The sequence below is a fragment of the uncultured Senegalimassilia sp. genome, from assembly GCF_934636665.1.
Taxonomy (GTDB): domain Bacteria; phylum Actinomycetota; class Coriobacteriia; order Coriobacteriales; family Eggerthellaceae; genus Senegalimassilia.
In genome coordinates, this window is the sequence record NZ_CAKUAT010000004.1 from 1 (window position 1) to 57,671 (window position 57,671).

The 57,671-nt window shown below is 58.0% G+C and carries 56 protein-coding genes (1 of these 56 running past the window's edge); 19 read left to right on the forward strand and 37 right to left on the reverse strand.

The genetic code is table 11. The features are described from left to right. The 17 genes from Q0G75_RS02040 to gluQRS form a co-directional block, all read left to right on the forward strand. A partial coding sequence (locus tag Q0G75_RS02040; RefSeq protein WP_294417705.1) for a proton-conducting transporter membrane subunit occupies positions 1–1,487 on the forward strand: 1,487 nt, incomplete at its 5' end. 15 nt (positions 1,488–1,502) lie between these two features. After that, positions 1,503–2,372, forward strand: coding sequence for an NADH-quinone oxidoreductase subunit H (locus Q0G75_RS02045; RefSeq protein ID WP_294414646.1), 870 nt, complete (start codon positions 1,503–1,505; stop codon positions 2,370–2,372). 10 nt (positions 2,373–2,382) lie between these two features. Continuing rightward, positions 2,383–2,823, forward strand: a complete 441-nt coding sequence (gene nuoB / locus Q0G75_RS02050) for an NADH-quinone oxidoreductase subunit NuoB (protein ID WP_042434261.1) — start codon at positions 2,383–2,385, stop codon at positions 2,821–2,823. Positions 2,824–2,828: 5 nt separating this feature from the next. After that, positions 2,829–3,875 carry an NADH-quinone oxidoreductase subunit C gene (locus Q0G75_RS02055; protein ID WP_294414647.1) on the forward strand — a complete coding sequence of 349 codons (1,047 nt, stop codon included), beginning with the start codon at positions 2,829–2,831 and terminating at the stop codon, positions 3,873–3,875. A gap of 1 nt (position 3,876) precedes the next feature. Continuing rightward, the gene (locus Q0G75_RS02060) at positions 3,877–4,965 is read left to right on the forward strand and encodes a nickel-dependent hydrogenase large subunit (protein WP_114620818.1); all 1,089 of its coding nucleotides are present in this window, start codon (positions 3,877–3,879) and stop codon (positions 4,963–4,965) included. Positions 4,966–4,969: 4 nt separating this feature from the next. Beyond that, entirely contained in the window at positions 4,970–5,350 is a 381-nt protein-coding gene (locus Q0G75_RS02065) for a 4Fe-4S binding protein (protein ID WP_294414653.1), read from the forward strand. Positions 5,351–5,465: 115 nt separating this feature from the next. Continuing rightward, positions 5,466–6,110 (forward strand): CDP-alcohol phosphatidyltransferase family protein, encoded by a 645-nt coding sequence (locus Q0G75_RS02070; protein ID WP_294414654.1) that lies wholly within the window; start codon positions 5,466–5,468, stop codon positions 6,108–6,110. A gap of 464 nt (positions 6,111–6,574) precedes the next feature. Continuing rightward, entirely contained in the window at positions 6,575–8,434 is a 1,860-nt protein-coding gene (locus Q0G75_RS02075; protein WP_294414655.1) for a VanW family protein, read from the forward strand. 77 nt (positions 8,435–8,511) lie between these two features. Next, the gene (locus tag Q0G75_RS02080) at positions 8,512–9,813 is read left to right on the forward strand and encodes a phenylacetate--CoA ligase family protein (protein ID WP_294414656.1); all 1,302 of its coding nucleotides are present in this window, start codon (positions 8,512–8,514) and stop codon (positions 9,811–9,813) included. 5 nt (positions 9,814–9,818) lie between these two features. Continuing rightward, on the forward strand, positions 9,819–10,247 hold the full coding sequence (locus Q0G75_RS02085; protein ID WP_294414658.1) for a hypothetical protein: 429 nt from the start codon (positions 9,819–9,821) through the stop codon (positions 10,245–10,247). Beyond that, positions 10,237–11,655 (forward strand): D-alanyl-D-alanine carboxypeptidase family protein, encoded by a 1,419-nt coding sequence (locus Q0G75_RS02090; RefSeq protein WP_294414660.1) that lies wholly within the window; start codon positions 10,237–10,239, stop codon positions 11,653–11,655. Before Q0G75_RS02085 ends, Q0G75_RS02090 begins: the two co-directional genes overlap by 11 nt. A gap of 22 nt (positions 11,656–11,677) precedes the next feature. Then, complete coding sequence (locus Q0G75_RS02095) at positions 11,678–12,118, forward strand: FHA domain-containing protein (protein WP_294414661.1); 441 nt, start codon at positions 11,678–11,680, stop codon at positions 12,116–12,118. Positions 12,119–12,179: 61 nt separating this feature from the next. Further along, on the forward strand, positions 12,180–13,919 hold the full coding sequence (locus tag Q0G75_RS02100) for a thiamine pyrophosphate-dependent enzyme (RefSeq protein WP_294414662.1): 1,740 nt from the start codon (positions 12,180–12,182) through the stop codon (positions 13,917–13,919). A gap of 3 nt (positions 13,920–13,922) precedes the next feature. Further along, positions 13,923–14,513, forward strand: coding sequence for an indolepyruvate oxidoreductase subunit beta (locus Q0G75_RS02105; RefSeq protein WP_294414663.1), 591 nt, complete (start codon positions 13,923–13,925; stop codon positions 14,511–14,513). Further along, complete coding sequence (locus Q0G75_RS02110; protein ID WP_294414664.1) at positions 14,513–14,944, forward strand: ACT domain-containing protein; 432 nt, start codon at positions 14,513–14,515, stop codon at positions 14,942–14,944. The genes Q0G75_RS02105 and Q0G75_RS02110 overlap by 1 nt, the downstream gene beginning before the upstream one ends. A gap of 28 nt (positions 14,945–14,972) precedes the next feature. Next, positions 14,973–16,337 (forward strand): phenylacetate--CoA ligase family protein, encoded by a 1,365-nt coding sequence (locus Q0G75_RS02115; protein ID WP_294414666.1) that lies wholly within the window; start codon positions 14,973–14,975, stop codon positions 16,335–16,337. Beyond that, complete coding sequence (gene gluQRS, locus Q0G75_RS02120) at positions 16,338–17,297, forward strand: tRNA glutamyl-Q(34) synthetase GluQRS (protein ID WP_294414667.1); 960 nt, start codon at positions 16,338–16,340, stop codon at positions 17,295–17,297. It begins immediately after the preceding gene. A gap of 333 nt (positions 17,298–17,630) precedes the next feature. On the opposite strand, the gene Q0G75_RS02125 is transcribed toward gluQRS, so the two are convergent. From Q0G75_RS02125 to Q0G75_RS02135, 3 genes are read right to left on the reverse strand one after another with little or no spacing between them, the layout of a single operon-like run. After that, positions 17,631–18,071 carry a hypothetical protein gene (locus tag Q0G75_RS02125; RefSeq protein ID WP_294414668.1) on the reverse strand — a complete coding sequence of 147 codons (441 nt, stop codon included), beginning with the start codon at positions 18,069–18,071 and terminating at the stop codon, positions 17,631–17,633. Positions 18,072–18,109: 38 nt separating this feature from the next. Further along, positions 18,110–19,057, reverse strand: a complete 948-nt coding sequence (locus Q0G75_RS02130; RefSeq protein ID WP_294414669.1) for a prenyltransferase — start codon at positions 19,055–19,057, stop codon at positions 18,110–18,112. Next, positions 19,057–20,244 carry an Mbeg1-like protein gene (locus Q0G75_RS02135; protein ID WP_294414670.1) on the reverse strand — a complete coding sequence of 396 codons (1,188 nt, stop codon included), beginning with the start codon at positions 20,242–20,244 and terminating at the stop codon, positions 19,057–19,059. Before Q0G75_RS02135 ends, Q0G75_RS02130 begins: the two co-directional genes overlap by 1 nt. 41 nt (positions 20,245–20,285) lie before the next feature. On the opposite strand from Q0G75_RS02135, the gene Q0G75_RS02140 reads away from it, so the two are divergent. Continuing rightward, positions 20,286–20,717 (forward strand): thioesterase family protein, encoded by a 432-nt coding sequence (locus Q0G75_RS02140; RefSeq protein ID WP_294414671.1) that lies wholly within the window; start codon positions 20,286–20,288, stop codon positions 20,715–20,717. A gap of 16 nt (positions 20,718–20,733) precedes the next feature. Here the strand turns inward: Q0G75_RS02140 and Q0G75_RS02145 are convergent, their stop codons facing one another. From Q0G75_RS02145 to Q0G75_RS02165, 5 genes are all read right to left on the reverse strand, one after another. Continuing rightward, positions 20,734–21,321, reverse strand: a complete 588-nt coding sequence (locus Q0G75_RS02145; protein ID WP_294414672.1) for a hypothetical protein — start codon at positions 21,319–21,321, stop codon at positions 20,734–20,736. 250 nt (positions 21,322–21,571) lie between these two features. Continuing rightward, complete coding sequence (locus Q0G75_RS02150) at positions 21,572–22,054, reverse strand: hypothetical protein (RefSeq protein WP_294414673.1); 483 nt, start codon at positions 22,052–22,054, stop codon at positions 21,572–21,574. Between the two features lie 8 nt (positions 22,055–22,062). Further along, on the reverse strand, positions 22,063–22,509 hold the full coding sequence (gene dut / locus Q0G75_RS02155) for a dUTP diphosphatase (RefSeq protein WP_294414674.1): 447 nt from the start codon (positions 22,507–22,509) through the stop codon (positions 22,063–22,065). A gap of 3 nt (positions 22,510–22,512) precedes the next feature. Next, a complete protein-coding gene (nrdR, locus tag Q0G75_RS02160) occupies positions 22,513–22,959 on the reverse strand; it encodes a transcriptional regulator NrdR (RefSeq protein ID WP_294414675.1) in 447 nt (148 codons plus the stop codon). 133 nt (positions 22,960–23,092) lie between these two features. Beyond that, entirely contained in the window at positions 23,093–23,386 is a 294-nt protein-coding gene (locus Q0G75_RS02165) for a hypothetical protein (protein WP_294414676.1), read from the reverse strand. 121 nt (positions 23,387–23,507) lie between these two features. Between Q0G75_RS02165 and lexA the strand changes: the two genes are divergently transcribed. Beyond that, positions 23,508–24,146 carry a transcriptional repressor LexA gene (gene lexA / locus Q0G75_RS02170; RefSeq protein ID WP_294414677.1) on the forward strand — a complete coding sequence of 213 codons (639 nt, stop codon included), beginning with the start codon at positions 23,508–23,510 and terminating at the stop codon, positions 24,144–24,146. Between the two features lie 127 nt (positions 24,147–24,273). On the opposite strand, the gene hflX is transcribed toward lexA, so the two are convergent. The 29 genes from hflX to dnaJ form a co-directional block, all read right to left on the reverse strand. Beyond that, a complete protein-coding gene (gene hflX / locus Q0G75_RS02175; protein WP_294414678.1) occupies positions 24,274–25,602 on the reverse strand; it encodes a GTPase HflX in 1,329 nt (442 codons plus the stop codon). 147 nt (positions 25,603–25,749) lie between these two features. Beyond that, positions 25,750–26,670 (reverse strand): diaminopimelate epimerase, encoded by a 921-nt coding sequence (dapF, locus tag Q0G75_RS02180; protein ID WP_294414679.1) that lies wholly within the window; start codon positions 26,668–26,670, stop codon positions 25,750–25,752. Positions 26,671–26,710: 40 nt separating this feature from the next. Beyond that, positions 26,711–27,724 (reverse strand): tRNA (adenosine(37)-N6)-dimethylallyltransferase MiaA, encoded by a 1,014-nt coding sequence (gene miaA / locus Q0G75_RS02185; RefSeq protein ID WP_294414680.1) that lies wholly within the window; start codon positions 27,722–27,724, stop codon positions 26,711–26,713. Beyond that, positions 27,681–29,036 (reverse strand): tRNA (N6-isopentenyl adenosine(37)-C2)-methylthiotransferase MiaB, encoded by a 1,356-nt coding sequence (gene miaB, locus Q0G75_RS02190; protein ID WP_294414681.1) that lies wholly within the window; start codon positions 29,034–29,036, stop codon positions 27,681–27,683. The genes miaA and miaB overlap by 44 nt, the downstream gene beginning before the upstream one ends. 51 nt (positions 29,037–29,087) lie before the next feature. After that, positions 29,088–29,417 carry a stage V sporulation protein S gene (locus Q0G75_RS02195; RefSeq protein ID WP_294414682.1) on the reverse strand — a complete coding sequence of 110 codons (330 nt, stop codon included), beginning with the start codon at positions 29,415–29,417 and terminating at the stop codon, positions 29,088–29,090. A 108-nt stretch (positions 29,418–29,525) separates the two neighbouring features. After that, the gene (locus Q0G75_RS02200; RefSeq protein ID WP_294414683.1) at positions 29,526–30,629 is read right to left on the reverse strand and encodes an ATP-binding protein; all 1,104 of its coding nucleotides are present in this window, start codon (positions 30,627–30,629) and stop codon (positions 29,526–29,528) included. 15 nt (positions 30,630–30,644) lie between these two features. Next, the gene (rny, locus tag Q0G75_RS02205; RefSeq protein ID WP_294414684.1) at positions 30,645–32,198 is read right to left on the reverse strand and encodes a ribonuclease Y; all 1,554 of its coding nucleotides are present in this window, start codon (positions 32,196–32,198) and stop codon (positions 30,645–30,647) included. Between the two features lie 265 nt (positions 32,199–32,463). Next, positions 32,464–33,210, reverse strand: coding sequence for a regulatory protein RecX (locus tag Q0G75_RS02210; protein ID WP_294414685.1), 747 nt, complete (start codon positions 33,208–33,210; stop codon positions 32,464–32,466). A 2-nt stretch (positions 33,211–33,212) separates the two neighbouring features. Continuing rightward, positions 33,213–34,271: a recombinase RecA gene (gene recA, locus Q0G75_RS02215; RefSeq protein WP_114620798.1), complete on the reverse strand. Its 1,059-nt coding sequence runs from the start codon at positions 34,269–34,271 to the stop codon at positions 33,213–33,215. Between the two features lie 251 nt (positions 34,272–34,522). Continuing rightward, positions 34,523–35,746 carry a CDP-diacylglycerol--glycerol-3-phosphate 3-phosphatidyltransferase gene (gene pgsA / locus Q0G75_RS02220; protein ID WP_294414686.1) on the reverse strand — a complete coding sequence of 408 codons (1,224 nt, stop codon included), beginning with the start codon at positions 35,744–35,746 and terminating at the stop codon, positions 34,523–34,525. A gap of 3 nt (positions 35,747–35,749) precedes the next feature. After that, on the reverse strand, positions 35,750–37,096 hold the full coding sequence (gene rimO, locus Q0G75_RS02225) for a 30S ribosomal protein S12 methylthiotransferase RimO (protein ID WP_294414687.1): 1,347 nt from the start codon (positions 37,094–37,096) through the stop codon (positions 35,750–35,752). 8 nt (positions 37,097–37,104) lie between these two features. Then, positions 37,105–37,602, reverse strand: a complete 498-nt coding sequence (locus tag Q0G75_RS02230; protein WP_294414688.1) for a YajQ family cyclic di-GMP-binding protein — start codon at positions 37,600–37,602, stop codon at positions 37,105–37,107. Positions 37,603–37,618: 16 nt separating this feature from the next. After that, entirely contained in the window at positions 37,619–39,004 is a 1,386-nt protein-coding gene (locus Q0G75_RS02235; protein WP_294414689.1) for a helix-turn-helix domain-containing protein, read from the reverse strand. A gap of 9 nt (positions 39,005–39,013) precedes the next feature. After that, positions 39,014–41,497, reverse strand: coding sequence for a DNA translocase FtsK (locus Q0G75_RS02240; RefSeq protein WP_294414690.1), 2,484 nt, complete (start codon positions 41,495–41,497; stop codon positions 39,014–39,016). Positions 41,498–41,603: 106 nt separating this feature from the next. Beyond that, positions 41,604–43,451, reverse strand: a complete 1,848-nt coding sequence (locus Q0G75_RS02245) for a ribonuclease J (RefSeq protein WP_294414691.1) — start codon at positions 43,449–43,451, stop codon at positions 41,604–41,606. A gap of 70 nt (positions 43,452–43,521) precedes the next feature. After that, positions 43,522–44,412, reverse strand: coding sequence for a 4-hydroxy-tetrahydrodipicolinate synthase (gene dapA / locus Q0G75_RS02250; protein ID WP_294414692.1), 891 nt, complete (start codon positions 44,410–44,412; stop codon positions 43,522–43,524). Positions 44,413–44,603: 191 nt separating this feature from the next. Next, the gene (dapB, locus tag Q0G75_RS02255; RefSeq protein WP_294414693.1) at positions 44,604–45,371 is read right to left on the reverse strand and encodes a 4-hydroxy-tetrahydrodipicolinate reductase; all 768 of its coding nucleotides are present in this window, start codon (positions 45,369–45,371) and stop codon (positions 44,604–44,606) included. A 70-nt stretch (positions 45,372–45,441) separates the two neighbouring features. After that, positions 45,442–47,676 (reverse strand): polyribonucleotide nucleotidyltransferase, encoded by a 2,235-nt coding sequence (locus tag Q0G75_RS02260; protein WP_294414694.1) that lies wholly within the window; start codon positions 47,674–47,676, stop codon positions 45,442–45,444. A 157-nt stretch (positions 47,677–47,833) separates the two neighbouring features. Continuing rightward, entirely contained in the window at positions 47,834–48,121 is a 288-nt protein-coding gene (rpsO, locus tag Q0G75_RS02265) for a 30S ribosomal protein S15 (protein ID WP_042434157.1), read from the reverse strand. A 210-nt stretch (positions 48,122–48,331) separates the two neighbouring features. Next, positions 48,332–48,580: a TIGR03905 family TSCPD domain-containing protein gene (locus tag Q0G75_RS02270; RefSeq protein ID WP_294414695.1), complete on the reverse strand. Its 249-nt coding sequence runs from the start codon at positions 48,578–48,580 to the stop codon at positions 48,332–48,334. 75 nt (positions 48,581–48,655) lie between these two features. After that, entirely contained in the window at positions 48,656–49,432 is a 777-nt protein-coding gene (gene recO / locus Q0G75_RS02275; RefSeq protein ID WP_294414696.1) for a DNA repair protein RecO, read from the reverse strand. Positions 49,433–49,435: 3 nt separating this feature from the next. Then, the gene (locus tag Q0G75_RS02280) at positions 49,436–51,274 is read right to left on the reverse strand and encodes a PASTA domain-containing protein (RefSeq protein WP_294414697.1); all 1,839 of its coding nucleotides are present in this window, start codon (positions 51,272–51,274) and stop codon (positions 49,436–49,438) included. Between the two features lie 121 nt (positions 51,275–51,395). Further along, positions 51,396–52,346 carry a GTPase Era gene (gene era, locus Q0G75_RS02285; protein WP_294414698.1) on the reverse strand — a complete coding sequence of 317 codons (951 nt, stop codon included), beginning with the start codon at positions 52,344–52,346 and terminating at the stop codon, positions 51,396–51,398. A gap of 25 nt (positions 52,347–52,371) precedes the next feature. Then, positions 52,372–52,800: a diacylglycerol kinase family protein gene (locus tag Q0G75_RS02290; RefSeq protein WP_294414699.1), complete on the reverse strand. Its 429-nt coding sequence runs from the start codon at positions 52,798–52,800 to the stop codon at positions 52,372–52,374. Between the two features lie 5 nt (positions 52,801–52,805). Beyond that, positions 52,806–53,270, reverse strand: coding sequence for an rRNA maturation RNase YbeY (ybeY, locus tag Q0G75_RS02295; RefSeq protein ID WP_294414700.1), 465 nt, complete (start codon positions 53,268–53,270; stop codon positions 52,806–52,808). Continuing rightward, a complete protein-coding gene (locus Q0G75_RS02300; protein ID WP_294414701.1) occupies positions 53,248–54,243 on the reverse strand; it encodes a PhoH family protein in 996 nt (331 codons plus the stop codon). The genes ybeY and Q0G75_RS02300 overlap by 23 nt, the downstream gene beginning before the upstream one ends. Before the next feature lie 69 nt (positions 54,244–54,312). Continuing rightward, positions 54,313–55,536, reverse strand: coding sequence for a MiaB/RimO family radical SAM methylthiotransferase (locus Q0G75_RS02305; protein WP_294414702.1), 1,224 nt, complete (start codon positions 55,534–55,536; stop codon positions 54,313–54,315). Then, positions 55,533–56,531, reverse strand: a complete 999-nt coding sequence (locus Q0G75_RS02310) for a 16S rRNA (uracil(1498)-N(3))-methyltransferase (RefSeq protein ID WP_294414703.1) — start codon at positions 56,529–56,531, stop codon at positions 55,533–55,535. Before Q0G75_RS02310 ends, Q0G75_RS02305 begins: the two co-directional genes overlap by 4 nt. A 36-nt stretch (positions 56,532–56,567) precedes the next feature. Beyond that, positions 56,568–57,671, reverse strand: partial view of a molecular chaperone DnaJ gene (gene dnaJ, locus Q0G75_RS02315; protein WP_294414704.1) — the 3' portion only. The gene runs 21 nt beyond the window's last position; only the last 1,104 of its 1,125 coding nucleotides appear in the window; the start codon falls outside the window, past its right edge — the gene reads right to left on this strand; its stop codon occupies positions 56,568–56,570.

Consider the following 57,671-nt stretch of genomic DNA (forward strand, 5'->3'; position numbering starts at 1 on the left):
GCTATATGGAGGATTTCCAAGCTCACGAGCCCGCCGATGCCAAGGATCGCCGTCCGAGGTTCTTCGCCCTCATGTTCCTGTTCCTGTCCGCCATGTACGTCATCGTGTTCTCCAACAACCTGTTGTGGATGTTCACTGGCTGGGAGATCACCACGGTGTGCTCGTTCCTGCTCATCGGTTACACCAAAACGCCTGAGGCCATCAACAACGCGTTCCGTCAGATCATCATGAACCTGGCTGGCGGCATCGGCTTTCTGGTGGCGCTGTTCGCCATCGCGCTGACCATGGGTACGCTCTCGCTCGTGGAGTTCATCGCCGCCGGCGTCATGGCTCCGGCGCTTGCGGCTCTGCCCGCGGTGGCGCTGGCGTTCGCCGGCATCACCAAGGCGGCTCAAATGCCGTTCCACACCTGGTTGCTCGGCGCTATGGTGGCACCTACCCCCACCTCCGCGCTCCTGCATTCGTCCACCATGGTCAAGGCCGGCGTGTTCTTGCTCATCAAGCTTTCGCCGATCTTTCTCGTCTGCCCGGTGGCAGCAGTCATGACCATCCTTGTGGGCGGCCTGACCTTCCTGCTGTGCAGCTTCATGGCCATCTCGCAGACCAACGCCAAGCGCGTGCTTGCGTACTCCACCATCGCCAACCTGGGCCTGATCGTGGCCTGCGCCGGCGTGGGTACCCCCGAGGCCGTGTGGGCGGCAACGTTCTTGGTGCTGTTCCATGCTGTGGCCAAGAGCCTTCTGTTCCTGTGCGTGGGCACCGCCGAGCACCACATCGGCAGCCGCGACATCGAGGATATGGACCTCATGTTCGAGCGCATGCCTCGTCTGGCCCGCTTCATGATGGCCGGCATCATGATCATGTTCGTGGCGCCCTTCGGCATGCTCGTGGCGAAGTGGGGCACGCTCGTCAGCTTCGCTGACACCGGCAACGTCGCCCTTATCCTCATCCTGGGCTTCGGCTCCGCGGCCACGTTCCTGTTCTGGGCCAAGTGGCTTGGCAAGCTTTCGGGCATCGCCGCCCATCCCCTGAACGTCGAGACCACCGTGCACCGCAGCGAGTGGATCGCGCTCATGGTCATGGCCGTGCTCTCCATGCTGTGCTGCGTGGGCCTGCCCGTTCTGTCCACGTTCCTGGTAGAGCCCTACATCGTCGACGTGTTCGGCGTGTGCTCCCAGGGCGTCAGCCAGGCAAACCTTTGGGTTGCCGCTCTGCTGTCGGCCGTGGTGTTCGTGGTGCTGTTCGGCGGTTTGGGCTCCAAGCAGGTCAAGCAAGTGCCCGTCTACCTTGCCGGCGTTAGCGAGAACAACGCCAACCGCACGTTCCGCAACTCCTTGTCCGGTGAGACCATGGCCACATCCCGCAACTGGTACATGGAGGGCATCTTCGGCGAGCCCAAGATCACCCCGGTGGGCGTTTGGGCCACCAGCATCATCATCGTCGTCGGGTTCTGTGCAGCTATCGCCACGCTGTACGGGCTGCTCTAAGAAGGGAAGTGTCTCATGTATTTGATTCCCATCATCGTGGGCACCATCGCCTTCGCCGTGCTCGCTCCTGTTGCCGGCTGCCTGCTCGCCGGCCTTGACCGCAAGCTGTCCGCCCGCATGCAGGGGCGTGTCGGACCGCCCATCCTGCAGCCCTATTACGATGTGCGCAAGCTTCTGGAGAAGGACCGCGCAGCGGTGAACAACGTCGAGGGCACCTACATCACCTGCGCACTCGTGTTCGCCATCCTGGCAGGCGGTATCTTCTTCGGTGGCGGCAACCTGCTGCTGTCCGTGTTCGTGCTCACGCTGTCCAGCCTGTTCTTCATCCTGGCGGCGTACTGCACTCGCAGCCCCTACTCCGAGGTCGGTGCGGCCCGTGAGGCGCTGCAGATCATGGCCGAAGAGCCCATGAGCCTGTTCATCGCCGTGGTGTTCTTCCTGGCCACGGGCTCGTTCGATTCCAGTGCGGTGTTCGGGCTGGAGGTTCCGGCCATCGCCGCCACGTGGATCGCCTTCTTGGGCTTTCTGTTCATCCTCACCATCAAGATGCGCAAAAGCCCCTTCGATCTGAGCTATTCGCACCACGCCCACCAGGAGCTCGTCAAAGGTGTCACCACCGAGATGAGCGGCCGCACGCTCGCGAAGGTGGAGGTCATGCACTGGTGCGAGAACGTGCTGGCGCTCGGCTGGATCGGCCTGTTCTTCGTGTGGGGCAACCCTGTCTCCCTCGTTGTGGCCGTGATCGCCACCCTTGCCGCGTTCTTCCTGGAAATCCTCATCGACAACAACTTCGCCCGCGTGAAGTGGCAGCTCATGCTTAAGAGCGCGTGGGCGGTGGCCCTGGTGGCCGGCGGCATCAACATCGCCGTCCTTATGTACCTGTAAGGAGGTCGCAATGGCTTATTTCGCGAAATCGCCGTGGGTCATCCACTACGACGCCTCAAGCTGCAACGGCTGCGACATCGAGGTTTTGGCGGCCCTGTGCCCGGGCTTCGACGCCGAGCGTTTCGGCGTGATCAACACCGGCAACCCTAAGCACGCTGACATCTTCCTGGTCACGGGCAGCGTCAACGAGCAGAACATCTCGGTCGTCAAGGAGATCTACGAGCAGATGCTCGAGCCGAAAGTGGTCGTGGCATGCGGCATCTGCGCATGCTCCGGCGGCATCTTCCATGATTGCTACAACGTCATCGGCGGCGTCGACCAGGCCATCCCCGTCGACGTGTACGCTCCGGGCTGCGCGGTGCGCCCCGAGGCCATCATCGACGCGGTCGTCGAGGCCGTGGGCATCCTGGAGGAGAAGCGCGCTGCTATGAAGAACGGGAAGGAGGCGTAAGCGCCATGGCAATACCCGCACAGTACCAGGAGATCTCGGTCGAGGGCCTGCCCGCCCTGTCCGAGCGCATGCAGGCCGAGGGCCATCGTTTCGTGCAGGTGCTCGCCGTCAATACCGAGGCCGGCATCGACGTGCAGTACACGTTCATGAAAGATGGCGTGCTCGAGGTCTTCACCATCAAAGGCGTCACGCCCGAGACCCCTATCCCCAGCATCACCGACCGCTTCATCGCCGCGTTCGTGTTCGAGAACGAGATCCACGACCTGTTCGGCGTGAACGTCCGCGATATCGCCATCGATTTCGGCGGCAACTTCTACGTGACGGCGCAGCCCACCCCCATGACCATCATCTCGCCGGCTCAGAAGGCGGCCCGCGAGAAGGCGAAGAAGGCGGCGGCGGCCAAGGCCGAGCGTGCCCGTCAGGCGGCGGCGGCCAATGCAAGCTTCGTCACGTCCCATCCCGACGCCAAGGGCAAGGTCGTAGGCGTGGCTCCTTCGGCGAACACCAAGGATATCGAGCTGAAAATGGCCGGCGCCGATCCCGAGAAGATCGCCCGCGTCAAGGCTGCGCTCGCCGCGAAGGCCAAGCGTGCCGAGGCCGAGGCGCAGGCCGCCCGCCCGCAGGTCTACGACGAGGCGCTTGAAGCCAAGCTTGCCGCCATGGACCCGGAGAAGGCCGCCAAGGTTCGTGCGGCCATGGCCGCCAAGGCCAAGCTTTCGGGCATGGAGCCTGAGAAGGCCCAGGCGGTGCGCGGGGCGCTTGCCAACGAGGCGAAGCTGGAAAGCCAGCGCGCCACCGGTCAGGCCACGGCCCAGCAGCAAGCCGAGCTCGATGCCAAGCTTGCCCAGCTCGACCCCGAGAAGGCCGCTAAGGTGCGCGCGGCGCTCGATGCGCGCGCCCGCCAGGAGACCGCTCAGGCCGAGCATGATGAAAAGGTCGCCGTGCTTGAGGAGCGTCTGAAGAACATGGATCCCGAGAAGGCCGCCAAGGTGCGCGCCGCGTTCGAGGAGAAGCAGCGCCAAGCGCAGGAAAACGGAAAGGCTGGTGAATAGCATGGGAAAGGCAACCGTCATCCCCTTCGGACCGCAGCATCCGGTTCTCCCCGAGCCGCTTCACCTGGACCTTGTCGTCGAGGACGAGAAGGTCATCGAGGCCATGCCTCAGATCGGCTTCGTGCATCGCGGCCTTGAGAAGCTCGTGGAAACACGCGACTACAACCAGTTCATCTACGTGGCGGAGCGCATCTGCGGCATCTGCGCTTTCGGCCATTCCATGGGCTATGCCGAAACCGTCGAGCAGCTTATGGGCGTGGAGGTCCCCGACAGGGCCCAGGCGCTGCGCGTCATGTGGCACGAGCTTTCGCGTATCCACTCGCATGTCCTGTGGCTCGGCCTTGCCGCCGACGCCTTCGGCTTCGAAAGCTTGTTCATGCACTGCTGGCGCCTGCGCGAGCGCGTGCTCGACATCTTCGAGAAGACCACCGGCGGCCGCGTCATCTTCTCCGTGGTCAAGGTCGGCGGCGTGGTGCGCGATGTCGACGACGCCATGTTCGCCTACATCAAGCAGGTGCTCGAAGGCCTGAAGGACGAGTATCGCCAGATCATGAACACGCTGCTCACCGATACCTCGGTGAAGAACCGCCTAGTGGGCGTCGGCTACGTCAGCCACGACGACGCTGTTGCGGAAAGCATGGTCGGCCCGTTCGGCCGCGCTTCGGGCGTGAACTACGATGTGCGCATGCTCGGCAACGGCTGGTACGGCAAGCTCTCCGAGTTCCAGCCGATCCTGTCCAACGACGGCGATTGCTATGCGCGCGTCCAGGTCCGCTGCCTTGAGGTGCTGCAGTCCATCGACATCATCGAAGAGGTCATCTCCCGCATGCCCGCCGGCGATATCGAGGTGAAGGTCAAGGGCAATCCCGCCGATGGCGCCGAGGCCTGCAACGTGCTCGAGCAGCCTCGCGGCGAGTGCTACTACTATGCCCGCGGCAACGGCACGAAGTTCTTGGAGCGCATGCGCATGCGCACGCCGACCTCTCAGAACATCGCAGGCATGACCATCGCCCTGAAGGGCTGCGATCTGGCCGATGTGAATAACATCATCCTGACCATCGACCCTTGCATCAGCTGCACGGAAAGGTAGAGCGATGAGCGGATTCAAACTTGGAAAAATGACGTTCGGCTCGCTGTTCAAGAAGCCCGAGACCGTGCTGTATCCGGTGGTGAAGCCTGAGCCTCCCGCGGGTTTGAAGGGCCATGTGGTGGTCGACGAGTCCACCTGCATCCTGTGCAGCCTGTGCGTGAAGCGTTGCCCCTGTGGTGCCATCGAAGTTGACAAGAAGGCCCGCACCTGGGCAATCGACCACTTCCGCTGCGTCCAGTGCGGCAGCTGCACCTATGAGTGCCCCAAAGGCAGCTTGACCATGCTGCCCACCTACGAGACCGTTTCAAGGCAGAAGCGCGTGCATACCTTCACTATTCCCGAGCGGCCCAAGGCGGCCCCCAAACGTGAAGATGCCGGTGAATAGGTAGCCCAATCGTAACCTTCGGATGCGCGGTGGGTTAGTATAATCGCATTCGAAACTTGCGCGGGGCGCTTTCGGGCGCCCCGTCTTGCGTTGCAGGCCACGGGGTAGGGAACACATGTCATCTCAGAAAACCGAAGCAGTCACTAACCGCATCTTCACCATTCCCAACGTCATTTCCTTCATCAGGTTATGCATGGTGCCGGTGTATATGGTGCTGCTTCTCAACGGCTACGATCTGCTCGCCACGTTCATGTTCGCGCTGGCGGCGGGTACCGACTGGATCGACGGCCAGCTTGCGCGTCGCACGAACTGCGTGTCCAAGCTCGGGCAGCTGCTCGACCCTGCGGTTGACAGGGTCCTCATGAGCTGCGGCGTCATCGGATTGATGCTCGTCGGTCGCTTGCCCATCTGGATCGTCGTGGTCGTCTTGGGCCGCGACCTTATGCTGCTTGTCGGGGGCGCGTATCTGCTGAAGCGCTATCACGAGCGCGTCGCCGTCATCTATCCCGGCAAAGTGGCCACCACGTTTTTGTTCGTGGGCTTCGCGGGCCTGTTGCTGAACATGCCGCTCATCGGCGGGCTCGGTTGGTTCGATGTCTCCTGGCTGCCGGGCTTCGGCTCTGTGGCATGCTCCTGGGGCATCTGGTTCGTGTATGCCGGTTTGCTGGTGGGCCTTTTCACCACGATGTATTACGTGTTGGCCGGGTACCGCAAGATGCAGAAGGCTCGCCGGCTTGAGGCGAAAGGGCGCGTCAGGTGAGCGCTCCGCAGCATAGCCGGCCCTCGCAACGCGGTGCCTCGCGTCCCGGTTCGCAAACGCGTTCAAGCGACTACGCTCGCGTCAACGCCGGAAGGCCTCGGCGCTCGGAGGGCTCTCCGCGCCACGCGTCAGGGCGATCTTCGGCAGGCGCGGGCTCTGCACGTGCGCCCAGGCAAGGGAATAGAACGTCATCGGCGGCCCGAACCGCTCAGCGGTTGGGTCGTCGTGTGCATTCGGCGGCCTCCGAACGTTCGGGCGTGCAGCCAAGTTTGTGGACCAAACAGCAGCGCACGTCCTCGCGTCCCTCCGGTGCGCGAAATCGCGGGCAAGCGAGACCTGACGCCGGTTCTGCCTTCTTGTCAGCGGCAGGAAACGTGCTTTCCTGGCTTTTCGGCGCGCTTCTTGCCATTGCTCGCGTTGTCGGGCGTGCGCTAGGGGCCTTGCTGCGTGCGTGGTTCAAGCTTGTGCGGAAGAGCAGGCCCGCGCTTATCGTGTCAGTGTGCGCTGTCGCGCTCGTTGTCATCTGCACCGTTGATGGGGTCTCCCATGCCGGTCGTGCTTACTCCGGCGTCAAAGTCGGCGATATCGATGTGTCCGGGCTCAACGCCGAAGAGATCGAGCAAGCGCTCGATCAGGCGTATGTTCAGCCGCTTCAGCAGGCCAGTGCCACGGTGTTCGCTTCCGACGAGGCCGCGCAGCAAACCGATGAGGCCGCTGCGGCGCAAAACCAACAGGATGCGGCGCTTGCCGAGCAGATGGCGGTTGATGAGGCCATGGCCTCGAAGCAGGCATGGCAGACCACCGGCGCGGAGCTGGGGGCTTCGTTGGATTCCGGCCAGCTTGCCGAGCAGGCGCTTGCAGTCGGGCGCTCCGACGGCGGTCTGCTTGCGCGCATGGGTGCGGGGCTGTTCGGCAAGAGCATCCAGGTGGAGCCTTCCTTTGACGAAGGGGCGCTTGAGGAGTTCGCCTCGAACATCGATGCCGCCATCGGTCAGCAGCGTGTAGATTACGATGTGAAGGTTTCCGCCGGCATTGCCTATGTGGTGCAGGGCAACGACGGCTGGGAGGTCAACCGGCAAACGCTGGCCGGCCTTCTCGGCGATGCCATGATCGGGTCCTCCGATGGGCGTATCGTCGCGCATACCAAGTACACGCCTGTGCGCATCTCTTCCGATGCGGCTACCCAGGTTGCCCAGGACGTCACCTCGGCGCTCGCCGGCGGAGCGCGTTTTCAATTCGATGGGCACACGTGGCAGGCAACCGCCTCCGAGATCGGCGCCTGGGTATCCACCTGTGTCGAGCAGACGGGGGATGGCTGGCGTCTGCGCCCCTATATCGACCAACAGCTTTCCAAGTCGGCCATGGCGTCGGGCATCAGGCAGGCGGAGGGCGATTCGCTCTCGGGCGTCGGTTTCGAGACCGATGGGTCGGGCCAGGTGAGCGTCACCACCGACGGGCAAGGCAAACTCCCCGATGTGTCCGATGCCGCCGATGCGCTGTCTTCGGCGCTGTTCGGGCAGGGGGATAGCGTCACTCCGGCCCAGCAAGCTCCCGAGATCGCGGTCGATGCCGATGATATGCCCAAGCGCCTCACCTTCCAGGAGGCGCTCGACAAAGGCGTGGTCGGGCCCATAGGCACCTTCACCACCACCTATACCACGGGCCAAGGCACCGAGAACCGCAATCACAACATCGAGCTGGTCTCCCAGATACTCGACAACTCCATCTGCAAATCGGGCGAAACGTGGTCGTATAACGGGACCACGGGCGATTGCAATGAGGAGAAGGGATTTTTGGGAGCGGGCGCCATCATCGACGGCGAGTACACCGATTCGGTGGGCGGCGGCATCTGCCAGGTTGCCACCACGGTGTTCGATGCCGTCTACGAGTCCGGCTTGCCCGTCGTCGAGCGTCACAACCATTCGCTCTACATCGCAAGCTATCCGGCAGGACGCGATGCGGCCGTCTCGTACCCCGAACTCGACCTTGTGTGGCGAAACGACACCGCCAGCGATGTTTTGGTAAAGGTTTCCACCCAAGTCGGGTCGGTAACCGCTACACTGTATGGAGTCGATCCCGGCTATCAGGTAACCACCGAAACCGGTCAATGGGAGGCGGGCAAGAAGTATTCGACCACCACCAAAGTGGACGATACGCTTGCGCCGGGCACCAGCTACGTGAAAACGCGCGGCACCGACGGTTCGACCATCGAGGTGACGCGTACGGTCAAGGACGTGAACGGAAACATCGTGCGCCAAGACCTGTTCGCCAGCGTGTACGACCCCATCAACGAGGTTATCTTGAAGGGTCCGGATCGAAGCTAGCGGGTTACTTCATATTTAAGCGGCGATACGCGCCCACCGCACGCCAGGCGCCGCGCACAAAGAAAGGTAAGAGAAAGGTGTACTTCCAGCCGGAAATCGAAACGATGTCACGTGAGGAGCTGCGCGTTCTGCAGCTCGAGCGCATGAAGTGGTGCGTACAATATGCGTATGACAACGTCCCTTTCTATCAGAAGAGCTTCAAGGACGCCGGCGTCGAACCGGGCGATCTGAAGACGCTCGAGGACATCACGAAGTTCCCGTTCATTCTCAAGCAGGACATGCGCGACAACTATCCTGACGGCCTGTTCGCTGTGCCGCGTTCCAAGGTCGCCCGTCTGCATGCCTCCTCCGGCACCACCGGCCAGGCAACGGTCGTCGGCTCCACGGAAAACGATCTGAAGCATTGGGGCGAGTGCTTTGCGCGCGGTCTTGCCATCTGCGATTGCGACGAGAACGCCACCATGCAGATCGCCTACGGCTACGGCCTGTTCACCGGCGGTTTGGGCGCCCATAGGGGAGGCGAGACGGCCGGTTGCGCCGTCATCCCCATCTCCTCGGGCAATACCAAGCGTCAGATTCAGATGCTCAAGGATATGGATGTCGATGTGCTGGCATGCACGCCTTCCTATGCGTTGCACATCGCCGACACGGCGATCGAGATGGGTATCAACCCCGCAACCGACCTGAAGGTGCGAGCCGGCATCTTCGGCGCCGAGCCTTGCAGCCAGGGTATGCGCGATGAGATCGCCGAGAAGCTTGGCGTGCAGTACTGCGACGTATACGGCCTTTCCGAGGTCATGGGCCCGGGCGTGGCCTTCGAATGCAAGGAGATGAGCGGCCTGCACCTGGCCGAGGACCACTTCTTCGCTGAGATCATCGATCCCGACACCCTGCAGCCCGTGCCCGATGGCGAATACGGCGAGCTGGTGTTCACCACGCTCACCCGCGAGTGCTGCCCGCTTGTACGCTACCGTACGCGCGACATCACGCGCATCATCTCCGAGCCCTGCGCCTGCGGCCGCACGCATCGCAAGATCGATCGCATCATCGGCCGTTCCGACGACATGCTCATCCTGCGCGGCGTGAACGTGTTCCCGTCGCAGATCGAGCAGGTGCTCACCGGCTTCCCCGAGATCGCCACGCAGTACCAGATCATCCTCACCACGCGCGGTCCGCTCGACCATGTCGAGCTGCGCGTCGAGACCGTGCCCGAGTTCCCGTTCGACGAGATCCGCAAGCTCGAAGCGCTCAAGAAGCGTCTGGCCACCGAGCTCAAGGGTAACCTGCAGATCGCCGTGGACATCAAGCTCGTCGAGCCCAAGTCCATCGAGCGCAGCGAGGGCAAGGCCAAGCGCATCATCGACCTGCGAAAGGAGTAAAGGCTATGATTTCCCAGCTCACCGTTTTTTTGGAGAACGAAAAGGGCCGTCTGGCCGCAGCTACCCGCGCGGTCGCGGATGCCGGCGTCAACATGCATGCGCTGTATCTGGCCGACACCGAGGATTTCGGTGTGGCCCGTATGCTGTGCGATACCCCCAACAAGGCCGCCGAGAAGCTGACGCTTGCCGGTTGGCGTGCCGCCGTCACCCCGGTCATGGCGGTTCGCGTCCCGGACGTGCCGGGCGGTTTGGCCTCGCTGCTCGAGTTCTTGGACGAGTGCGATGTTAATGTTGAATACGGTTACTGCATGTCGGTCGAGGGCGGGCACGCTATCGACGTTTTGAAGGTATCCGGAGACGAGGAAATCGAACGCAAGCTTGCCGATGCCGGCTTTGCGCCAGTTTCCGCGGAGGAAGTGTACATTGTCGACTAGCTTCACGTTGCATAGTGGGCTGAACAAGCACGCACGCGCCATCGCGTGCGTGCTTGTGTTCGTGCTGGCCCTTAGCCCCGTCGCCGGCGGCGTCGGCAATGCGTACGCCGATGTGCGCAAAGCCGATATCGTCATGGGCGAAACGGTGGACGCTCGCGGGTTGGCCGTGGCGCAATGTCCGAACATCGATGCCGAACGCGCCATCGTGGTGGATGCCGACGGCACCGTGTATTTCGAACGCAACGCCAACGATGCCGCTTGCATCGCCTCGGTCACGAAGATCATGACGGGCGTGGTAGCGCTTGATGCCGTCGCGTCCGGATTGACGTCCCTCGATTCCACCATCACGGTTTCGGCGGATGCCGCCGCGGTGGGCGAGTCGTCCGCCGGGTTGCAGGAAGGCGACACCATGACGTTGAAAACTGCGTTGTATGCGCTGTTGGTGCCGTCGGGTAACGATGCCGCCATCGCAATCGCCGAATCGGTGGGCGCGGCCTTAAGGTCGAGCGGCACCGCCTCGGGCGATTCGGATGTGAAGGCCTTCGTTGCGCAGATGAACGCCACGGCCCAGAAGCTCGGCTGCACGAACACGGTCTACGAGAACCCGCATGGCCTTGACTTCGATCAATATGATGGCAACTTGCATTCCACGGCTGCCGACCAGGCGAAAGTGGTCGCCTATGCCATGACCAACCAGACGTTTCGCTCGGTGGTCGGTGGCGGGTCCACCACCATCACGGTGAAACGTGGCGGGTCCTCGGCCGATGTGTTCCTGGAAACCACCGACGGCTTCTTCGATATCAACGATGATGCCATCGGCGTTAAAACCGGCTACACGGAGAAGGCCGGCGCTTCGTTTGCTGGCGCCGTCAATAAAGACGGCCAGGAGCTGTACGCCATCGTTTTGGGGTCGACGTCGGATAGCCAGCGCTTTTTTGATGCGGATGAGCTGGTGGAGTGGGTGTTTGAACATCGCAAGACCTATCAACTTGCCAATTGCGACCAGAACACGCAGATGAACGGGGCATCGGTGCCCTTGGTGGCTCAGGTGGCGCATGACGACTGGATAGACCGTACGGTGCCTGCAACGTTCGCCGATCCGCAAAGCGCCGTGGAGGTCTTCGACTTGAACGGCAACGTCAGCCAAACCGTGCAATTCAATGAGTTGCACGGGTCGGTCAAGGCGGGCCAGGTCGTGGGAACCGTCACATTCAAGCAGCGCAACCAGGTAATCGCAACGCAGGATCTGGTGGCGTGCAAAGACGTTCCCGCCCCGAACTTCTTCGAGGGCATCGGCATCGCCTTCGATAGGTTCATGCGCGGTTTCTCCGGCGAGGACAAAACGGCAACCTCGCAGCTGTTGAATACCACGCCGCTTATCGTGGATAAAACCACGTCGACGCAATAGCGGCATGTAGGAAGGAGCTATCATGGCCAATGTATGCCCGGTATGCAACAATCCGGTAGGTCCCGAGGATTCGGCCTGCCCGCACTGCGGCTTCAAGCTGCAGGGATCCACGCAGCGTTTCGCACCGCTGCAGTTCGGTGAAGATCAGTTGGTCGCCGCCGCCAAAACCAAGCCCACTGCTGTGCTTCACGTGGTTCGCGGGCCGCAAACCGGCGTGTCGTTCAAGCTGGGGGACCAAAAGCTCAGCATCGGACGCAGCCCGCAGTGCGACATCTTCCTCAACGATATGACCGTCTCCCGCATGCACGCCTCCGTCGAGCCGGTGGATTCAGGTTATGAGATTTCCGATGAGGCATCGTTTAACGGGGTATGGGTGAACAACAACAGCATCGATACGTATCTCCTTGCTGACGGCGACGTCGTGCAAATCGGCGCGTTTTGCTTGGTGTACAAAGAAGAGTAACGCCGCGGGGATCCGCGGTTTCAGATAGACGCGTTCGCGCGTCTTCACAGACGGGAGCGACATGGAACTGTTATCAGGAAACGAGGCGATAGCCCAAGGCGCATGGGAGGCCGGTTGCCGTATCGGGGTGGCCTATCCGGGCACGCCTTCCACCGAAACGCTTGAGACCTTTGCGAAGATGGATGGCGTGTACGCGGAATGGTGCGTCAACGAGAAGGTTGCCGTCGAAGTGGGCGTCGGCGCCAGCGCGGCTGGCGCGCGCGTGCTGTCCACCATGAAGCATGTCGGCGTCAACGTTGCGGCAGACCCGCTGTTCACTGCTGCCTATACCGGCGTCGGCGGTGGTTACGTGGTGCTTGCGGCCGACGATCCCGGCATGTACTCCTCTCAAAACGAGCAGGACTCCCATTACTATGCCGCGGCGGCTCATATCCCCATGATGGATCCTGCCGATTCCGCAGAGGCCTTGGCGTTCACCCGCAACGCCTTCGATCTCTCCGAGCGCTTCGACGTGCCGTTCTTTATCCGCTCCTCCGTGCGCGTGTCCCATACGAAGACCCCGGTCGAGCGCGGTGCTCGTTGCGAGCACGAACTCAAGCCTTATGAAAGCAATCCCGCGAAGTGGGTCATGATGCCGGCATTCGCCAAGCCGCGCCGCAAGGTGCAGCTTGAGCGTATCGAGCAGCTTTCCGAATGGGTTGAAACCTGCGAGTTCAATCGCATCGAGCGTAAGGGTGCAAGCGTGGGCGTGGTTTGCGCCGGTGCCGCTTATCAGCATGTCGTAGAGGCTCTTCCGGATGCATCGGTGTTCAAACTCGGAGTGACGTATCCCTTGCCCGCGCAGGCGCTGCGCGACTTCGAGGCGGGCGTGGATGAGCTGTACGTCGTTGAGGAAGGTTCTACCTACTTGACCGATGCGGTACGCGCATTGGGCGTTCGCGTTGCCGATTTCCCATGCGGCTTGCCGCGCGACGGCGAACTGAGCCCCGGCCTTATCCGTGCGGCATTCGGCCAGGAGGCCCCTGCGCATGCGCAGGCTCCCGCCGATGTTCCGGGCCGCCCGCCCGCGTTGTGCGCCGGCTGCCCGCATCGCCTGGTATTCAAGGAGCTCTCGCGCATCAAGGCCGTGGTCACCGGTGATATCGGATGCTACACGCTTGGCGCGCTGCCCCCGCTTTCCGCTATGGATACGTGCATCGACATGGGTGCTTCCGTTTCCATGTCCCATGGTTTCGAGCTTGCCTGGGCGGGCACCGAGCATCGCCCCGTGGTCGCCGTCATCGGCGATTCCACCTTCGCCCATTCCGGCCTTTCGGCGCTTATCAGCACCGTTTACAACAAGGGCGCCGGAACCGTCTGCGTGCTCGACAACCGCACCACGGCCATGACCGGTCGACAGGGCAACCCCTTCAACGGCGAAACGCTGCAGCATCGTCCTTCGCGCGAGCTTGACCTGGAAGGCGTGCTCCATGCCATCGGCGTGCCCGATGTGCGCACCGTAGACCCCAACGATATGAAGGCCGTGCGTCTTGCCCTGCGGGAGGCCACGCGCTCCGACGAGCTGTCCGTCATCGTCTTCCGCAGCCCCTGCGTGCTCATCGACCGCATCCGCAAGCCCGCGTATGCGGTGGCGGATACGTGCACCGCGTGCGGTGTATGCACCACGCTTGGGTGCCCGGCTATCGCTAAGACCCAGGACGGGCATGCGGTCATCGACGGCAGCATGTGCATCGGCTGCGGCCAATGCGAGCAGTATTGCGCGTTCAAGAGCATCGTATCCACGGCCAAGGAAGGGGAATAGCCCATGTCCAACGCAACTACCGTTTTGCTGTGCGGCGTCGGCGGGCAGGGCACCATCCTTGCCGCTGACCTGCTGGCTCGCACGGCCCTTGCAAGCGATTACGACGTGAAGGTGTCCGAGATTCACGGCATGTCCCAGCGAGGCGGCGCGGTCACCACGGTCGTCCGTTTCGGCACCGAGCCGGTTGCAACCATGGTCGCCGACCACGGTTGCGTCGATTGCGTCGTGTCCTTCGAAACCACCGAGGCGCTGCGCAACCTTCCCTTCGTTCGTGAAGGCGGCTATCTGCTGGTGGCCGATGAGGCCATCAAGCCGCTGCCCGTGCTGACCGGTAAGGCCGGTATGCCCGAGAACGCGCGTGAGAAGCTTCAGGCTGCGGGTGCATCGCTTATTCCCGCCGGGCCCATTGCCGAACAGGTGGCAACCGCGAAATCGGTGAACGTGGTGTTGCTCGGCGCCTTGGCCACGCGTTTGGATTTCTCCGAAGAAGTCTGGAAGGAAGTCATCTCCAAGCGCGTTCCGCCCAAAACCGTTGAGGCTAACCTGCGCGCTTTCGACGCCGGTTATGAATTTGCCCGAAAGGGGGCCGAATAATGAGCGTTCAGCAAATCAGCGTGTTCGTGGAAAGCAAGCCGGGACATCTGTCCCGTGTGGTTGATGCGTTCACGCAGGCAAACGTCAGCGTTCGAGGCTATAGCGCGTCCGACACCGGCGATTACGGCATCGTTCGATTCGTGGTCGATGACCCCGATCGCGCGCTGCAGGTTTTGCATGATATGAATTGCGCTGCCACGAAAACCTCCGTGCTGTGCCTTCGCCTTGAGGACAAGCCCGGCGAGTTGGCGCGCGTTCTGAAGGTGCTCTCCTCGTGTGGCATTAACGTGCAGTACAGCTATTCGCTGATCTCCACGTATATTTGCCTGTACGTCAAAGACCTCGATCAAGCGGAGAAGCTGTTGGCCGACCAGCCCGTCGATCTGCTTGATCAGAAGGATTTTCTTCACATGACGGCCGATATTGCCTAACCTCGCACGTTAGATAAGGTGTTGTTTCATGATCGATATCACGGAAAAGGGCGCAGCGCTTCGCGCGGCTTCTGAAGGACGCTTCGATGAGCTGCCTATTCATAACCCCGATGTGGAATGCTGTTCGCGCGAGCGCATCCGCGCCATCCAGCTTGAAAAGCTGATCGCGCAGGTGGAGTGGACCTATGAGCGCGTCGCGTGGTATCGCGACCAGATGGACGAGATGGGTGTGAAGCCCTCCGACATCAAGTGCTTGGAGGATGTGCGAAAGCTTCCCTTCACCGACAAGCATGCGCTGCGCAAGACGTTCCCGTATGGCATGTTCGCCGTTCCTTTGGATGAAGTCGTTGAGCTTCATTCGTCTTCGGGCACTACGGGAAAGCCTATCGTGGTTGGTTATAACCGTCATGACATGGATGTTTGGAACGATTGCATCATGCGTTTGGTGCAAATGGCGGGCGTCGTGCCTACCGATCGCGCGCAGATGGCGTTCGGCTACGGCATGTTCACCGGCGGTTTTGGTTTGCACTACGGCCTGCAACGTCTTGGCTGCATGATGATTCCTGCCGGCTCGGGCAATACCGAGCGTCAAATCCAGATGATTCAGGATTACGGCACCACGGTGCTGGTGGCTACTCCTTCCTACGCCATGCATATCTGCGAAGTCGGCGAGAAGATGGGCTATGACTGGGAGACCTCCACGCTGCGCGTCGGTCTGTTCGGCGGAGAGCCGTGCCCTCCGGGTCTGAAGGCCGAAATCGAATCCCGTATGCATATCGTTTGCACGGACAACTATGGTCTGACCGAGGTCATGGGCCCTGGTGTGTCGGGCGAGTGCCTTGCCGAGCGCGATATGCAGCATATCGCCGAGGACCATTTCCTGTGGGAAGTGGTAAACCCCGAAACCGGCGAGTCCGTTGCCGATGGCGAGATGGGCGAGCTTGTCCTCACCCCGCTCGATAAGCAGGCTATCCCGGTTCTGCGCTATCGTACCCATGACTTGACGCGTGTGGTTACGGAGCCCTGCAAGTGCGGCCGCACTTCTGCAAGGATGCAGAAGGTCCGTTCGCGCTGCGACGATATGCTCATCATTCGCGGAACCAACGTGTTCCCCAGCCAAGTGGAAGACGTGCTTTCGGGTATTGACGGCGTTACCCCGCATTATCGCATCGTCGTTGACAATGAAACGGGTTTGGACCGCATGGTCGTGCATGTGGAGCTTAAGCCTGAGGCGTTTAGCGATTCCTTCGAGGAGATGGATAAGTTCCGGAAGCGGATTGAGAAGGAACTCAAGAGCGTCCTGCTTGTGGCTTCGAAGGTCAAGCTTGTCGAGCCTGGCGGTATCGAGCGCTCGTTCGGCAAAACCAAGCATGTTCAGGACCTGCGTAAGTAAATGATGCCGCAATCACATTATTTCGAATCGGAAGCGAACCGTCCCGTTGTGGGGCGGTTCGCTCCGTCTCCGACAGGTCGGATGCATGCGGGGAATATCTACGCTGCCCTTGCGGCCTGGTTGGTTGCAAAGTCTCAAGGCGGAACGATTGTTCTGCGTATCGAGGACCTTGATCGGGAACGCTCGAAAGCGGAGTATATCAACGCTGTGCAGCGTGATTTCGAGTTGTTGGGCCTGACCTGGGATCGCGGTCCGTACTATCAGCATGATAGGGATGAAGCGTATCTCGAGGCCTTCAGGGCCTTGCAGCGCAAAGGGCTGGTGTACCCGTGCTTTTGCACGCGTGCTGACTTGCATGCGGCATCTGCTCCGCATAGGGGAGAGAAATTCGTGTACTCTGGTACCTGCCGCGGTTTGACCGCAGGGCAGATTGCCGACAAAAGCTTGGTAAGGGCTCCGGCGCAGCGTTTACGAGTGCCGGATGCCATGTATTCTTTCAAGGACATGGTGCAGGGTCTTTATGAGCAGAACTTAGCTCATGATTGCGGGGACTTTCTTATCCGTCGCTCCGATCAGGCATTTGCGTACCAGCTAGCCGTAGTGGTGGATGATGCGGCTCAGGGCGTTACAAGCGTCGTGAGAGGCGTTGACTTGCTTTGCTCCACTCCTCAGCAGCTGTACTTGCAGGAGCTGCTCGGGCTTGGTCATCCTTGCTATGCGCATATTCCCTTATTGGTTGCGGAGAAGAATCGCCGGCTTTCAAAGCGTGATCATGACGCCGGTATCGAAGAGCTTCTTGCAAGGTTTAAGACCCCTGAAGCGATTATCGGGCATATCGCGGGTATATGCGGACTTGCTCCAACGTGCGATCCTGCAACCCCTGAACAGCTGCTTGCTACGTTTGATGCTGCGCAGTTGCCCGAGCTGTTTTGCGACCCGGTTCAAATTCCCTGGAGATAACGGCCGTTTGACTTATGTCAGGGTTATAGGAGTAGCAGGGTATGGACTCGATTGCTTATCGTGGTGAGACTGTGGCAAATCAATAGCTATGATGACCCCACTCGATGCTCATGTTTTTCTGAGGGGCCATGCTAGCTCATGAAACGATCAACCACATTCTGTTGCTTGGTTTGGGAATGCGGGTAAATAGCTGGACCGGTTCGGTCCAGCTATTTACCCGCATTCCCTCACCTGTTGCATAGATAAGCGTTTTGCCTTCTATATACAAAGACAGCGATCTTTGATTTACAAAGACCGCTGTCTTACATTCCTAAAGGGTGTTGCGTTGTCGTTTTAAAAAACTACAGCCATCAGGCTGAGAAGCACGCATTGCACCAAAACGAAAACGGTTACACGAACATTGCTGCTTTTGAACTTAGCTTTGGGGTCTTTGGAACCGACAAGCTTCACGTACAGTCGAACCACGGTAATCAGAAATGCCACCATGGCCACGTCGCAAACAAGGGAGAAAATCGTGGCCAGATCGGAAACGCCCATGGTTCGCCCTAACTCGTAGAAAAGCAGGCTGGCATCGGTCGCGAAAAACGCGAAGGTAACGGCACTTGCCAACTTGGCGATTTCCTTCGCCTTGGCTTCTTGTTGCTGTTTTTGGTGATTTGCACTCTCGTCATACTTGTAGACCAACTGAAGGTATTTTCCGTTCATCAGCTGAAAAGCCACAAGCAGCGAAACGGCTCCGAAAATCACAGCGAAAAAGATTTGAAGCAATCCCATTGAGCAAACCTCGTCTCTTTAAAGTACCGAAAAGCTTTCTAGCATACGATAACAGAATTGCTTGCCAGAATTGCAGCGGCATACCAAGCACCTAAGGCGATATTCACCGAGCAAATCTGCGACATAGCCGCTTGTCGGCTTTGGGGCGCCAAGGGATTGTTCCGTAAAGCCTTGAGAAGCGGATAGGTCGAAAGCAGCAAGAAGGGGAGCACGATCAGGCCTTGCGTGAAGAAGATTTCGACGATAAGGATGATAGCGACCAGCCATAGCCACATTACCGCGTGGTATAGCTTTCGGGCCTTGTCGCGATTCAGCAGCACGGATAACGTACGGCGATGGGCGATGGTGTCTTTCTCGATGTCGCACGTGTTGTTGGTGAACATGATCAATCCGATGCCGAAGATTTCCGGTACTGCCCAAAGCACGGCTAGGGGAGTAAGCAATCCGGTGAGAACCTGGTAGCATGCCAAAGGAATAAGGCCCCCCATGACGATGCCGCTGACCGCTTCTCCGAGAGGGAGGTACGAAATCGGCGTTTTACCAGCAGAATAGAGGACAACAAAAATCGCGCCGATGGCACCGATTGCAAGGGGGATCAATCCTGCATGGTAGATTACGTAACCGCCCAGGGCAAAAGCCGACACCAGTAAACCGATGGCAAACATCAGCGCGCAGGTAGGATTCACGTTGTTGTAAATCAACACAGCATCGGTGGGGTCTACGTCGTCGTCCGACGAATCGGTGCCCTTTACGTAGTCGTAGTAGTCATTAAATGTGTTCACCGAGCTTTGCATGAGGATGCAAATGCCAAGGAGCGCAACAGTTAAAGTCGCGGAGACCTGATAACCTGTCGCTATCGTCAGTGTGACGGCTATTGCGACAGGTACTATCGATGCCGGCCAGGTATGAGGTGCGGCCAGGTCGAGCGCCATCTTCGCGGTGAATCGGTTATAGAAATGGTCAACAAGGTTCTGTGGTTGGCTCATTATTGATTGCTTCGCTTTCTAGAATCGTTTTGCAGCAGACCGTTACCTGCGTCTTTGATGCGGGCTATAGTTTGGTTTTTCAACGTGGCTCCAAGACTTCCCAATGTTGAAATGAGGAATTGCTTGGTGTCGGCGTCAAGTTTTGAACCGGCTCCCATCACGGTTGCCATGTTCGCTCCCAAACGGGTTTGAAAATCTGCCCAGCTTGTTGCGTTGGTTTGCATGATCAAATCATATATGGTTTGAATAAAACGCTCTCGCTCAGCAGGAGTTTTGCTTCGCAACCAGGTATCCAACGCTTCATCGAAGAACTGCGCGGATGCATTCAAATCTTGTTGATATACAAAATCATCCCCGGCAACCATCCAGGAGAATGGGTGATGCTGAAATATGGCAGAAGCTGACGACTGAACTACGCGATAATCATCGCGACGCTCCAAAATCATTCCGAACGCAGAAGACTCGGGAACAAGTTTATGGAGTTTGCGGTCGTACTCTGCCGTAGTTCGACGAGGGGAGGGGTCTTCAAGGAACGAGGGCCCATCGTGATCGTATATGGCGATGATTCGGTGATAGGTGCCTTCGTCGGTGCACAATGCCGCGTATTGGGCCAGGTTTCCGCCTTTTGAATGACCACCGAGTATCAGCGGGCATTTTGTGGCGGATGAAACACCGGAAACATAAGCGAGCGCGGAGCGCTGGGAGGGGATAACCGGTTTATATGAAAGATTGAAATCCTCTTTCCAACCCGTCAGCGTTCCGTCGGTTCCTCGGAACGCAATGTACGCCATGATTCCTTGCTCGGACTCGAAGAAGAAGGTAGAGGCTGAGAATTGCTTATCAACCGCATCGGAGATTTCGTCGACGAACAACGCAACGGCGACATCTCGATAGCGTCTGCTAGCTCGTATAGCCTGAATAAAGCGCACAGACTCTTCGGAGTCCTTCAGCCAGCTTCCTTCGGTAAGCGAATTGACTTCGCACAAGGCTAGTATGTCAGACAGCAATACAGGCGTTGCGGTGTGCGTGTCTAACGAACAGCTAACCGAAGACACCTCAGGTTTTAGAACAAGCTGATCGAAATTGAAATAGCATAGCGATGAAAATACAAGCGAATCAACCGGGTTTACGGGTGATTCGATAAACGTTCGCTGCTCGCGTTCAATATACGTTACGATTGAGTCCATGGCTTCATTCTAATCGTTTTGCTAGGTACTTGGAGGTTGCTATGAAAGTTTGCACGGCGATACCCGTTCGATATGCGGAAACCGACAAGATGGCGGTTGTTTATCATGCAAACTATTTGCTGTATTTCGAAGATGCAAGGACGCGTTTTCTAGAGGAACTCGGGTATCCGTATGCGCGTATCGAACAAGCTGGCTACTTATCTCCGGTTGTTTCATTTGAAGTGCACTACGGAGAGCCGCTGCGATACGGCGAGGTAGCCATCGTGCGTACTTGGGTTAGCGAATCTCGGGGCACTAAAACCACGTATTCGTATGAGGTGTTCAAGCAGGGTGATGATTTGGAAACAGCTAAACCTTGCTGCACCGGGACAAGCACTCATTGCCTTGTTGATGCGAATACCTTCAAGCCTGTGAGCATTAAGCGCACGTTGCCCGAACTGTTCAATCTTTATGAACAGGTTTGTGAAGGATAGGCTGCAAAACAATTAGCTAGCCTTGCAGCGCCTTCAGCAATGCTCCGTTGATGTCGTCGTCAACAATCCATGATTTGTCAACCTTATGCAAGGTTATCGTAATTGGGTCATGTTGCACCGGTGCTGCCGCATTGATAAGGTCAAGTGTGTTTTCGGCAACCTCGGATTTCGTCTGTTCTTCAGTGTTGTTCGCACTTGCACTGGATTCGAAATCTTCCTTTGCTTTCTGATCGAGTGCGGCAAAGATGCTGTCTGTTGTTTTACAGGTGATGGTGAGATCGACGGTTGCCGTGTCCTTGTTGATATCGATAGGGCCGAGCGCATAGTCAAACCCATCAAGGTAAGCAGAGATGTACGCTATAGGGTCTATGCCGGTGTCTGATATCTGCTGCTTGGCATCGTCTGAAAGTAAGCTACTCAATGTAGCTTCATCTTTTGCTTTGATAGCTTCCAGAGGTTGAGAGATAGCTTGCTCGATGCGTTCTTCGTTCGAAGGGCCGCATCCTGTTAATCCTAACAACAGAAATCCAGCAGCGATCATGACTGCAGCCACGCAGGCCACACGAATCGATATCGACTTGAAATCCAGCGCTTTAGAGTTCATGGACCGACCACCTTCGAATTTCAATTTGCTAGTTTACATAACATATATTATCAATCGCTTGCAATAATTGTATTTCAGCAATGTAAGGATATCGACCTAAGCAAAACATATCCTCATGAGAGCACCTGGGCAAAGACTGAACTTGAATTGCAACATTGTAATAGGCACTTGTTCTCGTGGTTAACAAGAATGGCATCCTAGTCATTTACGCGGTACGAAACAAGTTCAGTACGAGTTCGGAAAACGAGCATTATCCCCACGTTGAGGTTCCTGCAGCGGTTCCTGCGCTCATATTGCCGGCAACACTTGCAAAGTCTCCGTTTTGAAGCATCTGCTCGATTACCGGAAACATAATTGCAAAAGACACGGCATTGAGCATTACAGCAACCAAGCAGATAATCAAAGCGGTGCGCGCGGATTTCATCATGCCACCGGCTACAGCTGCGGTCTCATTGGTCTTTTGCGCAAGTGAATGCAATTTGCGATAAGCCAGGAATGCACAGATTGTGCCGATGGTTCCTAGTAGCATTCCGCCCACAAACAGAGACAGCGGACCCGCGATATACGCAAACATCGTTTTGGAACGAGCCGACCTTAACGCACGTTCGTCTAACGCATTCGGCTTGAACTGATTGTTTCCGTTGTTGGGATTAGGCTGCATTTCCGAATTTCCATAGGGCTGGTGATTGTCATCAAGGTATGGACTCGGACGGTTGTTTTGCTGATCGGCCACGTTTTCTCCTAATTACGGATTCCGCTGCTGCCGAAACCCGATTCTCCTCGTTGCGAATCCAGCAATTCCTCGACTTGCTCGAAACTGATCGTAGGAACCGGCATTACGATCAGTTGTGCGATTCGATCACCGATTTCTATGCTGAAAGACTCTTCAGGGTCGGTGTTCACCAAAACAACCTTCAGCTCGCCGCGATAATTGCTATCAATAAGACCGGGCGCATTGACAATGGAAATGCCGTGCTTTGCAGCTAGGCCGCTACGGGGCAATACAAAACCCGCATACCCTTCAGGTAGCGCAATTGCCAGCCCTGTGGCCACCATGGCGCGTTCTTGCGGTTTCAGCACAATATGTTCTACGGACCGCAAATCTACTCCGGCATCACCGTTGTATGCCATGTTCGGAACTTGAGCATTGCTTGAAAGGATTTTTATAGGGACGCGTACGTTGTCCATAAACTACTTCAACCCCTCAAGAGCCGCGGCAAATTCTTCCACATTCTGAAAGTCTTTGTATACGCTTGCGAATCGTACGTAAGCTACATCGTCAAGCTTTGCCAATCGCACTAAAGCCATGTCGCCGAGTTCTTTTGAGCCGATCTCGCTTTTAGATGCATTGCGAAGCTCTGCTTCTATGCTGTCGATCAATGCACCTAATTGCTCAGGAGCTATCGGTCGCTTGGCGCATGCAATGAGGAGACCCCTCATGAGTTTCTGCCTGTCGTAAGCCTCAGACGAACCGTCGGACTTAATGATGATAAGCGGATTGTCGCCTAAGCGCTCATATGTGGTGAATCTTCGACCGCATTGGAGGCACTCGCGTCTGCGGCGGATGCTGCTACCATCATCAGAAGGACGGGAATCGACTACTTTGGATTCTACGTTTCCGCATGCCGGGCATTTCATACAATCGCACTCCTTCGCTCGATAGTATGTAGCCTAACATACAAGATATAGCGGTATATACCTAGTTATGAAAGAGTGCATCAAATCGTGACACAAGATATTGCCCTCAGTAGAAGCGATGCTAAGCAAAGGGTCATAGAATCCCAGCGATAATGGTAAGCAATGCGAACAGAGTGATGGCGCCAGCAGTTTGAGCTGGAGTAGCGCGCGGTTTTGCTTGATATGGCAGACGGGAGTTGTTGCGTTGCGTGATGTACGCATCTTCGTGTCGAGACTTGGCGGCATAATGACGGCAAGTGCCGCTGTTGACCTGTTGGGAGCTGTGGACAGATCCGGGAAATTGAATGATATGCGCAGATGAAACGCGTGTGTCGATCTTGAGCGCTGCCGTGCCGCGGATGGCCGAACGAGAATCACGTTGATGCATATTTCCTCCCCTTTGCTCTTGCGTAGAACCTTTGTTCGCATATATAATAGAGCGAACAAAGGTTCATGTCAACACAAAAACAAACGGATGTTCGTTATAGCACACCCTGAAAGGACAGCCCATGACCGATAAGATCACAAAGCGCCAGCAGGCGGTGCTCGACGTCATCGAGCAATGCATCCGCGAAAAGGGCTTCGGTCCCACTGTTCGCGAGGTGTGTCAGGCTTTGGGGCTCTCCTCCCCTTCTACTGTGCACGTTCATTTGAAGGCGCTTGAAGAGAAAGGCCTCATCAAGCGTGACGCGCTGAAATCTCGGTCCATTGCGCTTACCTACCCGCTCGACCATACCGAAGATGCCACGAACATCGTTCAGGCTCAGTTTGACGATATCGTCTCCGTTCCGTTGGTTGGGGATGTTGCTGCAGGGGTCCCTATCCTTGCCGAGCAGAACATCACCAACACTATGTCGCTGCCTATTGAGATCGTTGGCGACGCGCCCTCTTTCATGCTATCCGTGCATGGGGAAAGCATGATCGAGGCAGGCATCAACGACGGTGATTACGTTGTGGTCAAAGAGCAGCCGGTTGCGAACAATGGAGACATTGTTGTTGCCATCATCGATGACGGCGCTACGGTTAAGCGTTTCTATAAAGAGCAAGATCACATTCGGCTGCAGCCTGAAAACTCCTCCATGGATCCCATTATCACCACTGATTGCTCCATTGCCGGCAAGGTTGTTGCCGTGTTTCGCCGCCTATAAAAGGAATGATCCTAGTACCACTGAACAGGAGCCTTAATGCAATATGCATTCATTAAGGCTCCTGATTATTTAAGTCGTTCGTGCGAATCGCCTATTGTGGAATTTGTTCAATGCTGATTGCAAAGCTTCAGGCGGTTTGCTTGTTGTTATTCTCACTGCACAATGCTTTGAACTCATCCACATAAGCTTTTGGCACCAGCATAGTCAGATGGGTCCCGGTCTCGATATGCTCTTCAGTCAGGATTCGGCAACGTTCGTGTGCCTTCGAGACCAAATCGCCGCGTTGATACGGAACAATTACGTCAAGGTGCGTGTCTTGTGCGGATGCGACATGAGCGATCCTGTCGACAAGTTGATCTATTCCCTCGCCTGTTTCCGCTGATACCAGCAGCGCATCATAGCGATTGGCCAATGCCTCCTGTTGCTCGATCGTCAACAGATCGCACTTGTTGAAAACCAGCAACCTAGGTAGGGTTTGGGCATTGATCTGCTCTAAAACCTCTTCAACTGCAACTATCTGTTCTTCAAACTCATCCGAAGATGCATCGACCACATGTAATATCAAGTCTGAGCCGGTAATCTCATCCAGCGTTGATTTGAAAGCTTCAACCAAAGTGGTAGGAAGCTTCTGGATGAAGCCGACCGTATCGGTTAATGTGATTTCGCGACCTTCAGGTAGTTCGTATTTCCTTGTAGTTGAATCGAGCGTCGCAAATAATTTGTCGTACGCAAGCACATCGGCATTGGTAAGCCTGTTAAGCAAACTTGACTTACCCGCATTGGTATACCCTGCAAGCGAGACCTTAAACATCCCGCTTTCATACCTGCTCTCTCGCTGGACGGCGCGAACTTCCGCCAAATGTGCAAGTTCGCGCTTGATGGTGGTGATACGCTTGCGAACCAATCGGCGGTCAACCTCAAGCTGGCTTTCACCTTCGCCGAAACGGCTGCCAACGCCACCACCCATGCGGTTAGAAGCCAAATGCGACCACATGCCTCGAAGCCGAGGAAGCAGATATTGGTTCTGAGCAAGGCGAACCTGCAAACGTCCCTCTTTGGTTGTTGCATGAAGCGCGAAAATGTCCAGAATCAAGGCAGTGCGATCGATCACTTTCAAGTCGCGATCAACCGATTTTTCCAGGTTTGATTGCTGCGATGGCGTTAACTCATCATCGAAAATGATTAGATCCGCACCGGTTGATCTGCACAGTCGCGATATCTCCTCCACCTTGCCGCTGCCCACAAAAGTCCTTGGATTAGGGGAATCAAGCTTTTGGATTGTGATGGCAACGGTATCCGCTCCCGCGGTATCCGCTAATCGCTCAAGTTCCGCTAAAGAAGACTTGACGTTCCAACGCATGCCGGGCCGTTCAACGCCGACAAGCACGGCTTTTTCCCGCTTCTCTTCAACTGTCGTTTTCGCGCCCTTGACTAAGACCGATTGATATTCCGACATCGGCAATCCTCTCCGGTGGGTTCAAGCTGATTCGTGCATTGGAATGGATTAGGGCTTGTGCTTGATATGGTTGCCCAAAACAAAAAACAAGCGCAGGTTCACTCCTGCGCTTGTCGATAGTAGCATAAGCTATCCGATCATGAACGGCTACAGCTCAACGGTGCCCTGGAAGGCCTCCGTGGCAGAGCCGGTCATCATCACATGATCATCGGCATCCCACTTGATATGCAGGGTACCGCCGCGCAGTACCACATTGTTCTCTCGAGAAGCGCGGCCGGTCAACGCTGCAGCAACGTTAGTGGCGCATGCGCCGGTACCGCAGGCAAGGGTCTCGCCGCAACCGCGCTCGAACACGCGCATCTCAATGGCATCTTCGCCAACGTGAGCAATTTCGACGTTGGTTTTCTCAGGGAACGCCGAATGGCTTTCGTAATAAGCGCCGATTCGATTCAGATCAAGCGTTGCGAGGCATTTATCGCTCGGGTTCACGAACAGCTCATCAGGCAGCGCGCTGAAATCATCGATGAAGCAGATAGCATGCGGATTTCCCATAGAAACGCAAGTGAAGGCAAACGGCCCCCAAGGAGATTCGATCGCGCAGTCTTTTACGAAGCCCAAGCCGTCTTCGGTATGAGCGTTTGCGGCCAAGTTGACCGGTACATCTTGCGGCTCGAGCACGGGATGACCCATATCGACGGTTGCGAAGGTCAGCTTGTCGTGCTTATCAACTTCAAAGCTGATCGGCTTCGGCCCTGCCAGCGTGTCGGCCACAAAGCACCCGTCGCTTGCAAGCACGAACCCACGGTCGACAAGGTATTTTGCAAAGCAGCGAACGCCGTTGCCGCACATTTGAGCTAACGTGCCATCTGCGTTGATATAGTGCATATATGCTGCACACTCGGAGCGTTTCGAGGGGCGAACCATAATCACGCCATCCGCACCGATGCCGAAATGACGATCGCAAAGCAGAGCGACCTGTTCCTGCGTCAGCTCGATATCTCGTGAAAAATCATCGATGAAAACGAAGTCATTGCCAAGACCGTGAAGCTTAACAAAATCCAATTCCATGAGGTTTTACGCACGCTCCTTTAAGAAGGTTATATATGGGTTACAGTGTATCAATCAAAGATAAGGCTTCGTTAGCGAGCGCAGCGGTATCCCCTGAATCTGCGCAAAGCCAATGAATCCTGGGGTCTTTTTTAAACCATGTGCGCTGACGTTTAGCATATCGGCATGTGGACGCTTTAATGGATTCGATTGCTTCCTCCATACTGGTCCGGCCATCCAGCGCAGCAACAATCTCTTTATACCCGATAGCCTGTGGCGCGGTGATTCCATCACGGAAGCCAGATGCAAGCAAAGCTTCCACTTCCTGGACAAGCCCATTGGCTATCATGGAGTCAACACGTGCTCGAATACGTGCGCGTAAAACATCGGGGTCTACCGCTAATCCGACAAAGATTGCAGGGACCCATTGCGGCAAGGTTTGGAGCCGCTGTTTTTGAATCGCGTAGCTATCTCCCGTTTCGAGCAGCTCGAAGGCGCGCACCACTCGTTTGACATCTGCGGGGGGTATCAACTGCGCGCTTTCCGGATCTCGCTGGTGCAGTTCCTCCCACAACCGTTCAGGTCCATGTTCTGCGGCAAACGTATTCCAGCGATTGCGCACCGGATTATCGATTTGCTCGCCATCGGGGAACTCATAGGCATCGATGGCTGCGCGTACGTAAAAGCCGGTACCGCCCGCTAAAATACTGCGCTTGCCTTTGGAATCTATGTCTACGAAACACTGGCGCGCATATGATTGAAACAATGCTGCGGAGAACGGCTCGCCGGGATCGACCAGATCGAAGCCATAATGGGGCACCAGCCGTTCGCTAGCAGGAAGTTTGCCCGTTCCGATATCCATGCCGCGGTATACCTGCATGGAGTCGGCGCTTACCACTTCCCCATCCAACCGCATTGCGATGAGCTGCGCGACATCGGTTTTCCCCGAAGCCGTAGGACCTACCACGCAGACCACAGGCTGCGCGAGGGCTGCTGCTGCCGCATTCACGGTTGCAGCAGCCTTAGAAGCGTTATTCAACGATATCGCCGGCCAAATACCAGGTTTTTGCTTCATTGACTCGAACGTTGACGATGCTTCCGGCTAATTGTTCGGGGGTTTTTCCGGAAGGAACCGGAGCATGAACCGTTTGGTTCTTCGGGCTTTTTCCCGCAATAAGCAATTCGTCACGCTTCGATGAGCCCTCAACCAAAACCGGGATGGTTGTTCCCAGGTCAAGTTGGTTTTTCTCGAAAGCATGCGCCTGAACGATATCGACTAGGCGATCGAAACGCTTCTGAATCACCTCATGAGGAGTGTTGTCTTCCATGCTTGCGGCAGGAGTTCCCTCTCGCTTGGAGTAAATGAATGTGAACACCTGATGGTATCCGATCTCATCAACCAGACGTGCCGTGTCCATGAAGTCTTTTTCGGTTTCGCCCGGGAATCCAACGATGATATCGGTGGACAACGCGATATCCGGGCAGGCATCGCGTAATTTGCCGACCAACTGCCGGTAATGCGCAGATGTATAGCGACGATTCATCAGCTGCAAAATACGATCCGAACCGGACTGGGCGGGAAGATGTAGTGCAGGCATAAGCGAGCGGAGCGTGCCGAACTGCGCGATAACCTCATCGGACAGATCTTTAGGATGGCTGGTGGCAAAGCGCAAGCGTTCAACGCCCGTCTCGTCAAGAGCTTTGAGGATTTGAGCGAAACGGGGGCTGCCATACAGGTCGCGGCCGTAGGAGTTGACGTTTTGGCCGAGTAGCGTGATCTCCTTCACGCCAGCAGCCACATAACGCTCCGCTTCAGCAACAATGTCTTCGATGGGGCGCGATTTTTCACGACCGCGCACATAAGGAACGATGCAATACGTACAGAAGTTGTTGCATCCGATGGTGATGGGCAGCCACGCAGCCCACGAATGCTCACGGCTTGTCGGAAGTTCGGTCGGGAACGAAGACGAGGCGTCGAGCACCTCAACCTGATGGCCGCCTTCTTCAATGGCAGCTTGAAGCAAATGCGGCAGCGACGCAAGGTTATGCGTGCCGAAGACCACATCGAGATGAGGGAGCTTCTTCGTCAGCTCATCGCCGTCGCGCTGGCCGATACATCCGCCTACCGCGACGATTCTCTTGCTCAGCGGGGACCCGCTTCTCACGGGAATGTTCTTCAGCGATGCAACCTGACCGTACAAACGCGTGTCCGCCGCTTCGCGCACGCAGCACGTCATGTAAATCAGGATATCGGCTTCCTCAACGGTGTCGACCATAAGACCGCCGAGGCCTTCGAGCATGCCCGCAATACGTTCGGAGTCATGCTTGTTCATTTGGCATCCGAAGGTACGGACGCAAAAGGTCATATTCATGAATGGGGTGTGCATAAAGGTATGGTTCCGATCGAATCGAGAATGAAATAGCAATTTGAGGCGAGATTACTCGCTCAGCGCGGCATCGGCGATTGGCGTGCCGTGCGTATACCGAGGGTCTATGGCGAAGCGAATAGCCGTACGGTACTCGCCGTCGATCACGATGTCGGCGAACGAAGGGATGCAGGCGACTTCGATGCCGATCGGCGATAAGAATCCTCGAGAGATGGCGATTGCCTTCACGGCTTGATTCACTGCGCCGGCGCCGACGGCTTGGATCTCAACGCCAACGCCGTCTTTCACCATGCCGGCAATGGCGCCTGCCACTGACGCGGGAGAAGATTTTGAGGAAACTTTCAGGCACCCTGATTCCGGGGCTTGTTGTTCGGCATTCATGCATTCACCTTTTCGTGTTCTGTTTGACGTGTGTTTCGGCGTAATCAAATGCAAGTTAAATTGTAGCTATAACGAAATATGTCCGCAACATGATGTGGAGGGCCTGCGCTAAGACTGCATGAGAACCGGTATGGTTATGCGGATGGCGTCTTTGCTCACTTTTATGTGCGGCTCGATGTTTGCATCGAGATAATACGCATCGGCCAATTCTGCGTATGCCTGCGAAATCCGACGAGCGAAACGGGCGGCATCTTCGTCTGCAAGCTTTAATCCTTTTGCCTGCCGGTGTGAAACGGATTTTCCTTGAGCACTCCCCTCTTCCTTTTCGATTGCTTCGGCCGTTTGCAATCCTTCGATTTTGATTTTCGTCAGCAACGGGGGTAAAGGTGCGATTTGACCATCGAGAATACGGCGAGCAGAACGTTCTGACATCAACAGCCCAAGAGATTCTGCGGTTTGATGAAACGCCGAAAGACTGGAGCATGCGGACAAACGCTTGCATATCGGCAATTGCTGATTGTCCTTGCCGGAAAGCCTGTCTTGTGCAGAAAGCATGCCAAGGCCGAAAGCGTACAGCGTCGCCGCGATATCCGTTGAGGACCCGATGAACACATTGACTGCAGCCCGAGATTCAATCGCGAATTCGCCTGCGGTTCGCAGAATGTTCTTCGGTCCGCGCACTGCTACCGTTCCCGCTTCGGTGAGCTCGAATGTTGGAAAGGTTGATTGGTCGGTTTTCTCGGGGAGCTTGTTTAAATCCGTTTGAATGACGAATGCCGACCCAAGGCCTGAATCCGATGCGGAGATAGTTGCAGACTCAGAGTTTACGGCGATCGAATACAGGGCCATGCCGCGCCCGTGTACGCCCCATTTGTCCATATGCATGGAATCAAGCTTTGAGGTAACACGAGGTTCGAAGACCGTGCGTTGCAGATGCGCGGGAACGCCGTCCCCGTCGTCGATCATGACGATGCGTCTGGTTGCCCCTTCGCGGGTACAGGCTACGAAAATATTCGACGCGTGAGCATCGCGTGCATTTCGAAGCATTTCGATAATGATGTCCTCAGAAGATCGGATGTCCTGCGCCGCTTGGCGACGCTCGGCTTCCGAGCTGCGTAAACGAACGAAGCCACCTCCGAGATCGGTTTCGACTCGAAGGTGGCCTTCTCCGCAAACGTCTTCGATAAACGAGGCAAGGTTGCCATCGCCCATAGTTGACGCCTTTCGTTATTTAGCGATTCCGATAGCTCGGCTCTCGCGGATGACAACGACTTTCACCTGGCCGGGATACTGCATCTCGTCTTCGATACGCTTGGCGATATCATGAGCCAAAACGGTGGTCTGAGCCTCGTCGACCACTTCCGGCTGCACCATGACGCGAACCTCGCGGCCGGCCTGGATTGCGTAAGTGCGCTCCACGCCCTTGTAGGAATTAGCGATTTCCTCGAGCTTTTCCAGACGCTTGATGTAGGCATCCAGAGTTTCCTTACGAGCACCGGGACGTGCTGCCGAAACGGCATCGGCGGCTTGCACAAGCACGTCGAGCACGCTGTTGGGTTCGACGTCGTTGTGATGCGCCTCGATAGCATGTACGATGGACGGCTTTTCGCCGAATCGACGAGCGAGATCCGCACCGATGACCGCATGGCTGCCCTCAACCTCGTGGTCAACAGCTTTACCAAGGTCGTGCAAAAGGCCGGCACGCTTTGCCGGAACAGGGTCAAGGCCAAGCTCGGAGGCCATAACGCCGGACAGGTAAGCGACCTCAAGCGAGTGGTTGAGCACGTTCTGACCATAGGAGGTTCGGTAACGCAAGCGACCAAGCGTACGTACAAGCTCCGGATGCAGATCGTGGATTCCGGTATCGAAGGCCGCCTGCTCGCCCGCCTCCTGCACACGCTGGTTCACGAGCTTCTCGGCCTTGCCGAACATTTCCTCGATGCGAGCGGGATGGATACGGCCGTCTGCGATGAGGTTCTCCATGGTAACGCGGCCGATTTCACGGCGAACCGGATCGAAGCAGGAGATGGTGACGCATTCCGGCGTATCGTCGATGATGAGGTTGGTGCCGGTGAGCTGCTCGAAAGATCGGATGTTGCGACCTTCGCGGCCGATGATGCGACCCTTCAGATCATCAGAGGGGATATGGATTGCGGAAACCGTGGTTTCAGCCGTGTGGTCAGCAGCAACGCGTTGAATGGCAAGGCTGAGGATGGAACGGGCTTTCTTGTCCGCCTCCGCCTTGGTGCGGGCCTCGGAATCGCGGATGATGGCCGCGGACTGATGCGCCACTTCGTCTTTAAGCGTATCGAGCAGCTCGGTTTTCGCCTCGTCGGCGGTCATGCCGGCGACTTGCTGCAAACGAATGCCGATCTGCACTTCGGATTCGTCAAGATCGCGTTGACGACGGTCGAGCTGACCTTGCATAGAAGAAATCTGATGCTCTCGGGAGTCTAGAGACTTTTCACGCGTGTCGAGCGACTCGACGCGGCGATCAAGAGACTCTTCGCGCTGGTTGACGCGTTGCTCCGCAGCACGCACCTCCTTCAAGCGCTCTTTGTTCTCAGCCTGTGCCTCCTGGCGAAGACGCAATGCTTCGTCTTTGGCTTCGACCACTGCTTCGCGACGCAAAGTCTCCGCCTGGCGTTTTGCATCCTCGACGACGGTATGAGCTTCGTCGGCGGCACGCTGGGCCGTGGATTTGGCAACGAATTTATTGATGACGAAACCGGCGGCGATGCCGACGACGGCGCCAACGATAAGCCAAATAATGGATTCCATGCTTGTCCCCCTTTCGAGTTTGGACGGGTACTGTGGGTTTCATAGGTTCCATTGCATAAAAAATCCCGGCATAACCGGGCATGAGCGTACGTGCGCAACAAGTGGACGTATACATTTGTTTATATATTCCAACAGTGCCGTATATGGCACGATAGCTCAGGCTTGCTTTTATGATAAAGGTTCTCCTTCAAATCGAAAAGAGCAAGTGAACAAAAAAGCCGGTTCTACAGGAGAAACCGGCTTTTTGATTTCCAGATGTCGAGATTTAACGGGTTTCGATGGCAACGCTATCGTGCTGCTCTGCGAATATACGAGCGGCACGTGCAGCTACATCTGTTTCATAACCTTTCTGCACGAGCTTGCGATATGCGGCTTCACGAACTCGTTTTGCTTTCGGCGGTTTTGCGGCAAGCAAGCTTAATGCTCGGGCTAGCTCATCGGGGCCTGAATCGCGGAACCGCGCTTCCTGATATGCGGGCACGTTATGGGGATCTATGTCCGCCTGCTCAAGCTCGAACGCTATGCCCCGAAGCCCCTTTCCTTGGGAAAGCCTGCTTCGAACCAATACATCTGCATAGCGTTCGTCGCTTACAAGTCCGCAGTCGATTGCCCTTTGAACCGCTTCCGAAGCGATATGCTCTTCATACCCGCTTGCCAACAGCCGCTTATACAGCAAGGCGCTGGCATGCTCGCGGATGCACAGCAATCGCTGTATTTTCGCAAACGCCGAATTCGCTTGATCGCGTTCCTCCTCCGTTTGCTTCGCCTGACTGAAGCGTTGCTTATCGTTTTCGGAATTGGCCAAGACCGAACACCCGCATGGCAAAGATGCAGGGTTTCGCTGGGCATCGATGGCTGTACCATATCTGCGATGCGGTCTTTGCGCGCGAGAAGCATTGCCGTTGCATTGCGAGGATCGAGCTTCAGAACGCCCATGCGCACCCGAATCTTCCTCGATGGCTTTAATTTGAGCACGCAAGTTTGCAATGCTTTGCGCCTTGACATCAAGCATGGCTACTTCTTGCCCTTAGGCTTCGCAACAGGATTGACAGCGTCGAAGTCTTCCTGCTCTTTGGTAATAATCGGGATATCAAATGCCTCTCGAACCTTCGTTTCCAGTTCTTCTCGAAGATCGGGATTCTCTTTCAAAGTATGCTTTGCTGCTTCGCGACCTTGTCCTAGGCGCTCTTCGCCATACGTGTACCAGGCACCGGATTTTTTAGCGACTCCAGCTTCAACTGCCATATCGACGATGCATCCTTCTCGCGAAATGCCTTCGCCGTACATAAGATCGAACTCCGCCTGACGAAACGGCGGTGCAACCTTGTTCTTGACGACCTTTGCACGAACACGGTTTCCGACGATCTCGCCATCACGTTTAATGGAGTCGATGCGACGCACGTCGATTCGCACGCTGGAGAAGAACTTCAGAGCGCGACCGCCCGTTGTGGTTTCGGGGTTTCCGAACATCACGCCGATTTTCTCACGCAGCTGATTGATGAAGATGCACGTGGTATTGGATTTCGAAAGCGAGCCTGCAAGCTTTCGAAGGGCTTGCGACATAAGCCTTGCTTGCAGACCGACGGTGGTATCGCCGATCTCGCCCTCGATTTCGGCTCGGGGCACCAATGCCGCAACAGAGTCGATGACGACGCAATCGATTGCCCCCGAGCGAACAAGCATATCGCAGATCTCAAGCGCTTGCTCGCCAAAATCGGGCTGGGAGATGAGGACGTCATCGATATCCACACCCAAACGAGCCGCATAGACCGGATCAAGCGCATGTTCGGCGTCGATGAATGCCACAACGCCGCCGAGCGCTTGCGCCTCGGCAAGGATTTGCAGCGCAAGCGTGGTTTTACCGCTGGACTCAGGCCCGTACACCTCGATGATTCGACCACGGGGAACGCCTCCGATGCCCAACGCGGCATCAAGCGGCAATGCGCCGGTGGGTATAGCGCCGATGTTCAGGTCATGGCCGCCATCACCGTATTTCATGATGGAGCCCTTGCCGAACTTTGATTCGATTTGGTCGGTTGTGACCTTGAGCATCTTGGTTTTTTCTTCGTTCATGCGCTGGTTACCCTTCCTTTGCGCTGCTTTGCAACGCTATTGATTATACGAACGCCTGTTTCATAGTCAAGTACCAAATACAAACATCGGTACGACTATTGCCATCATAGCTTTCGCTTCTTGCACAACCCTTGCCCTATATACCGAACAAGTTCACCTGAACCTTGCAAGGTTATCTGGTGAACTTGTTCGAAAGTTTGCTGTTAGCGTCGTTTCCGCGTAACGCTTGGCCGTTGTTGGAGAAACAAAGCCTAGATAGATGCCTGTTGCTGCTCGCGTACCGCTGCATCGATCATGCGCAGCGCTTCAAAGGTGGTTTGCATGCGAACCTGATTGCGATCCCCCTCGAAATGCTTCCGCTGAGCCGTGATACCGGCATCGCTTGCACAGGCGAAGCAGACGGTCCCAACGGGCTTTCCCGGTTCCGCCCCGGACGGGCCCGCAATGCCGGTAACGGCAACGGCCACATTGCAAGTGAGATCTTTGCGTGCGCCTTGGGCCATGTGGCGGGCAACTTGCGTGCTGACCACGCCGAATTCCTGGATAACCGAATCGGGCACATCGAGAACGTCGGTTTTCACGCCGGTCGCATAGCTGGCTATCCCGCCTCGAACAACGGCGGAACTTCCGGAAACCGAAGTCAACGCAGCGCTGATCATGCCGCCGGTAAGGCTTTCTGCGGTACCGATGGTTATGCCACGCTCGCAGGCGTGGGAAACAACCTGGGCCGCAAGACGCTCGATATCTGCAGCCTCAACGGAGCCTTGCGCTTCTTCGACGCTTTCTCCGTTCGGGCTTTCAGCCTTTTGCTTGCGCTTTGCCCGCTTGGAGGGCCCCAAACCGATAAGCTCACGAGCCTTGGAGATGTAATCGAGCATAGACACCACCGTGAGCAGCAAGGCGATCGCCATGACGATCCAGCTGATCACCCACATCACGTCAGAAAACGCCTCGACGAGCGTGCCCATCATGTAGCTGTCCTTGATGGTGAACAAAACGATGGCGATCATCTGGAACACCGTTTTGAACTTACCGTACCAGCTGGCGGAGATGACGGTGCCCTTGCTGGCCGCCACCATGCGCACACCGGAAACGATGAACTCGCGCGCGACGATGATAAGCGCAACCCAACTGGGCAGCGATCCCAGCTCGATCAACGCCAAGAGGGCTGCCATTACCAAAATCTTATCGGCAAGCGGATCCATGAACTTGCCAAAGTCGGTGACTTCGCCACGGCTTCGCGCCAAATACCCATCCAGCCAGTCCGTACAAGAGATCAGCACGAAGATGGCTGCGGCGATAAGGCTTTTGGAATGTTCGGCCAAATCGGGCAGATGAAACCATTGCGGCCAAGGGCTCAAGAGCACGACGACGAACACGGGAACCAAGCATATGCGGATGAGCGTGACGATGTTAGCCGGGGTCCACAAGTTTGTAGCAGCTTGCGGCGCGGCTTCCACTTGCAGCTTGTGCATGGGCTATTCGCCTTCCATTTCATACAGCAGCGTATCGGTTATAGCGACTCGGATGATATGGCCCGGTTCGCCCTTGTCGACATAGGTTACACCATCGACCTCGGGGGCTTGGCACATCGCGCGGCCGAACAGCTGACCGTCCTCTTCCCTGCCTTCGATGAGCACGTCCATGGTTTTCCCGACGCGGGAGGCGACGAGCGGTGTGCAAACATCGTCCGCAAGGTCGCGCAACCGTTGCGCGCGGTACGTCTTCTCATCGTCATCGACCTGATCGGGCAGATCGTATGCACGGGTTCCCTCTTCGCGCGAGTACGCGAACACGCCGATGTAATCGAAAAAGCCCTCTTCAACGAAATCGCAAAGCTCGTCAAAGTCCTCTTCGGTTTCGCCGGGAAAACCAGCGATAAGCGTGGTGCGCAGCGTTACCTCGGGGACGATGCGGCGAATGCGCTCCACCAGCGATTCATACTCTTCGCGCGATCCCCTGCGATGCATGGCCTTCAGGATGCTCGGCTGAACATGCTGAAGCGGGATGTCGAAATAGGAGCAGATATTGTCATGCTCGGCTACGGTTTGCAGCAGCTCGTCGGTGATTCCCTCGGGCTGGATGTACATGACGCGGAACCAGGTATCGGCGAACTCATCAGCAAGCGTGCCCACAAGCCATGCCAAGCTTGAAGCGTCCTCGAAGTCCTGACCCCAGCGCCCCGTATCCTGAGCGATCAGGACGATTTCCTTAACGCCTTCGGACACGCGATCGGCTACATCCGCGTGTACGGTTTCGTAGTCGAAGCTGTGATACTTGCCGCGAATATAGGGAATGGTGCAATAAGAGCAGAAGCGGTCGCATCCATCCGAGATCTTCACGTAAGCCGAAACGGCACGCGAGCCATTGATTGCGATCGCGCCTTCAGGCACGGCTCCGAGCATGGCGGCCTTCATGCGCTCCAGGTGCGCCTCATCGATGTCGAGCGCCTGGGCGATAACCTGAACGATATCGTCTTCCTTGCTGCACGGAACGAATGCGGAGGCCTCGGAAAGCTCGGATTCCAGATCTTGCCCGTAACGAGCAGGCATGCAGCCGGCGACGATGAGCGCAGCGCCCGCAGCCACGTTGGGCATGCCCGCAACTTCGAAGATGGCTTCAAGGCTTTCCTCGGTGGCGCTTTGGATGAACGAGCAGGTGTTCACCACCACGGCATCGGCGGCTTCAGGATCTTGCTCGATTACAAAGCCGCAACGGCTGAGCTGCGATTGCATGCGCTGGGTATCTACCTCGTTTTTCGCGCAGCCCATGGTGACGAACGCGATGCGAGGGGTCTCGATTTCAAACACGTTTTCGGTTTCCACGGAAATCCTTAGCGATAGTTAACGTACTGGAGCGGCTGGCCGTAATCCTGGCCTTTCAAGAACGCGATAACCTCTTGAAGCGTGTCGCGGGAAGCGGAGGAAACACGTAGCTTATCACCTTCGATGGTGACCTTCACCTTGAGCTTTTGCGCCTTGATGTCCTTGTTGATCTTGCCGGCCGTTTCCTTGTCGATGCCTTCGACGATGGTTGCCGTCTGACGCACGCTTTGACCGGTTGCCGCTTGAGGGTCGCTCCATTTGACGGCGGCCAGATCGATACCTCGCTTGATGAGCTTGCTGCCCATGATATCGATCACCTGGCGAGCTACGAAATCGGCAGGAGCCGCCACCGTGATGGTCTTCTTCTGCTTGTCGAGCGATAGCTCGGCGCCGGAGCCTTTCAGGTCGTAGCGCTGCGTCAGCTCCTTCTTCGCTTGCTGATATGCATTGTCGATTTCCTGCATATCGACGGTGGACACTACATCGAAGCTAGATTCCTTGGCCATGATGTTTGCCTTTCAACTAGTAAGACGAATACGTTGATGACGAGTACTGGGTTCCCGTTGTGCCAGATCCGGTACCGCTCGTCGTGGCCGAACCGGTCCCCGAGGTGCTGGTCGACCCGGTTCCCGTCGACGTCGTCGAAGAACCGACCGACGAACCGGTGCCGGTAGCCGACTGCGACGAGACACCGCTTGATGCTGAATTCGAAGTAGACGAGGTAGACCCGGTGTTGCTCGAGGAGGTGCTGGAGCTATCAAGTCCCTCGACCTTCACGTCAGGATGGTCTTTCGCCCAAGAGGCAAGGTAATCCTTGAAGTTCACTGTGGCCGTGGGCATGCCCGTGGCCACATCGCTGGTGAATTCAACCTCTTTGCCGTCCATGGTGACGGTAAAGCCGGAGGAAACCCAGGTGGCCAAGCTCCAGGTACCGGAAACATCGACCGTTTCATCAAACGGTCCAGTGAGCATCTGATTGGTCGCCTGTCCATCCTGAGTGATGACGACATAAGCCTCCTGGCCCTTTGCCAACTTGTACTCCACCTTTACGCTCGTAGGCACGGTTTCCGTTGAAGATGCCTTGGATTCCGAATCGTTGCCGTTGTTGCCGCCGTTGCTGTTGTTGGAGCTTTCCTGGCTAACGCCTGAGCCATCCGCCGAAGTATCGGTGACGCCGGTAATGGGGACCTTCGCCACATCCTGCGTGGAGGCGGCACCGCGATTTCCGAACGCAAGCGCCACGATGATGACGAGCAGCAGCAAGATGATCACGATGACCGCGACATAGGGCAATCGCGCCTGCATCCCGCGACCGGCATTGTTCTGCGAACCGGAATAAAAGTTGGTGAACTGCGTGGTGACAGCGCCGCCGAAATGGTTGGAGCGACGGCTTTCGTTCTCGGCGCGTGCCGCTCGCGAAGCAAGCGACTCGCGATATTCGCGTTGCGGCTGCTGCTCGCGACGCGGCATACGCTGCGCGCCCTGGCGCTGCCCTCGTTGGACGCGCTGCGAGCGACGACCGTCGCCGGAACGCTCGTCGCCGTAACGCGAAGAGCGCTGTGAGCTTTGCCCACGACCATCATGACGCCCGTCGCCGCGCGACACCGACCTACGACCCGAAACATGCGCCGGCGAATCAGATTCGCCACGGGTGCGACCAACCTGATAAGCGTATGCGTCGTCGAGATACATACGCGTGATGTCGGCAGGATTGAGACCGACCAGCTTCGCATATGCGTTCACCATGTTGCGCGTATAGCCGCGCGCGGGCAAACGGGAAAAATCATTATTCTCAAGGGCGCGGAGGATGTCGGGGCGGATGCGCAGCCGACGAGCGGCCGACTGCACGTCGTAGCCCTTCCGCTCGCGCGCTTCGCGCAATACGGTGCCGAATGAAACCTGGCCCATGCCTTCTCCTTATTGATTGTCGCCGTCATGTTGCTCGAACGCTTTGAGCGTTTCAAGCTCCATGGCATCGACGAGTACTTCTCTGGGCTTGCTGCCGTTCGGAGGACCGACGACGCCCTTATCTTCCAACATATCCATTATACGCCCAGCGCGGGAGTATCCCACTTTGAGGCGACGCTGGATATTGGACGTGGAACCCAATCCGCTGGAGACCACCAACTCGGCCGCCTCCCAGATGAGCGGGTCATCATCGGCGCACGTGCCGCCGCTAGCATCCGAGGGGCACGACCCCAACGTGATTAGATTGGTGGATAAGATCTCGGAATGATACTCTGGCTCACCCTGACTGCGCAACTTCTCCACAACCGCGTTAATCTCGTCCTCGGATACGTAACAGCCCTGGATACGCATAGGCTTTGCGTACTCCGGCTTGCTCAGGAGCAGGTCGCCCAGGCCGATAAGGTTTTCCGCACCCGGCGTATCCAAGATAACGCGGCTATCGATACCGCTTGCTACGTTGAAGGCGATGCGGTTCGTGATGTTAGCCTTGATAAGGCCCGTGACTACGTTGGTGGAGGGACGCTGAGTGGCAACGATCAGGTGAATGCCGGCAGCGCGCGCCAATTGGGCGATGCGGCTAATGGAGAACTCTACCTCCTTGCCGACGTTCATCATAAGGTCGGCAAGCTCGTCGATGATGATAACGATATAGGGCAGCTCGTCGCCAAGATCGTTTTCGGGCAGCTCCTCCCCTGCTTCCTGAGCGGCCTTCGCTTCAGCCTGAGCCGCCTGCACCTTGGCGTTGTACTGGCCGATGTTTCGTGCGCCGACCTTCGAAAACACCTTCAAACGCCGTTCCATTTCCGCAACACCCCAGCTCAAAGCGCTTGCCGCTTCCTTGGGCTCGGTGACAACGGGAACGTACAGATGCGGGATGCCGTTATAGGGCGTGAACTCGACGCGCTTCGGGTCGATCATGATGAAACGCACCTCGGACGGGGTTGCCCGCATAAGGATGGACATAATCATGGCGTTGATGGAAACCGACTTGCCGGAACCGGTTGTGCCGCCGATAAGCAGATGGGGCATCTTCGCAAGGTCGGAAACGATGCAGTGGCCTTCAACGTCCTTGCCGATAGCGATCTGCAAAGGACCGGGGGCTGCGTCCTTGATGACGTCGCCGAGCAGTACCGTCTGGCGAGTACGGTTAGGCACCTCGATGCCGACGTAATTGGTACCGGGAATGGGCGCGAAGATGCGCACGCCGGGCGCGGCCAGCGCGAGCGCGATATCGTCTTCAAGCGCAGTGACGCGGCTGACGCGCACGCCTGCCGGAAGGTCCACTTTGAACAAGGTGACCGTAGGACCGGCAACCCAGCCCACCACCTTGGCCATGATATTGAAGTCTTCAAGCGTTTCCTGCAGGCAGGCGCCGGTTTCCTGAAGCTCCGAATCGGTCGCCAGGTCCTTTTCGGGATCGGTTGACGTGGCAAGAAGATCGAACGGCGGAAGCTCGAAACCCTGCTCGGGGCGTGGAGTGGCAACCGGTGTGGCCGCCTTCGAAGGCTTTTTGGGCATGGTCGGCGCAGCAGCACGCTCGATAGGCTTGCGGCGTCCCAGTTTACGCGTGATAGTTTCAGGTGCGTTGTTCGCGTCCTTGCGAGCAGCGTTGTCCGCCGCGGTTGCGACGGCGCTGCCGTGTCGGCGATTCGAAGGCGCAGACTGCTTGAGCGTTTGGGTTTTAGCGGTTTCAAGCTCAGCAAGCTCGGCTTCGTCGACGGCTTTCGCCTTCGGACGGGAAACCCTGGCGAAGGCTGGCGGCGGGACCACGCCATGCTCGCGCTCGTCGGCTTCTTCTCGAGCTGCAGCCAGCGCGCGCAGCTTCTCCACGATGCTGGATATAGAGAACCCGATGACGATCAACCCGGCGATTGCAAGGCCGAACAACACGATGGCCGATATTACCTTGCCGAACAACGTAAGGCCGCACCATGCGATGCCAGCACCGATATAGCCCCCGCGCGCGGAAAGCTGATTGGCCAAGAACAGGTTATCCGTTGCGTCAGGGGCGGCTTCGGGCGTGAACAGCGCCAACAGGGAAAGCACCGCAACGAACAACATGGCCAAACCCACTGAAACGCGCAGGGGGACGCCCTCCTTGTCGATGCGCACGAGACAGCTTGCCCCGATTGCAACCAGGAAAAACGGCAGCAGGTACGCGCCGATGCCCAAGCACAGGTGCAAAAGCTGGGACACGAAGGAGGTGATGAGCGCATCGGTGGGAACGACGGCGGCGACGAACAAAACGATGCCCAGCAACGTTACGGCAACACCGGTGATGTCGCGCTTGGTTCGCTCATCGAGGATCTGCGGTTGAGCGGGAGCCGAGGCGGCCTGTTTGGCAGCGCGTTTCTGCGCTGGGCTTGCCGCTTTGGCCTTACCAGCGTCGGTTTTTTTGGATGCGGTTGATTTGTTCGAGGAAGTTCGGGCCACGCCCTCCCCTTTCGTGCTTAAGCGTTTCAACAGTTGTGCGAGCAAGCGAGCACCTGCGCGCAATGCAACGCAGGTGCTCGTGAACAGATCAGTGTTTGCGGCGATGCTAGATGTCCAGCAGGTTCACCACCGTCATGGGACGGGTTTTCGTGCGCTCCCAAAGCAGGGAAAGCAAGGCGTCGCGGGCGGCTTTTTTCAGTTCCTTGCCCGAAGCGCCCTTGGACAACGCCCGGGTCAGCGCGTTTTTGACACACTTCTCGCAGTCTTGGACCAGGTACCCGTCGTCGCCGCCGGTGATGCCGTGCATCTCGACTTGCACGTTGCCGGCAACAGCCTTCTTGCGGCCGGAAACCGCCGCTGCGATGACGGCGAAGCCCTGCGCGGAAAGCGCAGTGCGCTCCTCAAGCACCTGCTCGGAGGTATCGCCGACCGACAGGCCGTCGACGAGCACGATGCCGGATTGCACGACCTCGCCATGCTTGACGCCCTTCGTGGAAAGCTCAAGGCTTTCGCCGTTCTCGCAAATGAAGACGTTTTCAGCGGGAACGCCGACGGCTTCCGCCAAACGGGCATGGGCGCGAAGATGCGTGGCCTCGCCGTGCACGGGCATGAACGCCTTGGGCTGCACGATGGTCAGCATGATCTTCAGCTCCTCGGCCGAAGCGTGGCCGGAGACGTGCACGCGGCCGCGGGACTTGTCGTACACATCGGCGCCGATCTTCGCCAACGAGTTGACCACCTTCGTAACAGCCTTCTCGTTGCCGGGAACCGGCGTTGCGGAGATGATGACGGTGTCTCCCGCTTCCATATCGATGGTCTTATGCTCGCCTGCGGCGATACGGGCAAGAGCCGACAGCGGCTCGCCTTGGCTGCCCGTGCACATAATGACCACCTGCTCGGGCGGGATGCCCTTCAGATCGTACGCATCGATGATGTCCTGATCGGAGATCTTCAGATACCCCAGCTTGCGTGCGATATCGGTGTTCTGCACCATGGAGCGTCCGGTGACGACCACCTTGCGCCCGTTTGCCACGGCCGCATCGCAGATCTGCTGCAGACGATGGATATGGCTGGCGAACGATGCGATGATGACGCGCCCCTTCGCCTGGGCGATGATGCGCTGAAGCTCCTTGCCCACTTCCGCCTCGCTGGGGGTGAAGTTGGGGTTGGTGGCGTTCGTGGAGTCGGACATCATCAGGTCTACGCCCTCATCCGCAAACCGCGCAAGCGCACCGAAATCGGTATGCACTCCGTCGATGGGAGTTTGATCGAGCTTGAAGTCCCCCGTATGCAGCACGTTGCCCGCGGGGCTACGGAAAAAGACGCCCACAGCACCAGGGATGGAGTGGTTCACCGCGAAGAACTCGGCCGTGATGCAGCCGAGGTTTACCTTGTCGCCCGGTTTGATCTCCACGAGCTTGGCGTTTTTGATCCGATGCTCTTTGAACTTGCCCTCGATAAGGCCCAACGTCATCTTCGTACCATAAATAGGCACCTGACGATCCAAGTCCTTGATAAGGTAAGGCAAGGAACCCGTATGGTCCTCATGGCCGTGCGTGATCACGATACCGCGCAGCTTGTCGGCATGCTGCAGCACATAAGTGTAATCAGGCAGGATAAGGTCGACGCCGGGATGGTTATCGTCGGGGAACATAAGGCCCGCATCGTCAAGCACCATGTCGCCCTTGCATTCGAACACGGTCATGTTCTTGCCGATGGCATCCAAGCCACCGAGCGGGATGATCTTCAGCGTAGCGCCACGATCTTTTTTCGTGGAATCGAAGGAGCGCTTGCGGGAGCGCGGGCGCTTGCGGGTTTGTTCGGTGTTGCCCTCTTTCGTAAGCTTGGGGCGCTCGAGGTCAAGCTTGACGTGCTTGACCGTTTGCGTGCTTTTGCCGCTGTTCTCAGGGCGCACACCACCATTGCGCTTTGAACGCTGTTCGTTTTGATCCATGTATTGATTTCCTTACTGCCAACATACAGCAGGGCCGCATGGATTGAAGCGGCCCTGCTGCGTATCCTGGCTACAGGACGCCGACCTCGCGCATGGTGCGCTCAAGCTCGGCGGACTGCTCGGCAGTGGCATCGACCAGCGGCAGGCGCACTCCGCCTACCGGGAAACCGGCCAATTTCAGTGCCTCTTTGACCAGGATGGGGTTCGCTGTCTTGAACAGCCCTTCCGTGAGGGGCATGAGACGTTCGTTCGCAGCAGCGGCTTCTTCCCACTTGCCGGCTGCGCACAGCTCCACGATCTCCTTCATTCGAGCAGGAGCAACGTTTCCGATGGTGGAGATAACGCCCACGCCACCCAGTTTCATAATGTCCAAGGTTGCCGAATCGTCGCCGGAGTATACGCAGAAACCCTCGGGCGCGCCCTCTACGATGGCCTTCACCTGATCGAAGTTTCCGGAAGCTTCCTTGATGGCAACCACGTTATCCAGATCATGCGCAAGACGCAGCGAGGTTTCCGCGGTCATGTTCACCGCGCAACGTCCCGGGATGTTGTACAGGATGATCGGCAGCTCGACCGAACCCGCAATGGTGCTGAAATGCTGATACAAGCCCTCTTGCGGAGGCTTGTTGTAGTACGGCACGACGCACATGAAGCCGTCAACGCCAAGTTTGGCAACATCGTTCGCGAAGCCGACCGTGTCAGCCGTGCAGTTGTCGCCGACGTTGGCGATGACCGGGATACGGCCATCGACCGCAGCTACTACGGCCTTGAACAGCTCGATCTTGTCCGGATAGAACACCGTGGGAGATTCGCCCGTGGTGCCGTTGATGATCAGCGAGTCGGCGCCGCCCTTTACCAAACGGTCAGCAAGCTCCTGAGCACGATCGAGATCGAGATCGAGATTGTCCTTCATGGGCGTGACCATGGCCGGGATCATGCGGCCGAAACGAGGATTTCCCATCGTTGGCACCTTTCTGTACAAGCATGGATAATCACCATGCACCTGAATCGCAAAATGCAACTTTGCCATATTATGCCACGGCACCCCGAAGGGCGCCGTGAAGTCATTAAATTGTCACGCTCAAGAAACAATTGTTGCCGTCTAGGTAATAATTACCGCCGTAAACGGCAACGGATTGCCTCGGTAAACGCCTATGCCATGAAGTTCTCAAGCCCGACGATGAGCCCCTCTCGCTCGCCGACGCTTCGGATGCCCAGTAGCACGCCGGGCATATACGAGGTGCGATCCCAGGAATCGTGACGGATGGTAAGGGTCTGGCCCATGGAGCCGAACACCACTTCCTGGCTAGCCACATATCCCATGGAGCGAACGGAATGCACGGGCACGCCTTCCACCAGCGCACCGCGGGCACCTTCGCAACCTGCGATCTCGGTTTCTTTGCCGGGCGCTGCGCTTTGACGGCCATCGCGTGCCTCGGAGATGACCTGCGCCGTGCGCACGGCGGTTCCGGAAGGGGCGTCCTTCTTATTGCAGTGGTGGAACTCGAGCACTTCCGCTTCGGGGAAGAACGGCGCGGCGGCTTTTGCGAACTGCATCATGAGCACGGCGCCAGTGGTGAAGTTCGGAGCATAGAACAAGCAGGTTCCCTCGGGGGCAAGGGCGGCAAGCTCCTCGAGCTTGTCGTTGGCAAGACCCGTGGTGCCCACCACGCAATCGACGCCCGCCGCAAGGGCGACGCGAAGATTGCCCTCGACGACGGAAGGCTGCGTGAAATCGACGAGCACATCGAACCCGCCGGCATGCACGGCCTGCTCGACCGTTTCATACACTGCGAAAACCTTCGAAGAGCCATGCGGGTCGATTCCGCAGGTCACCTGCATATCATCGGCAGCGGTGACGGCATCGACCACGGCTGAACCCATACGTCCGGCAAAACCGGAAACGGCAACGTTGATCATGTTGAAGCTCCTCCTTAGAAAAGATGGCGGCCTAAGGGCGGCCGCCATCGATACCTATCGCATATAAGGCTTATTGGGACTCATGACGGCGACGAGGGGTGCGGTTGGCGCGACCCGGGCGCACGTCACGCTGGCCGCCTTCGCGCTTGCCTCCCTCATGGCGTTCGTGACGCTCATGCCCGCGATGCTCGCGCGGAGCAGGTGCGCTGCCTTCGGGAGCCTCCGGCTTGTCCAGACGATCGAGCGAGATCTTGCCCGTCTTGGGGTCGATCTCGAGAACCTGGACCTTGACGGTGTCGCCGAGCTTCAGCACGTCCTCGACCGAGCCGACGCGACCGTTTGCCACACGGGAGATGTGCAGCAGGCCGTCCTTGCCGGGGGTGAGCTTGACGAAGGCGCCGAAGTCCTTGATGCCGACGACCTCGCCCTCGAAGATCTCGCCGACCTCGGGCTCCTTGACGATGCCGAGGATCATGGCCTTGGCAGCTTCGCCGGCCGGACCCTCGATGGCAGCGATATGGATGGTGCCATCTTCCTGGATGTCGATCTGCGCGCCGGTTTCGTCCTGGATGCCGCGCACGACCTTGCCACCGGAGCCGATGACGTCGCGGATCTTGTCAACCGGGATATGGATGGTCTCGATGCGCGGAGCAGTGTCGCGCAGGCTTGCACGCGGCTCGGGCAGCTCGGCGAGCATGGCCTTCAGGATGTGTGCACGGCCTTCGTGGGCCTGCTTGAGCGCACGGCCGAGGATCTCGGTGGACAGGCCCTTGGCCTTATTGTCCATCTGCAAAGCGGTGATGCCCTTCTCGGTACCGCAGACCTTGAAGTCCATATCGCCGAGGAAGTCCTCGATGCCCTGGATGTCGGAAAGGATGACGATGTCGTCGCCTTCCTTAATAAGACCCATGGCGATACCGGAGACCGGGGCCTTGATCGGAACGCCCGCATCCATCAGCGCCAGCGTGGAACCGCAGGTGGAAGCCATGGACGAGGAGCCGTTGGACTCCAGGATCTCGGAAACCACGCGGATGGCGTAGGGGAACTCGTCTTCAGAGGGGATCACCGGCAGAAGAGCGCGCTCAGCCAGCGCACCATGGCCGACCTCGCGGCGCTTCGGGGCGCCCATGCGACCCGTCTCGCCGGTGCAGTACGGCGGGAAGTTGTACTGGTGCATATAGCGCTTGCCCTCGGCCGGGTCGATGGTGTCAAGACGCTGCCACTCGTTGAGCATGCCGAGCGTGGCGATGGAAAGTGCCTGGGTCTGGCCGCGCTGGAACAGACCGGAGCCGTGGACGCGCGGCAGATAACCGGGCACGATGTGCAGCGGACGGATCTCGTCGGCGCGGCGGCCGTCGGCGCGCTCACCGGTTTCGATGACCATGGCGCGCATGGCCTTCTTCTCAAGCGCCTTCAAGGCAGCGGCAATGTCGGAGCCCCAAGCGGCAAGCTCTTCCTCGTTGAAGGACTCTTCCTTGATGCGAGCCTTGAGCTCCTCGACCTTGCCCATGCGAGCCTGCTTATCGGCATCGCTCAGAGCTTGGGACATCTCGTCGAAGAACGGGGAGATGCGCTCGTCGATGGATGGGTCGGCAACGTGGATAGGCCACTCGACCGGGGTGATGTCGCAACGATCGAGGAAGCGCTGCTGGGCTTCGCAGAACTTCGCGATGGCCTGCTGGCCGAAGTCCATAGCGCGCAGCATAAGATCCTCGGAAACCTCGTTGGCGCCAGCCTCGACCATGGAGATGTAGTCGGCGGTACCTGCGATGGTCAGCTCCAGATCGGAGGTCTCCTGCTCCTCGTAGGTGGGGTTCACGATGAACTCGTCGGTCTCGGGGTTGTGAGCGATGCGCACACAAGCGGCCGGGCCGTCGAACGGAGCGCTGCCGATCATAAGGGCTGCCGAAGCGCCGCCGACGCAGATGCAGTCGGGAGCGTTCTTGCCATCGCACACGAGCGTGGTGGCGACGATGTGCACCTCACGCTTGAAGCCGTCGACGAAGCCGGGGCGGATGGGACGGTCGATCATGCGGGCGGTCAGCGTGCCCTTCTCGGACGGACGCGCCTCACGCTTGAGGTAACCGCCGGGGATGCGCCCGACGGAGTACATCTTCTCCATGAAATCGACGGTAAGCGGGAAGAAGTCGTAGTTCTTCTCCTCCTTGGAGATGACGGCCGTGACGAGCACGGTGGTCTCGCCCTGCGTGACCAGGACAGCGCCGGTAGCCTGCTTGGCCAGCTCGCCCGTTTCGAAGCGGTAGGTCTTGCCGTACAGCTCGAAGGACTCGACGATCTTTTCCATGTGGTGTTCTTTCCTTCTCTATTCCTTGACCGCCGTAGTGCGGACAAGCTTCTTCGGCCAGGGGTACTCACGTTTCCCGCTTGCCGCGAGCAGGCACGCCCTTGCGTACCCGACCGCTATGCAAAAGCCCGCGCAGCGCTGCGCGGGCTTTCGTTGACTAGATGTTGTCGCGGATGCCGAGCTTCTTGATGAGGGCACGGTAACGCTCGATGTCGCGCTCCTTGATGTACTTGAGCAGACCACGACGCTTACCGATGAGCATCATCAGGCCACGGCGGGAATGGTTATCCTTCTTGTGGGTCTTCAGGTGCTCGGTGAGGTTGCGGATACGCTCGGACAGGATGGCGACCTGCACGTCCGGGTTGCCGGTGTCATGCTCGTTGGCGCCGAACTCGGCGACCAGCTCTGCGGTGCGCTCTTTCGTGATGCTGAGTTTGCTAGGCATGCTAACTCCACCTTTCCTGCGGGACTTGCCCGCCTTCCGTGCAGCTGTTGCTGCGCTCTACTTGCTTTCCGCTGGGATCCATGCAAGATGGGGACCAAGCTGAAAGTGGCTGCCGATATGGCAACTGGTCAAGAATACGATGACCGACCGCTTGCGCGCAAGCCTGATATACCGACCTGCACAGCTTGCGCACATCTTAGCTACCTGCGCTTATTGCGCCTGACGGGCTTCGCGCAGCGCGTGGACAAGCTGGTCGGCGCAGCTGGTGGAACGACGACCGCAGGTATTGCCCTCGAGCACGGCGGCGACGTCCTCGACGCTCTTGCCGTTGACGAGTTTGCCGATAGCCTTGAGATTGCCGTCGCAGCCGCCGACGAAATCCACGTGCTTGATGGTATCGCCGTCAAGATCGACGTGGATCTCACGCGAGCATACGCCCCGGGTTCGATAGGTGTACATATACGTTTCCTCTCTCTTGGATGGTGCAAGTATGCCATAGCGGCATGCGGGTTTGCCCTTGTACGTGACAAGCACCTAAAACAATCCGCAGGTGAACAGGAAATTCAGCGACTTCAGGCGAATGGAGGCGTGTACCTGCGCCCAAGTCTGGCAAAGACGTAGCGTGTCGAAGACGCAGGATTGATCGACCTTGATCGATACGATATCCGAAAAGCGCATGCCCAGCAGCGCGATTGCCCAGGAAAGCGTTTCCGGAGCAAGGCCGGCAACGTCGGACACGCGGCACGCATCGCATACCACGCCGCCCTCGCTGCACGAGAACGCTATGGTTCGATGGGCAAGGCCCTCCACGTCGCAGGCCAACGGCTCGCCGCAAACGCAACACCGATCAAGGGAAGGACGGATGCCCAGGAACGCGAACGCCTTGAGCAGCCAAGCTGCGCACATGGCAGGGGCATGCGCGGGACCGGATGAGGCCAGCACATCAAGAGCCGTTTGCGTGAGCGGGAACAGTTTCGGAACTTCGAGACCTGGCTGCGTGATGCGATCGAGCAGCTCGACGATAGGAGCCGCGCAGGCGGCAAGCTCCATACTTTCACGCAGCGCGGCGTTGCCGGCAATCAAACGAGCTTCCTTAACGATGTCGAGCGTACGCCCTTGCGCTAGGAGCACATCTGCCTGCGAATACAGCTCAAGCCGGGAGCTGAACTGGCTGGTAGGCTTTCGAGCCCCTTTCGCAACGGCTCTGATCTGCGAGCCGTCCTGCGCAAGCAGGGACAGGATAAGATCCGACTCCCCCAGCTTGGTCTTGCGCAGGACGAGCACGCGGGCGTTGTAGGTGCTTTGCGCCACGAGCTATTTGAACGAAACCGACGCGACGTTGTTCGAGGAGTCGAAGGTTACGGTGCCCGAAACCTGCTTCGAATCCCCTGCAATCGATATGGTCTGCCCCAGAACCGTAACCGACTTGGAAGCCTTGCCCGATGCGGTGAAAGCCACCGTGTCGTTGCCCTGATAGGAGACGCTATCGACCGAGGACACGGCAAACGACGACCCATCCGATGCGGTCAGCGTGGTCGAGGCCAGATACGAGCGCGCAGCGGCGGTCAGCTCGCTGGCGCGGGACTTCGCAAGCGAGACGACGACGACCGTATCGGAGGGGACCTTCGAACCCGCAGCGGGCTCGACGCCCATGATGGCCCCTTCGCTTGCGGTTTCGCTGTACACGTATACCGCCGTAGAGGACAGCCCTGCATCCTTGATCGCCTGCACGGCCTCGTTATAGCTCATGCCCGAAACATCGGGCACGGTGTAGGCCTGCGCCACCTTGAGCGTGATGCCGGTGGACGCCTTCGCCTTCTGGCCCTCCTCGGGGTTGACGGAAAGGACGGTGCCCTCCGGCTCGTCAGAGCGCTCAAGCTGCACATCGACATGTTCGAACCCATTGTCCGAAAGGGCCTTCAAGGCGCTGTCCTGACTGGAGCCGACCACTTTGGGAACGGTACGCGAGGTGGACACATGGATGACGACCTCGGCGCCCTCATCTTGGCGTGCGCCGGCGCCTGGGTCCATGAGCAGGACAAGGCCTTCGGTGGAATCAGAGGGAACGGTAGTGGAGCGGACCGTGAAGCCCTTGTTCTGCAACATATACGTAGCGTCTGCCTGCGTCATGCCCGTGACGTCGGGCACGACCTTCCCGCCCCACATCTCCATTTGATACGTGACGCCAGCAGCGGCTCCCGCCGCAAGGACCAGCACCAACGCGACGACGACGGCAATCTTCGAACCGTGAACGCGTTTGCTCTTCGATTCCGGCTTCTTATCGTCTTTCGGCTTCGTTTTGGAAACGACGGGCTTGGCTTCTGTTTCGGCGTGCTGGGGCTGCTGCTTCTCGGGCTTGGCTGCAGGCTGCTCAGCTTCCTTAGTGTGCCCAATGTTTTGCTGCTGAGACTCGCAAGCCTTGGCCTTCTCGGCTTTCTTCTTCTTGCGGTCGCGCTTCTTCTTGTTGGGGTCGGGCGCGATGAAATCCTTCTGCTGCGACAAATCGGCATCGGTGATGCGCGGCATCTGCATGGTGTCGCCCGAATGCCAGGCTGCCTTCGGCGGCACATATCCGGGATACACGAGGAACTCGTCGAAGCCGGACAAATCAGGCTCCCAACCCGATTTGATGGCCGGAGAAGCAGGTTTGGGACCAAGCGTTTGGGTTTTCTCGGACTCGAAGGCGAGATTGCGGATATCGGGAAGATCGAGCACGTGCGTGCGCTGATGCATCACATCGTCTTCTGCAGCTTCGTCCTTTTCGGTGCTATCGACGCCATCCTGATCGAATGCTTTACCGCCTTCGGAAGCGCTTTGCTGCGCATCTAAGTCCTCTTGCGTTGCGCTATCCGTGACGTCATCATCCGCGATCGCCTCATCGGGAGAGGATGCATCATCGGATTCGTCGATGTCATCGGAATCATCGGTTTCATCATGCTGTTGCGCTTCTTCCCCATCGCCATCAAGGGCAGGGTCTTGCGTATCGCAGTCAGCGATATCCTCGATAATATCTTCGCTATCCGTCAAGTCAGACGCTTGGGCAGGTTCCGCGCCTTCGATCTGCTCGAAGGCGGCACGAGGCAGCTTGGCCCCGCACTCGTCGCAGAACTTCGCGCCATCGCGATTTTCCGTGTGGCAAGAAGGACAGATCATGCTTGAAACTCCCTTGCGCGTGCTTACAGTATGAATTCCCGTAAATTGTACCGAAAAACAGGATTGAGGTGCCACTTGGCACCTCAATCGCAAAATAACTAATAAACCTGAAAACAACCTGCTACAAGCCCTCGCCGTATCCGAATCGGCGGATTTGCGTGGCGTCGCGACGCCAGTTCTTCTTGACCTTCACCATGAGGTCAAGGTACACGCGCGTGCCGAGCAGCTGCTCGAGGTCTTCTCGGGCCTCCTGGCCGATGCGCTTGATGGCGCTACCGCCCTTACCGATGATAATGCCCTTCTGGGAATCGCGCTCCACATAAATACGGGCCAGGATACGATTGAGGTCCTTCTTCTTTTCGTACTCCATGTGTTCGATGGTGACGCCGATGGAGTGAGGGATCTCATCACGGAACGTTCGGAGGATCTTCTCGCGGATGAACTCGGCGACGATGACCTCGATGGGCTGGTCGGTTTCCATATCCGCGGGGAACCATGCCGGCCCCTCGGGCAGGAAGCACTGCACCTCTTCAATGAAGGCATCCACGTTGTAGCCGGATTCGGAGGAAAGCCCCACCATGGCATCCCAGTTCGCCAACTTCTTGGCAGCCTCGGCCTGCTCGTGCATTTGCTCGGTGGTGACCAAGTCGCCCTTGGACAGGACGCAGATCTTCTTCGCGTGTTTGCAATGCGGGCCGTCAAGCTGAGTGGCAACCCACTCGTCGCCACGGCCGACAGGCTTGCTGGCATCGATGAGCATGGCGATGACGTCGACGTCTTCGAGCGCCTTGAGCGCCGAGGTGTTGAGTTCCTCGCCAAGCGCATCGTGGGGCTTGTGCAAGCCCGGGGTGTCCACGATGATCATCTGCATGTCGTCGCGCGTGTAGACCGCGCGGAAGCGATGACGCGTGGTCTGGGCTGTGTTCGAGGTGATGGCAATTTTCTTGCCCATAATGGTATTGAGCAGGGTGGATTTTCCCGCATTGGGGCGGCCGATCAACGTGACGAAGCCGGATTTGAAGCCTTCGCCCGAAGGGGGCGCGGCATGTCCGAAATATGCGTCGAGGTCCATAAGACTCCTAGGTTCAAAAGGTTGTTTACAATGCTATCAGGGCGAGCAAGGGTGGAATGAAGACGATGCAGCCGACCACAAGGGAGGCAAAAGCGCCCGCAAGCGCAGCACCCGCCGCGTAGTCCTTCGCCCGGCGAGCAAGTTCATGGTACCCGGGGCTTGCAAGGTCGACCACGGCCTCGATGGCCGTGTTAACCGTTTCAAGCGCGAACATCATGCCGACGCATATGATAACGGCAAGCCATGAAGGGGTATCGATGCGCAACGCGAAGCCGAGCGCTATCGCAACCACGGCCATGCATACGTCGATGCGCAGGTTACGTTCGCTGCGAACCGCGTCGATGAGGCCGCGCCCGGCGTTGGCGAAGGCGGAAGTGAGCTTATAGCGCTGTCCTTTTTCCTTCGTTTGGGCGGAACGGATGAATGCCTTGTTGTCGGGGGATGTTTCGCCCATGGCCGTTATCGCGCATTCCAGGCGGCCAAAATCTCATCCTCTAAGGCCTCCATGACCTTGGCATCCTCCTCGACGATGTGATCGTAACCGCACAGATGCAACAGACCGTGAACGAACAGCAAGCTGACCTCCTGCTCGAACGTGGTGCCGAACTCATGGGTTTGGCGCTCGGCCACATCCGGCGCGATGACGACGTCTCCCAGTTCGTAGACATCGCCGAAGCCTGCGGGAACGATATCGGAAAGCTCGTCCTCGACGCCGTCGCATTCGAAGGACAGAACGTCGGTGGGCCCTTCCTTTCCGCGATACTGCTCGTTGAGGTGGGCGATCTCGTCGTCGGTGACGAAACTCAAGGACACCTCGGTGTTCTGAGGCTTCTCCTGATGCTCGAGCACGAACTGCGCAAGCTCGATAAGCGGCATGTCCTTTAGGTCATCGCCGCGGTAATCATAGTTGATTTGAACGTCCATTGCTGCCCTTCTTCTGCATGGCGTCGGCCTGTGCGCGGTCGTACGCCGAAACGATGGCCGCCACAAGCGAGTGGCGAACCACATCCTTACCCGAGAATCTGCAAAACGACACGCCCTCGATACCGCCAAGGATATCTTCGATGCCCTTCAAGCCCGAAACGCCGCGCGGCAAGTCGAGCTGGGTGATATCGCCGGTGATGACCATCTTCGACCCGAACCCAAGGCGCGTAAGGAACATCTTCATCTGCTCAGGCGTGGTATTCTGCGCTTCGTCCAGGATGACGAAGCTGTCGTTGAGCGTTCGCCCGCGCATGAAAGCCAAAGGCGCGATTTCGATGACGTTGCTCTCGATGAGCTGCTGCGCGCGCTCCATATCGGTCATGTCGAACAAAGCGTCGTAGAGCGGGCGGATGTAGGGATCAACCTTCTCGTTCAAGGAACCGGGAAGAAAACCCAGGTTCTCCCCCGCCTCGACAACGGGACGCGTGAGGATGATGCGCCCAACTTCCTTGCGCTTGAGCGCGGCAACGGCCATAGCCATGGCAAGGTAGGTTTTACCGGTGCCCGCCGGCCCGATGCCGAAGGTGATGGTGTTTTTGCGGATGGCGTCCACATAATGCTTCTGTCCGGCGGTTTTCGGCCTGATGGCACGCCCGCGGTACGTAAGCAGGATATCCTCGCGAAGCATAGAGGGGGTGAACTCGGCCGTGCGCAGAAGATCGAGCGCGCGCTGGATGAACCCCTGATCGGGGGTTCCACCGCCTTCGACGAATTTGAAAAGTTCGGAGAAGAGCGCCATAAGGGATTGCACCTCGACCGGATCGCCTTCGAGCACAACCGAATCGCCGCGTACCGTGATACGCGCATCGAACGCCTCTTCGATTATATGGAGCAGGCAATCGCCAGCTCCCACCACAAGCGCCATGTTCACGGTTGGCGGCGCGGTGAGCGTGATATGCGTTGAATCTGTCATGCCTGCAAGTATAGCACGCCCGTTCGCGGTTGCCCCGCGCACGCGAAGGGCGCACATGTAGCGCACAAGCTACAGGCTGACGGCAACCAATTGCCCGACGCGAGCGTTTTGGGGAGCCGGCACCTCGAAATAGCTTTCCGTCATAGCCTGCCCGGCCTCCTCCACCAATGCGAGCTCCGTCGTTCCGGCGCGGCCCGACAGTTGCTGGGCGCGAAGGGCCTCGGCGACCTCGCGCAAACGCTTCGCGCGCGCCGCACGTACCCCAGGCTCCACCTGATCGACGCGTTCGACGGCAGGCGTTCCCTGGCGCTTAGAGTATGGGAACACGTGGATCTTCGTGAACCTGCATCGCTTTGTCAGCTCCACGGTATCGTTGAACTCCTGGTCGGTTTCGCCCGGAAATCCGCAGATGATGTCGGTGGAAAGCGAGAGCATGGGCATAGCCGTATACAGCTTTTCGACAAGCTCTTCAAAGTACTCGGCGCTGTAAGGACGATGCATTTCTCGCAGCACCTTCGAGTTGCCCGACTGCAAAGGCAGGTGCAGATGACGGCAAATACGCCCTTCCGACCGGACCATCAGACTGATCAGCTCATCGGAGACATCGCGGGGCTCGATGCTGGAGATACGGAACCGGCAAGGGGGCTCGTCGACCTCATGAATGTCGGCGGTTTCGGCAAGCAAGCGCTCAAGCAGCGCATCAAGGCGATCCCAGCCGTTTTCGCCCCGCTCGCGCCAAGAGCCCAAGTTGATGCCGGTGAGGACGATCTCGCGAACGCCTTCGCGCGCAAGGGCGAGGCACTCGGAAATGACCGCCTGAGCAGGGCGGCTGGAAGCTCGCCCGCGAGCAACGTGCACAATGCAATACGTGCATGCGTTATTGCAACCGTCCTGCACCTTCACACCTACGCGCGTTCTGAAGCCATCGCCGACCGCAAGCGGCATCGTCCCGTGGCCGATAGGCCCGACCAGGCGGTCGAGCACATCATCGACCTGCAGCTTTCCGGCGATATGCACTCGAGCAGGGTCCATGGACGTGAACGCGTCAGCATCAATGGCGGCGGCGCAGCCCGTCACCACCACATTCGAGCTGGGATTGGCGCGCAAAACCTGCCTGACGGCCTTGCGCGTTTTCTTTTCCGCCTCCCCGGTGACGGTGCACGTGTTGACTACCACCACATCGGCGGTATCGGGACCAGTTTCCAAACCGCCGCGCGCAAGCAGACCGGAGGCGAACGAATCGGATTCCACTCGATTCACCTTGCACCCGAGATTGACGATGGCGAAGTTCATGCGCGCTCACCTGCCCCCATGCCGCCCATTTCATAAAGCACCAAAGCAGGCGCCACGATACCGGCGGTTTCGGTGCGCAGGATCGAGGACCCAAGCGAAACCATGCTCGCATGTGCGTTGCACGCCAAAATAGCGTCGACCTCTTCTTGAGCGAGCCCACCTTCAGGGCCCACCACAACCGCAATCCGGGCAAGACGATCCACAGTTGCATTGAGAGATGCCGGACGGAGGGCATCGCGCAGCAAAGCGGTGCCGGGAGCCTCCTCCCAACACACGAGAACGGCATCAAAGGTTGCAAGTACCTCTTTCAGCTGCGCAAGCTTCATGGGCTGATGCACATGCGCAAGGTGGGTTTGCCCCGATTGCATGGCGGCGCTTTTCGCAATAGCTTGCCACCGCTCGGTTTTGGACGCCGCCTTCTTCGCATCGATCTTCATGATGCTTCTTGAAGCAGCGAAGGGAATGAATTCGGAAACACCCAGCTCGGTAGCATGGCGGATGACCGTTTCCATCTTGTCTCCCTTGGCAAGACCTTGCACCAAGCAAACATGTGCAGCAAGCGGCTTGCCATCAAGATGACCCGAGATGACGACGATGGGCGTAACGCCATCGAAGGACTCGATCTCGCATTCAAAGTAGTCCGAAGCAGCATCCACCACGGCGATGTGCTCTCCGGGATCGAGACGCAAAACCTTGGCATGCTTCGCATCATCGCGCGAAAGCGCCAACGGGAACCGTTCTTGGACCTCATCGGCCAGAACCTGTTCATCGAGGAAAAACTGAGGAAGCGACACGGGAATCCTTATCTGCGAGCATAGGACATATTGAACGAATGCGAGCACTTCCGGTGCGGTTGTCCGAAACCCTGCATGACGGGCAGCGCAACGGCCAGCACTCGAAAGCTGCCGACGGTTGAATGGTTGAACGAAACGCGAACCGGAACGAAAACGCTTTGCGCAACCGTTCGATACACGATTGCGCAAAGCGTCGAGCACGAGCTTTCCCACTCGAACGCTGAGCGGGAAAGCGGACTAATTGAACTTGTCGCGCAGTTTCTGCAGCGGCGTGCGGGCCTCGGCAACGTCCTCTCCCATTTCGTGGGCGAGCTGCTCGAGAAGCTCTCGCTGCTTCTTCGTGACCTTCTTCGGAACCGCCACGGTGACATGGACGTACATATCACCACGTGCCTCGCTGCGGAAACGCGGCATGCCGAAGCCCTTCACGCGCACGATCTGATCGTTTTGCAGGCCTTCGGGAATGCGGACCTTGACCTTCTCGTCTTCGAAGATGCCGTCGACCTCGATTTCGGACCCGAGCGTTGCCTGGACGATGGACACGTTGGCGCGGCAATGCAGGTCGTCGCCATCGCGCTCGAAGAACTCATGCGGCTGAATGCGGCACGTGACGATAAGGTCGCCGGAGGCCGCCCCGCGCAAACCCGCCTCGCCGAAACCGGTAAGGCGCAGCTGCTGAGAATCGCGAATGCCGACGGGGACCTCCACGGTGACACGCTGACGATCGGGCACGCGCCCTTGACCGCCGCATTCGGGGCACGGATTGTCGATGGTTTGACCGGTGCCGTTGCATTTGCTGCAGGTGGTTGCCGTCTGCATATCGCCCAAGAACGTATGCTGCACGGTAACCACACGGCCTTTGCCGCCGCACTCAGGGCAGGTGACCTGCTTGCCGCCTTCGGCCATGCCCGACCCGTCGCAATCAGCGCACGGGGCCAGACGATCATAAACGATCTCCTTCTTGGCACCGGTTGCCACTTCCTCAAGTGTCAGGCGCAGGCCGACGCCCATGTCGCGCCCATCGGTGCGCTGCTGACGGGCGCCGCCAGCGCCACCGCCGCCGAAAAAGCTGCTGAAGATATCGCCGAATCCACCGCCGAACAGGTCATCGAAGTCGACATAGCCGCTGCTGCCGCCGCCTGCCGCTCCGGAAACGGTGCCGAACCGGTCGTACTGCGCGCGCTTGTTCGCATCGCTGAGCACGTCGTAGGCTTCGTTGAGCTCTTTGAACTGGTCCTCGGCATCGGGGGCCTTGTTCACATCGGGGTGCAGTTCGCGCGCCTTTCGGCGAAACGCCTTCTTGATATCCGCCTCCGTGGCGTCACGGGAGACGCCGAGAAC

Excerpts from the sequence above, each read along its gene's own strand:
- Q0G75_RS02195 (WP_294414682.1), bottom strand. The coding sequence starts at position 29,417 with ATGAATGCCGAACAACAAGCCCCGGAATCAGGGTGCCTGAAAGTTTCC.
- ybeY (WP_294414700.1), bottom strand. The coding sequence starts at position 53,270 with ATGGACGTTCAAATCAACTATGATTACCGCGGCGATGACCTAAAGGAC.
- Q0G75_RS02145 (WP_294414672.1), bottom strand. The coding sequence starts at position 21,321 with ATGAACTCTAAAGCGCTGGATTTCAAGTCGATATCGATTCGTGTGGCC.
- Q0G75_RS02105 (WP_294414663.1), top strand. The coding sequence starts at position 13,923 with ATGTCCAACGCAACTACCGTTTTGCTGTGCGGCGTCGGCGGGCAGGGC.
- Q0G75_RS02125 (WP_294414668.1), bottom strand. The coding sequence starts at position 18,071 with ATGGGATTGCTTCAAATCTTTTTCGCTGTGATTTTCGGAGCCGTTTCG.
- Q0G75_RS02110 (WP_294414664.1), top strand. The coding sequence starts at position 14,513 with ATGAGCGTTCAGCAAATCAGCGTGTTCGTGGAAAGCAAGCCGGGACAT.
- era (WP_294414698.1), bottom strand. The coding sequence starts at position 52,346 with ATGGACCTCGACGCATATTTCGGACATGCCGCGCCCCCTTCGGGCGAA.
- miaA (WP_294414680.1), bottom strand. The coding sequence starts at position 27,724 with ATGAAGCAAAAACCTGGTATTTGGCCGGCGATATCGTTGAATAACGCT.
- Q0G75_RS02095 (WP_294414661.1), top strand. The coding sequence starts at position 11,678 with ATGGCCAATGTATGCCCGGTATGCAACAATCCGGTAGGTCCCGAGGAT.
- Q0G75_RS02270 (WP_294414695.1), bottom strand. The coding sequence starts at position 48,580 with ATGTACACCTATCGAACCCGGGGCGTATGCTCGCGTGAGATCCACGTC.
- hflX (WP_294414678.1), bottom strand. The coding sequence starts at position 25,602 with ATGTCGGAATATCAATCGGTCTTAGTCAAGGGCGCGAAAACGACAGTT.
- rpsO (WP_042434157.1), bottom strand. The coding sequence starts at position 48,121 with ATGCCTAGCAAACTCAGCATCACGAAAGAGCGCACCGCAGAGCTGGTC.
- dapA (WP_294414692.1), bottom strand. The coding sequence starts at position 44,412 with ATGGGAAATCCTCGTTTCGGCCGCATGATCCCGGCCATGGTCACGCCC.
- Q0G75_RS02260 (WP_294414694.1), bottom strand. The coding sequence starts at position 47,676 with ATGGAAAAGATCGTCGAGTCCTTCGAGCTGTACGGCAAGACCTACCGC.
- Q0G75_RS02135 (WP_294414670.1), bottom strand. The coding sequence starts at position 20,244 with ATGGACTCAATCGTAACGTATATTGAACGCGAGCAGCGAACGTTTATC.
- Q0G75_RS02115 (WP_294414666.1), top strand. The coding sequence starts at position 14,973 with ATGATCGATATCACGGAAAAGGGCGCAGCGCTTCGCGCGGCTTCTGAA.
- Q0G75_RS02055 (WP_294414647.1), top strand. The coding sequence starts at position 2,829 with ATGGCAATACCCGCACAGTACCAGGAGATCTCGGTCGAGGGCCTGCCC.
- Q0G75_RS02165 (WP_294414676.1), bottom strand. The coding sequence starts at position 23,386 with ATGCATCAACGTGATTCTCGTTCGGCCATCCGCGGCACGGCAGCGCTC.
- Q0G75_RS02210 (WP_294414685.1), bottom strand. The coding sequence starts at position 33,210 with ATGCTTGATGTCAAGGCGCAAAGCATTGCAAACTTGCGTGCTCAAATT.
- Q0G75_RS02305 (WP_294414702.1), bottom strand. The coding sequence starts at position 55,536 with ATGAACTTCGCCATCGTCAATCTCGGGTGCAAGGTGAATCGAGTGGAA.
- rny (WP_294414684.1), bottom strand. The coding sequence starts at position 32,198 with ATGGAATCCATTATTTGGCTTATCGTTGGCGCCGTCGTCGGCATCGCC.
- Q0G75_RS02200 (WP_294414683.1), bottom strand. The coding sequence starts at position 30,629 with ATGGGCGATGGCAACCTTGCCTCGTTTATCGAAGACGTTTGCGGAGAA.
- dapB (WP_294414693.1), bottom strand. The coding sequence starts at position 45,371 with ATGATCAACGTTGCCGTTTCCGGTTTTGCCGGACGTATGGGTTCAGCC.
- miaB (WP_294414681.1), bottom strand. The coding sequence starts at position 29,036 with ATGCACACCCCATTCATGAATATGACCTTTTGCGTCCGTACCTTCGGA.
- Q0G75_RS02130 (WP_294414669.1), bottom strand. The coding sequence starts at position 19,057 with ATGAGCCAACCACAGAACCTTGTTGACCATTTCTATAACCGATTCACC.
- gluQRS (WP_294414667.1), top strand. The coding sequence starts at position 16,338 with ATGATGCCGCAATCACATTATTTCGAATCGGAAGCGAACCGTCCCGTT.
- dut (WP_294414674.1), bottom strand. The coding sequence starts at position 22,509 with ATGGACAACGTACGCGTCCCTATAAAAATCCTTTCAAGCAATGCTCAA.
- nuoB (WP_042434261.1), top strand. The coding sequence starts at position 2,383 with ATGGCTTATTTCGCGAAATCGCCGTGGGTCATCCACTACGACGCCTCA.
- Q0G75_RS02245 (WP_294414691.1), bottom strand. The coding sequence starts at position 43,451 with ATGGATCAAAACGAACAGCGTTCAAAGCGCAATGGTGGTGTGCGCCCT.
- lexA (WP_294414677.1), top strand. The coding sequence starts at position 23,508 with ATGACCGATAAGATCACAAAGCGCCAGCAGGCGGTGCTCGACGTCATC.
- Q0G75_RS02230 (WP_294414688.1), bottom strand. The coding sequence starts at position 37,602 with ATGGCCAAGGAATCTAGCTTCGATGTAGTGTCCACCGTCGATATGCAG.
- Q0G75_RS02140 (WP_294414671.1), top strand. The coding sequence starts at position 20,286 with ATGAAAGTTTGCACGGCGATACCCGTTCGATATGCGGAAACCGACAAG.
- Q0G75_RS02045 (WP_294414646.1), top strand. The coding sequence starts at position 1,503 with ATGTATTTGATTCCCATCATCGTGGGCACCATCGCCTTCGCCGTGCTC.
- Q0G75_RS02060 (WP_114620818.1), top strand. The coding sequence starts at position 3,877 with ATGGGAAAGGCAACCGTCATCCCCTTCGGACCGCAGCATCCGGTTCTC.
- Q0G75_RS02070 (WP_294414654.1), top strand. The coding sequence starts at position 5,466 with ATGTCATCTCAGAAAACCGAAGCAGTCACTAACCGCATCTTCACCATT.
- Q0G75_RS02280 (WP_294414697.1), bottom strand. The coding sequence starts at position 51,274 with ATGATCTGTCCTTCTTGCCACACGGAAAATCGCGATGGCGCGAAGTTC.
- Q0G75_RS02290 (WP_294414699.1), bottom strand. The coding sequence starts at position 52,800 with ATGGGCGAAACATCCCCCGACAACAAGGCATTCATCCGTTCCGCCCAA.
- nrdR (WP_294414675.1), bottom strand. The coding sequence starts at position 22,959 with ATGAAATGCCCGGCATGCGGAAACGTAGAATCCAAAGTAGTCGATTCC.
- Q0G75_RS02235 (WP_294414689.1), bottom strand. The coding sequence starts at position 39,004 with ATGGGCCAGGTTTCATTCGGCACCGTATTGCGCGAAGCGCGCGAGCGG.
- recA (WP_114620798.1), bottom strand. The coding sequence starts at position 34,271 with ATGAACGAAGAAAAAACCAAGATGCTCAAGGTCACAACCGACCAAATC.
- Q0G75_RS02300 (WP_294414701.1), bottom strand. The coding sequence starts at position 54,243 with ATGACAGATTCAACGCATATCACGCTCACCGCGCCGCCAACCGTGAAC.
- pgsA (WP_294414686.1), bottom strand. The coding sequence starts at position 35,746 with ATGCACAAGCTGCAAGTGGAAGCCGCGCCGCAAGCTGCTACAAACTTG.
- Q0G75_RS02100 (WP_294414662.1), top strand. The coding sequence starts at position 12,180 with ATGGAACTGTTATCAGGAAACGAGGCGATAGCCCAAGGCGCATGGGAG.
- dapF (WP_294414679.1), bottom strand. The coding sequence starts at position 26,670 with ATGGAATTGGATTTTGTTAAGCTTCACGGTCTTGGCAATGACTTCGTT.
- Q0G75_RS02065 (WP_294414653.1), top strand. The coding sequence starts at position 4,970 with ATGAGCGGATTCAAACTTGGAAAAATGACGTTCGGCTCGCTGTTCAAG.
- Q0G75_RS02085 (WP_294414658.1), top strand. The coding sequence starts at position 9,819 with ATGATTTCCCAGCTCACCGTTTTTTTGGAGAACGAAAAGGGCCGTCTG.